The 52,498-nt window shown below is 42.1% G+C and carries 47 protein-coding genes; 15 read left to right on the top strand and 32 right to left on the bottom strand.

The genetic code is table 11. The features are described 5' to 3' along the window. Positions 1 to 242 precede the first annotated feature (242 nt). Both L634_RS0112000 and L634_RS0111995 read right to left on the bottom strand, forming a co-directional pair. Positions 243 to 2,990, bottom strand: a complete 2,748-nt coding sequence (locus L634_RS0112000) for a dynamin family protein (protein ID WP_026582661.1) — start codon at positions 2,988 to 2,990, stop codon at positions 243 to 245. Positions 2,991 to 3,769: 779 nt separating this feature from the next. Next, complete coding sequence (locus tag L634_RS0111995) at positions 3,770 to 4,921, bottom strand: MFS transporter (RefSeq protein WP_051428316.1); 1,152 nt, start codon at positions 4,919 to 4,921, stop codon at positions 3,770 to 3,772. A 541-nt stretch (positions 4,922 to 5,462) separates the two neighbouring features. Between L634_RS0111995 and L634_RS33385 the strand changes: the two genes are divergently transcribed. Continuing rightward, positions 5,463 to 5,621, top strand: coding sequence for a hypothetical protein (locus tag L634_RS33385; protein WP_157452392.1), 159 nt, complete (start codon positions 5,463 to 5,465; stop codon positions 5,619 to 5,621). A gap of 12 nt (positions 5,622 to 5,633) precedes the next feature. Here the strand turns inward: L634_RS33385 and L634_RS0111980 are convergent, their stop codons facing one another. Beyond that, positions 5,634 to 6,398 (bottom strand): alpha/beta hydrolase, encoded by a 765-nt coding sequence (locus L634_RS0111980; RefSeq protein WP_034262583.1) that lies wholly within the window; start codon positions 6,396 to 6,398, stop codon positions 5,634 to 5,636. 336 nt (positions 6,399 to 6,734) lie between these two features. Here L634_RS0111980 and L634_RS0111970 point away from each other — a divergent pair, with 336 nt between their 5' ends. The 3 genes from L634_RS0111970 to L634_RS0111960 all read left to right on the top strand — a co-directional run bounded on the left by L634_RS0111970 (position 6,735) and on the right by L634_RS0111960 (position 9,584). Then, positions 6,735 to 8,426: a glutamine--tRNA ligase/YqeY domain fusion protein gene (locus tag L634_RS0111970; RefSeq protein WP_026582657.1), complete on the top strand. Its 1,692-nt coding sequence runs from the start codon at positions 6,735 to 6,737 to the stop codon at positions 8,424 to 8,426. A 357-nt stretch (positions 8,427 to 8,783) separates the two neighbouring features. Further along, complete coding sequence (locus L634_RS0111965) at positions 8,784 to 9,134, top strand: ASCH domain-containing protein (protein ID WP_026582656.1); 351 nt, start codon at positions 8,784 to 8,786, stop codon at positions 9,132 to 9,134. Positions 9,135 to 9,143: 9 nt separating this feature from the next. Next, a complete protein-coding gene (locus L634_RS0111960; RefSeq protein WP_034262580.1) occupies positions 9,144 to 9,584 on the top strand; it encodes a hypothetical protein in 441 nt (146 codons plus the stop codon). A gap of 258 nt (positions 9,585 to 9,842) precedes the next feature. Here the strand turns inward: L634_RS0111960 and L634_RS0111955 are convergent, their stop codons facing one another. After that, positions 9,843 to 10,571, bottom strand: coding sequence for a glycerophosphodiester phosphodiesterase (locus L634_RS0111955; protein ID WP_026582654.1), 729 nt, complete (start codon positions 10,569 to 10,571; stop codon positions 9,843 to 9,845). A gap of 434 nt (positions 10,572 to 11,005) precedes the next feature. Here L634_RS0111955 and L634_RS34650 point away from each other — a divergent pair, with 434 nt between their 5' ends. From L634_RS34650 to L634_RS0111935, 3 genes are all read left to right on the top strand, one after another. Next, positions 11,006 to 12,472 carry a TerD family protein gene (locus L634_RS34650; protein ID WP_026582653.1) on the top strand — a complete coding sequence of 489 codons (1,467 nt, stop codon included), beginning with the start codon at positions 11,006 to 11,008 and terminating at the stop codon, positions 12,470 to 12,472. Between the two features lie 219 nt (positions 12,473 to 12,691). Continuing rightward, the gene (locus L634_RS0111940; protein WP_198029756.1) at positions 12,692 to 13,510 is read left to right on the top strand and encodes an MBL fold metallo-hydrolase; all 819 of its coding nucleotides are present in this window, start codon (positions 12,692 to 12,694) and stop codon (positions 13,508 to 13,510) included. Positions 13,511 to 13,620: 110 nt separating this feature from the next. After that, positions 13,621 to 13,965, top strand: a complete 345-nt coding sequence (locus tag L634_RS0111935; protein ID WP_026582651.1) for a hypothetical protein — start codon at positions 13,621 to 13,623, stop codon at positions 13,963 to 13,965. A 58-nt stretch (positions 13,966 to 14,023) separates the two neighbouring features. On the opposite strand, the gene L634_RS0111930 is transcribed toward L634_RS0111935, so the two are convergent. From L634_RS0111930 to dcuS, 5 genes are all read right to left on the bottom strand, one after another. Then, on the bottom strand, positions 14,024 to 14,941 hold the full coding sequence (locus L634_RS0111930; protein ID WP_232233759.1) for an AEC family transporter: 918 nt from the start codon (positions 14,939 to 14,941) through the stop codon (positions 14,024 to 14,026). A 66-nt stretch (positions 14,942 to 15,007) separates the two neighbouring features. Further along, the gene (locus L634_RS0111925; protein ID WP_026582649.1) at positions 15,008 to 16,336 is read right to left on the bottom strand and encodes a 2-hydroxycarboxylate transporter family protein; all 1,329 of its coding nucleotides are present in this window, start codon (positions 16,334 to 16,336) and stop codon (positions 15,008 to 15,010) included. 42 nt (positions 16,337 to 16,378) lie between these two features. Next, positions 16,379 to 17,569, bottom strand: coding sequence for an NAD(P)-dependent malic enzyme (locus tag L634_RS0111920; protein WP_026582648.1), 1,191 nt, complete (start codon positions 17,567 to 17,569; stop codon positions 16,379 to 16,381). A gap of 132 nt (positions 17,570 to 17,701) precedes the next feature. Further along, the gene (locus L634_RS0111915; RefSeq protein ID WP_026582647.1) at positions 17,702 to 18,421 is read right to left on the bottom strand and encodes a response regulator; all 720 of its coding nucleotides are present in this window, start codon (positions 18,419 to 18,421) and stop codon (positions 17,702 to 17,704) included. Beyond that, positions 18,414 to 20,015, bottom strand: coding sequence for a DcuS/MalK family sensor histidine kinase (gene dcuS, locus L634_RS0111910; protein WP_026582646.1), 1,602 nt, complete (start codon positions 20,013 to 20,015; stop codon positions 18,414 to 18,416). The genes L634_RS0111915 and dcuS overlap by 8 nt, the downstream gene beginning before the upstream one ends. A gap of 160 nt (positions 20,016 to 20,175) precedes the next feature. Here dcuS and L634_RS0111905 point away from each other — a divergent pair, with 160 nt between their 5' ends. Beyond that, positions 20,176 to 21,138: a D-2-hydroxyacid dehydrogenase gene (locus L634_RS0111905; protein WP_026582645.1), complete on the top strand. Its 963-nt coding sequence runs from the start codon at positions 20,176 to 20,178 to the stop codon at positions 21,136 to 21,138. 228 nt (positions 21,139 to 21,366) lie between these two features. On the opposite strand, the gene L634_RS0111895 is transcribed toward L634_RS0111905, so the two are convergent. Together L634_RS0111895 and L634_RS0111890 are read right to left on the bottom strand one after the other, a co-directional pair. Further along, positions 21,367 to 22,044, bottom strand: coding sequence for a DUF421 domain-containing protein (locus L634_RS0111895; RefSeq protein WP_026582644.1), 678 nt, complete (start codon positions 22,042 to 22,044; stop codon positions 21,367 to 21,369). 122 nt (positions 22,045 to 22,166) lie between these two features. After that, the gene (locus L634_RS0111890; protein ID WP_034262577.1) at positions 22,167 to 23,090 is read right to left on the bottom strand and encodes a DMT family transporter; all 924 of its coding nucleotides are present in this window, start codon (positions 23,088 to 23,090) and stop codon (positions 22,167 to 22,169) included. A 317-nt stretch (positions 23,091 to 23,407) separates the two neighbouring features. Here L634_RS0111890 and rpiA point away from each other — a divergent pair, with 317 nt between their 5' ends. Continuing rightward, on the top strand, positions 23,408 to 24,094 hold the full coding sequence (rpiA, locus tag L634_RS0111885) for a ribose-5-phosphate isomerase RpiA (protein WP_026582642.1): 687 nt from the start codon (positions 23,408 to 23,410) through the stop codon (positions 24,092 to 24,094). A gap of 36 nt (positions 24,095 to 24,130) precedes the next feature. On the opposite strand, the gene L634_RS0111880 is transcribed toward rpiA, so the two are convergent. The 11 genes from L634_RS0111880 to L634_RS0111830 all read right to left on the bottom strand — a co-directional run bounded on the left by L634_RS0111880 (position 24,131) and on the right by L634_RS0111830 (position 32,459). Beyond that, on the bottom strand, positions 24,131 to 24,409 hold the full coding sequence (locus L634_RS0111880) for a cupin domain-containing protein (RefSeq protein ID WP_051428315.1): 279 nt from the start codon (positions 24,407 to 24,409) through the stop codon (positions 24,131 to 24,133). Between the two features lie 51 nt (positions 24,410 to 24,460). Beyond that, positions 24,461 to 25,750 carry a TRAP transporter large permease gene (locus L634_RS0111875; RefSeq protein ID WP_198029754.1) on the bottom strand — a complete coding sequence of 430 codons (1,290 nt, stop codon included), beginning with the start codon at positions 25,748 to 25,750 and terminating at the stop codon, positions 24,461 to 24,463. Further along, complete coding sequence (locus L634_RS0111870; protein ID WP_026582639.1) at positions 25,747 to 26,223, bottom strand: TRAP transporter small permease; 477 nt, start codon at positions 26,221 to 26,223, stop codon at positions 25,747 to 25,749. Before L634_RS0111870 ends, L634_RS0111875 begins: the two co-directional genes overlap by 4 nt. A 78-nt stretch (positions 26,224 to 26,301) precedes the next feature. After that, entirely contained in the window at positions 26,302 to 27,330 is a 1,029-nt protein-coding gene (locus L634_RS0111865) for a TRAP transporter substrate-binding protein (RefSeq protein ID WP_026582638.1), read from the bottom strand. A gap of 27 nt (positions 27,331 to 27,357) precedes the next feature. After that, positions 27,358 to 27,987, bottom strand: a complete 630-nt coding sequence (locus L634_RS0111860) for a bifunctional 4-hydroxy-2-oxoglutarate aldolase/2-dehydro-3-deoxy-phosphogluconate aldolase (RefSeq protein ID WP_026582637.1) — start codon at positions 27,985 to 27,987, stop codon at positions 27,358 to 27,360. 25 nt (positions 27,988 to 28,012) lie between these two features. Next, a complete protein-coding gene (gene hxlB, locus L634_RS0111855; protein WP_026582636.1) occupies positions 28,013 to 28,570 on the bottom strand; it encodes a 6-phospho-3-hexuloisomerase in 558 nt (185 codons plus the stop codon). Beyond that, positions 28,567 to 29,190 (bottom strand): 3-hexulose-6-phosphate synthase, encoded by a 624-nt coding sequence (gene hxlA, locus L634_RS0111850; RefSeq protein ID WP_026582635.1) that lies wholly within the window; start codon positions 29,188 to 29,190, stop codon positions 28,567 to 28,569. Before hxlA ends, hxlB begins: the two co-directional genes overlap by 4 nt. Before the next feature lie 9 nt (positions 29,191 to 29,199). Next, entirely contained in the window at positions 29,200 to 30,153 is a 954-nt protein-coding gene (locus tag L634_RS0111845) for a sugar kinase (protein ID WP_026582634.1), read from the bottom strand. A gap of 22 nt (positions 30,154 to 30,175) precedes the next feature. Next, positions 30,176 to 31,177: a LacI family DNA-binding transcriptional regulator gene (locus L634_RS0111840; protein WP_026582633.1), complete on the bottom strand. Its 1,002-nt coding sequence runs from the start codon at positions 31,175 to 31,177 to the stop codon at positions 30,176 to 30,178. Positions 31,178 to 31,577: 400 nt separating this feature from the next. Next, positions 31,578 to 32,135 (bottom strand): FAD-dependent oxidoreductase, encoded by a 558-nt coding sequence (locus tag L634_RS0111835; protein WP_026582632.1) that lies wholly within the window; start codon positions 32,133 to 32,135, stop codon positions 31,578 to 31,580. A gap of 93 nt (positions 32,136 to 32,228) precedes the next feature. Further along, the gene (locus L634_RS0111830) at positions 32,229 to 32,459 is read right to left on the bottom strand and encodes an excisionase family DNA-binding protein (protein WP_026582631.1); all 231 of its coding nucleotides are present in this window, start codon (positions 32,457 to 32,459) and stop codon (positions 32,229 to 32,231) included. A 220-nt stretch (positions 32,460 to 32,679) separates the two neighbouring features. Here L634_RS0111830 and L634_RS0111825 point away from each other — a divergent pair, with 220 nt between their 5' ends. Then, positions 32,680 to 34,338: a PAS domain-containing sensor histidine kinase gene (locus L634_RS0111825; protein WP_026582630.1), complete on the top strand. Its 1,659-nt coding sequence runs from the start codon at positions 32,680 to 32,682 to the stop codon at positions 34,336 to 34,338. Positions 34,339 to 34,476: 138 nt separating this feature from the next. On the opposite strand, the gene L634_RS0111820 is transcribed toward L634_RS0111825, so the two are convergent. The 3 genes from L634_RS0111820 to L634_RS0111810 form a co-directional block, all read right to left on the bottom strand. Further along, the gene (locus tag L634_RS0111820; protein ID WP_026582629.1) at positions 34,477 to 35,652 is read right to left on the bottom strand and encodes a toxic anion resistance protein; all 1,176 of its coding nucleotides are present in this window, start codon (positions 35,650 to 35,652) and stop codon (positions 34,477 to 34,479) included. Further along, entirely contained in the window at positions 35,649 to 36,305 is a 657-nt protein-coding gene (locus tag L634_RS0111815; protein WP_026582628.1) for a 5-bromo-4-chloroindolyl phosphate hydrolysis family protein, read from the bottom strand. Before L634_RS0111815 ends, L634_RS0111820 begins: the two co-directional genes overlap by 4 nt. Positions 36,306 to 36,709: 404 nt before the next feature. Further along, entirely contained in the window at positions 36,710 to 37,813 is a 1,104-nt protein-coding gene (locus L634_RS0111810; RefSeq protein WP_026582627.1) for an SH3 domain-containing protein, read from the bottom strand. A 305-nt stretch (positions 37,814 to 38,118) separates the two neighbouring features. Here L634_RS0111810 and L634_RS0111805 point away from each other — a divergent pair, with 305 nt between their 5' ends. Then, complete coding sequence (locus tag L634_RS0111805) at positions 38,119 to 40,035, top strand: alkaline phosphatase family protein (RefSeq protein WP_026582626.1); 1,917 nt, start codon at positions 38,119 to 38,121, stop codon at positions 40,033 to 40,035. 544 nt (positions 40,036 to 40,579) lie between these two features. Here L634_RS0111805 and L634_RS0111795 read toward each other — a convergent pair. From L634_RS0111795 to L634_RS31035, 6 genes are all read right to left on the bottom strand, one after another. Then, a complete protein-coding gene (locus L634_RS0111795; protein ID WP_232233758.1) occupies positions 40,580 to 42,049 on the bottom strand; it encodes a PAS domain-containing sensor histidine kinase in 1,470 nt (489 codons plus the stop codon). 128 nt (positions 42,050 to 42,177) lie between these two features. Beyond that, positions 42,178 to 43,557 (bottom strand): 23S rRNA (uracil(1939)-C(5))-methyltransferase RlmD, encoded by a 1,380-nt coding sequence (rlmD, locus tag L634_RS0111790; protein ID WP_026582623.1) that lies wholly within the window; start codon positions 43,555 to 43,557, stop codon positions 42,178 to 42,180. 207 nt (positions 43,558 to 43,764) lie between these two features. After that, the gene (locus L634_RS0111785) at positions 43,765 to 44,700 is read right to left on the bottom strand and encodes a diacylglycerol kinase (protein ID WP_026582622.1); all 936 of its coding nucleotides are present in this window, start codon (positions 44,698 to 44,700) and stop codon (positions 43,765 to 43,767) included. Between the two features lie 424 nt (positions 44,701 to 45,124). Continuing rightward, on the bottom strand, positions 45,125 to 45,742 hold the full coding sequence (locus tag L634_RS0111780) for a TetR/AcrR family transcriptional regulator (RefSeq protein WP_026582621.1): 618 nt from the start codon (positions 45,740 to 45,742) through the stop codon (positions 45,125 to 45,127). A gap of 219 nt (positions 45,743 to 45,961) precedes the next feature. Then, positions 45,962 to 46,339 (bottom strand): hypothetical protein, encoded by a 378-nt coding sequence (locus L634_RS31040; protein WP_051428314.1) that lies wholly within the window; start codon positions 46,337 to 46,339, stop codon positions 45,962 to 45,964. A gap of 479 nt (positions 46,340 to 46,818) precedes the next feature. Then, positions 46,819 to 47,586, bottom strand: a complete 768-nt coding sequence (locus tag L634_RS31035; protein WP_051428313.1) for a class I SAM-dependent methyltransferase — start codon at positions 47,584 to 47,586, stop codon at positions 46,819 to 46,821. Positions 47,587 to 47,755: 169 nt separating this feature from the next. Here L634_RS31035 and plsY point away from each other — a divergent pair, with 169 nt between their 5' ends. From plsY to L634_RS0111755, 3 genes are all read left to right on the top strand, one after another. Continuing rightward, on the top strand, positions 47,756 to 48,382 hold the full coding sequence (gene plsY / locus L634_RS0111765) for a glycerol-3-phosphate 1-O-acyltransferase PlsY (RefSeq protein ID WP_026582620.1): 627 nt from the start codon (positions 47,756 to 47,758) through the stop codon (positions 48,380 to 48,382). Between the two features lie 105 nt (positions 48,383 to 48,487). Beyond that, positions 48,488 to 49,147 (top strand): DUF421 domain-containing protein, encoded by a 660-nt coding sequence (locus tag L634_RS0111760; protein ID WP_026582619.1) that lies wholly within the window; start codon positions 48,488 to 48,490, stop codon positions 49,145 to 49,147. Positions 49,148 to 49,270: 123 nt separating this feature from the next. Continuing rightward, positions 49,271 to 50,296, top strand: coding sequence for an STAS domain-containing protein (locus L634_RS0111755; RefSeq protein ID WP_026582618.1), 1,026 nt, complete (start codon positions 49,271 to 49,273; stop codon positions 50,294 to 50,296). Positions 50,297 to 50,437: 141 nt separating this feature from the next. Here the strand turns inward: L634_RS0111755 and L634_RS0111750 are convergent, their stop codons facing one another. Continuing rightward, positions 50,438 to 51,190 (bottom strand): metallophosphoesterase family protein, encoded by a 753-nt coding sequence (locus L634_RS0111750; protein WP_026582617.1) that lies wholly within the window; start codon positions 51,188 to 51,190, stop codon positions 50,438 to 50,440. 182 nt (positions 51,191 to 51,372) lie between these two features. On the opposite strand from L634_RS0111750, the gene L634_RS0111745 reads away from it, so the two are divergent. Beyond that, positions 51,373 to 52,305, top strand: coding sequence for a manganese-dependent inorganic pyrophosphatase (locus L634_RS0111745; RefSeq protein WP_026582616.1), 933 nt, complete (start codon positions 51,373 to 51,375; stop codon positions 52,303 to 52,305). Positions 52,306 to 52,498 lie beyond the last annotated feature (193 nt).

The raw sequence follows: 52,498 nt of genomic DNA, 5'->3' as shown, positions 1-52,498 counted from the left end.
GAGCCTCCTCGGCTTCGCCTGCGGGGTCTCCCACTTCCCTCACTTCCCGCAGGACATTGAATAAGCTTCCCTGACCTGGCACCGCACGAAGGAAATGCGGTAGCATTTTCAAGGATCAAGTGCCCTCCGCTACAATCAACTCGGTAGGTTAAATTAAGTTTGCAATTAAAAGCAACAAACTTTACGAAAACAGCCTAAAAAAAAGAGGAAAATGCTCTCATTGCATCTTCCTCTCAAGCTAATTAATGATATTCTTTTACCCTTTCCCCTGCCGCTGTCATCCACTCAAATTGACGGAGCTTCAGCTCAAACAGGGTAAGCGGATCGCGGTAGATTTCAGGATTCTTGCGCATCTCACTTAAGGATTCTTTGTTTACTTCTATGTCTTCAAGTGTTTCTTCAACTGTTTTGTTCAGTACATCAAATGGATTTCGGAAGAACATCTTGATATCCCTTTCCAGTGACTTCTCGAACAATTCAAATTGCTGCATAAACTTATTTGTAATCAATTCAGCGACTTCGCTGTAATCTTCATTTTCAATGTACTGCTTGTATTTATTATAAAGCATTCCTTTATTCTGCGGGATAGCCCCCAGCAGCTTTCCTGCACTTTTCAGCAGGAATTGCGATGGCGAGAATCGGTTTAGGATATTGACTTTATCAAGCTCGACGCTTCCCCTTGTCATGCGGTCCGCATCCCTGCGCCAATCATCCAGAACCCTGAAATCGCAGTCCAATGCAATTTTCTCATCATCATATAAGTCATTAAAGCTCTCGCTCATCTCATCCAAATAAGTCTGGCTTTCCTTAAATTTGCCTTCACTTTCGGCAATCCAATCCTGAATAGAGACACGGAAGTCCGGCAGCACCGATTCTTCGATATATTCATGAATTCGCTTATTCATTTCATCATTCAGCACGTCATGAATTTTCCCAAAATCGCTGTCTTCTGTCACTAACTCAGAGGTGTTGCGCAGAAGCTCCGGAATCTTTTTCTCCAATTTCTGTCTCATTTCATCTTTGATTTTGCTGTATGACTTTTTAATTATTCGGATTTTCTCTTCTTCTACATCACTCAGCTGATTGATAGCACCATTAAGCTTAGAAACCATTTCCTCGTTCCATTTAATCGTATCAATTAAGCTGTTCTCCATTTCAACGCGCTTTTCAAGCAGGAATTTAATGGACTTCTTAATATAATACAGAACTTTGGCTGTCCGCTCCTCTTCCAGGTTCCGACCATCCATCAGTGATTTGATAAAGTCTGACAGATCATTAAGCTGGCTTTCACTCTCATAATAAGTGGAGAAAGCAAACACCTTTGCATTTGGAAAATACGTATTTATGCGTGACTCGGTTTCTTCGAATAGTTCCATTGCATCCTGGCCATTGGAAACCCGATCCATTTTGCTGAGAAGGAAATGGATTGGCAGTTCAGGAGCCTGTTCCCTCATTCTGACAACCATATCAAGCTCCTTATCCGTCAGCGGAGAATCGGCATTCAGGACAAAAAGCAGGTTGTCGGCAAAATGAAGGTATTGGAACGCTCCATTTCGGAACTTGCTTTGTCCAGCCAGTCCAGGAGTGTCAACAAGCGCTAATCTATTTTTCTTTAAATAGCTGAAGGGCATTTTACAGCGGATGAGTGTTTGCTGGCTCTTTTCAGCTCTTTGCCTAAAATCTTCAAGGTCAGAAATGCTTCTGGCCTCTTCATCTGTAACAGCATGGATTTCAGTATCATCAGCATCCTTAAAAAGCACAGAAGCTGAAGTGGCATCTCCCATTAGCTCTTCACCTATGAGTGTGTTCACAAAAGATGACTTTCCATTTGAAGCTGCACCCGCAACCAGCAAATGGCTGGAGTTTAAATCCAGCAGCTCGCGGACCATCCATTCAAAGCGTTCCCCCATGAGAATGCCTTTCTCCTTCGCCCATTTCATGACCGATTCAAAAAGCTTATAGCCCTCCTCAAGGCCATCCCGATAGCGGAGCGATTTGCCCACAAGGCTTTCTGCCTCACTGACAGCAGAAGCATCAATATTGGATGGGAAAATCTCACTCCAAGCCAAGACAGCTGCTGCAGAAACCAGCGAGTGTGAAGGCGTTGCAATTTTCACCCAATTGGTTAAGTGATTTGGTATTAAATGGGATAAGTCCCTAACCAGATGCTTGCCGTTGATCAATTCAAAATAAGTATCTTTATAGAGTTCGGATAGCAGCTGCCAAGTATGGGAGCGCCCTGGCTCCATGTTCAGCAGCAAATGGTTAATTTCCTTAAGCCATGAAAAATAAAGATCATTTTGTTTATAACTGTTCCAAAATGCTGTTGACAGTCTTTCAAAGCGGGCTTGATCCACTTTATACAGCGTTGCCAATGCCTCGCTGAAATAGTTTGGATCGATCTTGGCTGTTCGTCCCTGCTCCACATAGGAATGCAGAACCGCAAACCATGACTCTGATTCGGTACGGATTGCCTCATTAACAGCAAGTTCAACTGCATTGCCCCAATCGCTGTGCTCTTCAAAGAATTCTCGCGCCAGCTCGGTTACATCTGGATAATCCGGATTTAAGCTAACCGCTTTTTTAATAGATTCAACCGCCATTTCAAGCTTGCCGCGCTGTATGTACAAGGAAAACAGCTGCAGAAGCACTTCTGTTTTTAACACATCAGAGTCCGCTTCGATAGATTTATAATAATCCTCTGCATTTGAGAGCAAATCCAATTCAAAATAGGCATCCGCAATATTTTTCTGTGCCCACGGCCCCAGTTCATTCGTAATATTTTCCCACTTGAAGATAGCCGCTTCATAGTCTTTATTAAGGAAATAAACCTCTCCCTGTGCAAAGCGGATATACGTTAAATCAGGCACTTCGTTCTGCTGCTCAGCTACGTACATCTCGCCCAAAACCCTGATTGGATGCTCACTTTCATTCGATTCCATGAAGGTCTGATAATAAGATTTATTGATTAGCTGTTTCTCTAATGTCATCTTGATCCCCCGCAGTGCTTATTTGAAATGCGTAAGCGCCTTAAGTTACCCCTGAGTCATGCAAAAGGTATTCTTCCCTTCTGAAAGGGCTTGGTTTATAACTATAAAAGACAGGCGCTCCTCCTAAAAGCTAATCCTTTTAGTCGTGCGATGCTTACGCTGTCGATATTCTCCTTGTAGAGCTGGACAATAGCCAGGCCCCAGCTAGTTCATTTTTATAAAAAAAACGCATAATACGCCAATTTTCATTCTTTGTTCTTATATTTTAACAAAAATTTTTCTGCAAAAAATTTCATTTCCCTATCATTTTTGAAACATATTTGTATTTCTGTGTAACAATCTTAATAGTTCAAAAGATATCTTCTATATAAATACCACTAAGAAAAGCGCAAGGCGCCCGCCTATAAGGATCGCAGACTAAAATCGCCACGTCCTGTGGCAACGTCTGCATAACCCGCATCCTGCGGGCCTCAAACATAAGACAAGCCGGCTGAAAGGTTGTTCTTTAACCTTTTGGGCGGATTGTCCGAAAGGTGTAGGCGACTTGCCCAGGGACGACAAGCATAAGACGAGCCCTGTAAGAAGGTGTTCTTTCCTTCTGAAAGGGATTGGCTTATGACTCGAGTCCCTAGGAGCCGGAACTAGACAGGCTTAGACCCAAGAGCCGATGGCGCCTGGAGCTAGACAGTTATCGAAGTCTAAAGTTATACATTCTTATCTTTTTAAAAAAACTGGATGACAGAAATATATATTCCTGCCAGCCAGTTTTCATTCTTATTTTAAGAAGCATGCTGTGCCCGGATAGATTCCCTCCTTCTTCCATAGAAGAAGGTAACAATCATGCCCAGGATGAGAAAACCACTTGAGATTTGAAAAAGCGCTGCCGTCTCCACAAACTGCGCCAGCACGCCAAACACAAGTCCGCTCAACCCGATTCCAAGGTCGATGGAAGAGAAGAACATGCCATTCGCAACCCCGCGCCGGTGAGGTGGTGTCATGGATAGTGTCCAGGACTGGAGTGTTGGAATCAATGAACCAAAGCCCACCCCAAACAGAATGCCGCTCAATATGATAAACAAATTAGAATGGGCGAAGGATAACACCCACATGCCAATGAAAGTCAAAAACGTACAAAGAAGCACAAGCCCTTTTGGCCCCCGCTGATCAAACCACTTGCCCGCAATTGGCCTGGACAGCGATGCCATAATGGCATTAAATAAGTAAAATAAGAAGATTTGATCTATGCCTCGCTCTTCTCCAAAAATAACGATGAAAGTAACAATCGATCCATAGCCAAATGTGACGATGATTGTAATAAAGGCCGGAAACCAGCTTGATTTTTCAATTAAGGATCCCAAGTATGAAAAACTAAGATCTTCTTTCCGTGTCTTCTGCACCGCCTCAGGTGTCTGATAATGAACGATAGACAGGAGCAAGATCGCAATGATTCCCAGAGCACTCGAAATATAGATGAGATTTGTAAAAGATGTAACCTGATACAAGAAGATTCCCAAACTCGGCGCAATAATCATCCCAATCGTTACGGACAGGCCAAAATAGCCCATTCCCTCTCCAAGACGGGAATTGGGAACCACATCTACCGCCGCTGTACCGTTAACCGTGGTCGACCAGCCCCATGCCAGCCCGTGGATAAAACGGAATAAAAGGAAAATCACAACCACACTTGAAAGAGGATATACAATGGTGATTGCCAGCAGCGCAATAGCCCCGATCAGCACCAGGGGCTTCCTTGCCTTATACTCAAGTAAAAATCCGATAAACGGGCGGCTCAAAACTGCGCCAATCGAGAACAGAGCTGTCACCAGGCCAATTTCAAGACCGGAAGCCCCAATCGACTTAATATATGGAGGCAAAGTAGGAATCAGCATCTGAAACGACATGAACACGAACAAATTCCCGACCATCAGCATAATAAAAGACTTCGTCCACAAAATCTCCTTAACCGTCTTATTCAAATAATATCCCTTCTTTCCTTTGTTCAAAAAAGAACTGACCGATTATTTCGTGTCACTAAATGCTAACACATCTGACCTGAAAAAGGAACGGGAATTTGTCACTGTCGGGCGGTTCTTTAATATCTTAACTGTTTGATAGATATATTGGCAGTTTCAATTGTTTTATAATGAATTTCGTTGATAAAATTAGGATAATCCCTATTTTTTGGCAATACAAGTGGCTGCTACGCTGGAAAAACACTGGAATTTTCCTATTCATACGAAGATTTTGGCTCAGAAAACATAAAAATTTGATCTTACTCATAAATAAAATTCATACAAAGTCCATGCCGCTCCATGAAAGACTTTCTCTCCAGCACTCTGCTTATCTGGGTCTCATTTCTATTATTTTGGTAATCTTACTTCAGTCTGCCGGCATTTATTTCACAGCAAGCTTCCTCGCAGCCGGGACTGGATGCATCTGCTATAAAAAAAGAGAAAAAGGATGAAATGAATATTGGAAAAAACGCTGTACCTTCTAATCGTTGCACCTGTGGCTATCTTTAGCATATATACTGAAGACAGTCCCTTTAAAACAGCCATTCACTTGCTTGCCCTTACCCTCGCACTCGCCGTCAAACTTATCTTTTACAAAAAGCAAAAGGGAGCTGAATAAGCTCCCTCCCCATTATCCCTGCAAACTAGTCGTTTCCAATGCCCTTTGCAAAAATTGCAATGTCCTTTCAATAATAAGCTCCTGATCGTGATCAAGCGTTGCAACATGATAGCTATTCTCCATCGTTACCAATTCTTTGGCACCTGACTTGATGCTATTATAAATATCAGAAGAATTGGATGGCGGGACTACATGATCCTCTTTTGATACAAAAATGAGTGCCGGACAAGTAATTTTCCCCAGATCTGCTTTGACCTTTTTCATCAGTTCTGTAATTTCTCCAAGTGATCTTACCGGTGTTTTTTCATAGGCCAGTTCTTTTACATCCGGATTTTTAATATCCGAACCGATTGCATCAAGGAACCTGACATCCTCCAGGTTTGCTGCTGCGGCCATATCCGGAATATCAATAGCAGCATTAATCGGGATAATCCCCTTAATTTCGGGATATTTTTCAGCCATATACAATGTCAGGGTCCCGCCCATTGATAAGCCTGTTACGAAAATCGTGCTGCAGCGCTCCTTCAGCCATTGGTATCCTTCTTCCACAGAATCAATCCAGTCCTGATAAGTGGTTGTTTCCATTTCTTCATAATGGGTGCCATGCCCTTTCAGCCTTGGCCCGCAAACCGTATATCCTTCCTTTGCATAAGCCTCTCCAAGCGGGCGCATACTCTGGGTGGAACCTGTAAATCCATGCGATACCAAAATCCCAATCTCATTTCCTTCAAAATAAAAAGGCTCGGCCCCTTCTAAAACCGGATAGTTTTCCGCCATGCTCCTTCCTCCATTCAATAGAGTTATTTCCTATTTATATAAATTCTGTTCTCAGGAGATATCCCCTTCATTTTTGAAAGAATTTAACATTTTTGTAAAAATTGCCGGCTTGCTGTCAGAAAACCTTTTTTTCCGGGACTGTCTTGTTTATAATAGAAAGAATGAATAAGGCTTTGCTCTGTTTTAACCGACAGTACAAGCTGAAATGAACTTGCTGGATAAAAGTTTAACTAACCCACAGGGGAAAACTGCTAATAAAGGAAGTTTCGCTTTATTTTCCTTCCCAATATTATTAAAATAAGGACTAACTACATATACAGAAAGGCTGATACCGGTTTGGAACAAAATTCAAATTTTATTCGAACGATTATTAAAGAGGATCTGGAGTCGGGAAAGCATAAAGAAATTATCACCCGTTTTCCGCCTGAGCCGAACGGCTACCTTCATATCGGACATGCCAAATCGATTGTCATCAACTTCGGCCTGGCAGATGATTTTAACGGCAAAACAAACCTCCGTTTTGATGACACCAATCCGTTGAAAGAAGACCAGGAATATGTTGACGCAATTAAAGAAGATGTGAAATGGCTCGGCTACGAGTGGGATGAGCTTCGCTATGCTTCCAACTACTTCAAGGAAATGTATAGCCGTGCTGTTCTTTTAATCAAAAAAGGAAAAGCCTATGTGGATGACTTGAGCCAGGAGGAAATCCGCCAATACCGCGGAACGCTTACAGAGCCTGGAAAGGAAAGCCCATACCGCAATCGTTCAGTGGAAGAGAACCTAGATTTATTTGAACGTATGCGGGGAGGCGAATTCGAAAACGGCGAGAAGGTTCTTAGAGCGAAGATTGATATGACTTCTCCAAACCTGAACATGCGCGACCCAGTAATCTACCGCGTGTCGCATGCGACACACCATAATACAGGGGATACTTGGTGCATTTATCCGATGTACGCTTTTGCCCATCCGATTGAGGATGCAATCGAAGGTGTAACCCACTCCTTATGTACAACAGAGTTTGAAGATCAGCGCCCTTTATACAACTGGGTAGTTGCTGAGTGCGAAATGGAAAGCACACCGCAGCAAATCGAGTTTGGCCGCTTAAACATTTCAAATACGGTTATGAGCAAAAGAAAGCTAAAGCAGCTTGTCGATGAGAGCTACGTTGATGGATGGGATGACCCGCGCATGCCGACCATTTCCGGCTTAAGACGAAAAGGCTACACACCTGAAGCCATCCGTGAGTTTGTAAAAGAAACAGGTGTTTCAAAAGGATCAGGCGTTGTGGATGAAGCCATGCTTGAACACTTTGTCCGCGAAGACCTGAAGCTGAAGGCGCCTCGCACAATGGGTGTGCTTCGCCCGTTAAAGGTCGTCATCACAAACTATCCTGAAGATCAGACAGAAATGCTTGATGCAGAAATCAATCCGGAAAACCCGGAAATGGGCACACGCCAAATTCCATTCTCAAGAGAGATTTATGTGGAACAGGACGACTTTATGGAAGATCCGCCGAAGAAGTACTTCCGCCTCTTCCCTGGCAACGAAGTCCGCTTAAAGCATGCTTACTTCATCAAGTGCAATGATGTGATTAAGGATGAAAACGGCAATGTAGTTGAGCTTCATTGTACGTATGATCCTGAAACAAAGAGCGGAACGGGTTTTACCGGCCGAAAAGTCAAAGGAACGCTTCACTGGGTAGATGCCAAGAGCGCCATTCCTGCTGAATTCCGATTATACGAGCCATTAATCCTTGATGAAGATGCAGATAAAAATGCTGAAGCTGATACGGATGATACAGCAGAAAATGAAGCAGAGGGAAAGACATTCCTTGATTATGTGAACCCGAACTCGCTTGAAATCGTCCAAGGCTTCATTGAGCCAAACATGAAGGACGTTAAGCCGCAGGATAAATTCCAGTTCTTCCGCCATGGCTATTTTAATGTCGATCCAAAGCACACAACACCGGAAAAGCCAGTGTTCAACCGGATTGTATCGCTGAAGAGCTCATTCAAATTGAAGTAATTAGAAAAGCTTGAGGAAACGGATCCTCAGGCTTTTTTAATTGAAAAAGGAGATTTTCCGAAACGGATACATTGATTGCAAACTGCACCTGCTATTATCTGTTCAATTACTGGATGGACAGACTCGAGTGCCTTTGTATTCCCAATCGCCTTATCCATTTCAGAAAATTCCGATCCAGGATTCTTTTAACTCCATTTTACGTGCTTCAGGATATCCATATCCTTACACCTCTCTCCTCTTCCATTTTTTATACGGTTTAAACTGCTTTTAGTTCAGACCTTTCCACCTAGCCTACCTTCACGGGTAAAAATATGGTATGGTTTAAAAGTAAGCATTTACATAAGGAGGAAATACATAATGTCAAATCAGCATGAACCAAATACATTACCGCCAAAAACATGTTCCGTTGACCGTATGGTTACGGTTAAAGAGGACGTTGAAAAAGTTCTAGCAGGAAAGAAAACAGCTACACGCCGCAACGGCAGATATGCCGATATCGGAGAAATTATGACGCTTGAAGGCCAGGATTTTGTCGTTGAAAAAGTATACTCCCAATCCCTTGGAGAGTTAACGGACGAGCATGCCCGCCAGGAAGGCTATGAAAGCTTGGAGGACTACAAGCAATCCATCCTTTCTATGCACCCAGGTATGCCTTGGCTTCCGCAAATGCGTGTATGGGTTCACGAATTCAGCCCTGCGAAGAAGTAATCTGCTGGGATGGAAATTTTGTACCGTGTGCTGCTGTACATCCATGTCAGCAGCGCTATTCTATCTGTTGGCCCGTTCTTTGTCCTGATTCCGATCGTCAATAGACTGGAATCAGCCCAGCCCGGAGTTCAGCAGGCATATATAGGCATCTTCAGGACATCCGTCCGCCTCGTCAAGCACGCAGGACACCTGCTTGTCGGCTCGGGTGTCCTTCTTATCGTGAACAGCCACTGGGCGTGGACGACATCCTGGATCGTCGCAACCCTGATGGTGATGGGAGCATCTGTCTTTTTTCTGGCACGGGCCTTTACGCCTGTTCTCAAAAAATTTGAAGAGCCCGGAGCGGACCAGCACTTCCTGGTAAAAAAACTTACCCGCTCTGTCTGGATTTATCTTTTTCTATTAATGCTCATGCTCTGGTTTATGGTGGCTAAGCCTGTGCTCTGGTAGGAGTCTTTGAAACAAGCGCAATCATTCTGCGCTTGTTTTTTATTAGTATTTAAGATGCTAGCTGGGCCGGGCGCAAATTACCTCCGCAGAAAACCAGAATTCTGCGTCCTGCGGCAAGTCCCTACCCGATTTTGCGGATATATTGAAAATTTCGCGGATAAAATGAAGTTTTTCACGGTTAAGTGTTCTTCACCGTTTTAAGCACACTAAAAATAGCATAAAGAGCTTGAATTCTCTTATTCAAGCTCTCCTCAAAAACTATTTCTTCAAAAATCTCTCCGGGAAATCCGTCATGATTACTTCAACCCCAGCTTTAGCCAGGAATTCACTGCGAGTTTCGTCATTTACAGTGTAAACCCGGAGCGGGAAACCAGCTTTCTGTGCCTCCCTGCCAAATTCTGAAAGCGCAAAAACTTCTTCACAATGAATGCTGTTCGCTCCAATTCGTTTTGCAGTCTCCAATACATCTTCAGGCATACCCGCAATCAGGTAACCAGTTTGCAAGGCAGGATGCAGCTCCCGCACTCTCCCTATGCTCTCCGCATTAAAAGAGGATAGGATGATCCTTTTCTCGAGTCCATAGTGTTCAAGCAATTCAACCACCTTTTCCTCCATACCCGGATATTCAATCAAGTCATTTTTCAACTCAACATTAATTAGCAGTTCATTACCGGCCTTGGAAGCCCATTGAAAAACTGCCTCAAGTTCCGGGATGGTTTCACCGGCGCCGGCAGCATCAAACCAGCTTCCCGCATCAAGCTTTGCCAATTCATCATAAGTCATGTCCTTTACATATCCGCTGCCATCGGTAGTCCGGTCAACAGTTTCATCATGAATAATGACCAGCTTACCGTCCTTTGCCATTTGTACATCCAGTTCAATTCCATCTGCACCCGCTTCCAATGCTGCCTGGAAAGCCGCCATTGTATTTTCAGGGTACAGCCCGCTTACACCCCGGTGCGCAAAAACCTTTGCTGCTTTTTTCAAATCAGTTCCTCCTCTTCCAGCACCAAAATCCTATTACCCATTATTATTCTATACCGTAATTGTAAATCCATTTTTTCTGATAGAGAAAGGCTCTTTTCTCATAAATTGTTGTTTTACTTATGAATACTGCCCGTTGATTTCCGCTACAGGCACTCAAACTTTCCCCGGGGAGGAATGGGAGCCTCCCCCGGCTTCGCCTGTGGGGTCTCCCCACTCCACTACCCTCTCTTCTGAGCAGGAGTCAAGTACCCTCCGCTACAAATCACCTCAGTTGGTTAAACTAAGTTAGCCACCCGAAAAACAGCCTAGAGAAAAGACCCTCAAGTTTCACTTCAGCAGCAATTGCCTTATAATGAAAACTATGAAACTTCTACCCTCTTAGGACGTATACACTATAACAATACATAGGTGCTATTGATAAAGGAGTGAAAATTTTGGGAGTTCGATTAAGCAAGGGACAAAAAGTTGATTTAACCAAAACGAACCCGGGGCTGCAGGTTGTTGTGGCAGGATTGGGCTGGGATGTCAGCCAGAATCAGTCCCATTATGACCTTGATGCATCAGCCTTTTTAACAGATGCTTCGGGGAAAGTGCAAAGTGACAGCGATTTTGTTTTCTATAACAATCCTTCAGGCGGAAATGGATCCATTCTGTACAGCAGCGATAACCGAACAGGTGCTGGAGCCGGGGATGATGAACAGATTCGGATAGAATTGAACAAAGTGCCGCAGCATATCCACCGCATTGCTTTTACCATTACCATTCATGATGCCCAAGCGAAAGGACAGAACTTCGGACAAGTTTCGAATGCTTATGTAAGGGTCTTCAATGCGATGACAAACGAAGAGCTTTTGCGTTTCGATCTTGGCCGTAATTTTACGGTTGAAACAGCCATTGTTGCTGCCGAGCTATATCGCCATAATGGGGAATGGAAGTTCAATGCCATTGCGAGCGGCTTTCAGGGCGGATTAGCGGCTCTTTGCCGCAATTTTGGCGTTTCAGTTGACGATGAGCCTGCGCCTGGCCCTCAGCACTCATTCAGCCAAAATCAGCATCAGCAGCCAAGCAGTTTTGGACAGCTGTCTCAAGGGTATGCGCCGAGCCAGCCAAGCCCTTCTTACAATCAGCCGGCACAGACAGCATTCAGCCAGCCTGCCTATAGCCAGCCATCTTACAGCCAAACAGCCTATAATAGTCCTCCCTCCCAGCCGTCATCATTCGGCAGCCAAGGCGGATATGGGCAGCCAGTACAGGCCCAAAGTTATACGGACGGAAATATTGCCTGTACCCGATGCGGTTCAACCAATATCCGCACAGGACAAAAAGGCTTTGGCCTTGGAAAAGCGGCAATCGGCGGACTTATTCTCGGTCCTGTAGGCCTTCTTGGCGGCTTTATAGGAAAAAATCAGCTTAAGCTTACCTGCAATGCCTGCGGAAACTCCTGGTCCCCAAATCAGACTGACTATGTCCAATGGGCTAATGACCAAAAGCGCCGGGCTCAGGAATTGTTCACACGCTTTAAGAGCCAGGATGTTCTGGACGCCGTAGTGGCTTCTTGCGCACTTGTCGGGATGGCCGATGGCAGGCTTGATCCGTCTGAACGCCAAAAAATGATTGAATTTGTTAACAGCAGCCAGGAATTAAAAGTATTTGATACCCAAAAAGTCATCCAGCAATTCAATATGTTTGTGCAACGTATTGAGACAGACCCGATTATCGGACGGGCAGAAGCCTTCAAGGCAGTCGGAAGGGTTCGGAACAAGCCTGAAATTGCCCGCCTTGTGGCCCGTTATTGTATCGCCATTGGCTATGCTGACGGAAACTTTGACCAAAATGAAAAACAAGCCGTTACAGAAATCTGCATGGAACTTGGCTTAAATCCGCACGAATTCCTATCTTAATTCTAAACCAGCGCTCTGCCGGATATCGGCAGAGCTTTTTTTGCAATTATTACCTCTCCCGCCTGGATATGCCGCATACAAACTTTTTATGCGGGTATACTCAAAAAGATAAGCCAGCACCTTTTGGACCCTGCTGCAAATTCAGGAAATGGAATCTATACGAAAAGCCTTTTAAAGGAGGTAATTTTCTTGAAGGAAAGTTCATCGACCGAACGCTATATGCCTATGACTTCCTCGACGAGCGGGATGATTGTGAATGAAGCTGAAGGTGTATATTGCCTGACAGTGCAGATTGTAAACCTTTGTTTTGTACGTGTTTCAGAAGAATCCGGAGATTGGGTGCTGGTTGATGCCGGCATGCCTAAGTCTGCAGACAAAATCATAGATGCTGCAGAGGAGCTCTTCGGTGAAAATGCAAAGCCGAGAGCAATTATTTTAACGCATGGCCATTTTGACCATGTCGGCGCGATCATTGACTTGGTCGAACGCTGGCAGGTTCCGGTTTATGCCCACCCGCTGGAGCTTCCATTTTTAACAGGACAGCAGGATTACCCCGAGCCGGATGCCAGCGTAGAAGGCGGATTGGTTGCCAAAATATCCCCGGCCTTCCCGCATGAAGGCATTGACCTTGGAGCCCATGTTCAATCCCTGCCAGAGGACGATAGTGTTCCGTATATGGAAGGCTGGAAATGGATTCATACCCCGGGCCATACACCCGGACATGTTTCACTGTTCAGAGAGGCCGATCGCGTGCTGATTGCAGGCGATGCTTTTGTTACTGTTAAGCAGGAATCCTTATACAGCGTATTGACACAGGAGCAGGAAATCAGCGGTCCGCCGCGCTATCTAACAACCGATTGGGAAGCAGCCCGCACCTCTGTTCAGAAGCTTGAAGCGCTGCAGCCAACTGTTGCCATTGCAGGCCATGGCGTCCCTATGGCAGCTGGTGTCCTAAGAGAAAATCTCGCCAGACTGGTTAATGAATTTGACGAAATAGCCATTCCTGATCACGGAAAATATGTCGACGGCGACCGCTAGAAGGAACAAGGTTCACTCTAAGAGTGGGCCTTGTTTTTTTCTCATGTTTAAAACCATTTGAAAAAGGAAGAGTATTAAAAAGATATTTTAATAGCTCAGGAGGTTAGCGTATGTACCTTGAAAATTTCAAAAATCAAAAGATCCAAATTAAGTTTAAAAACTTTCCAAATGACCTGGTCGGTTCCATTACAGGGATTTACCAGCCCGATGAATGGTATCTTGTAAAGCTGATCAAAACCGAAAACATGGGGATCTGGGTTGAAAATCCATGCTTTAAACGCACAAAAATCCAGGAAGAGGACGGCACAGATATCCCTGAGGAAGAGCAAAAAGAGGAAGATTGCATTACTCATTTCCTCATCCGCTGGGACTATATCAGCTCTGTTATCACTTTTCCGGATGAAAAAACGCTGGGTGTTGACAAAAAGGCTAAATTAATAGGTTTCCAGCCTTAAATGTACAAGTCTGCTAACGTAATATAAAAAAGGAAGGCTCTTTCACGCCTTCCTTTTTTTAGGATAAAATCGCCAGCAGCAGAGGGATTGTTACTATGCTCAATAGTGTAGTAACTAGTGTACTATATGATACAAGATCGGGCTCTGTATTAAACTGCAGTGAAAACATCGTAGTATTAGCGGCCGTGGGCATGGCTGCAAGTATGATTAGAATCTTGGCCAGCACCCCATCGATGGGCAGCAGCATGACCAGTCCGACAGCAATGGCAGGAGCAATTAGCATCTTCATCACAACAATACTATATAAATTGGCCCGCTTAACCTCTTTTCTCCTGATAGTTGCCAACTGCATACCAAGAACGATCATAATAGTTGGAATTGTCGCATCCGCGATCAAATTAACCGGCTGCATCAGAAAGCCTGGAACAGGAACAAATGCCAATTGAAACAGGATCCCTGCCATCGCTCCATAAATAATCGGCATCTTTGCGATGGATAAAAGGGATTCCTTGAGGTTAAATTCATCACTGCTTCCCTTGGCTGCATAATAAATTCCTACCGTATTCATTAAAAAGGATTGAATAACCATCATGATAATAGCGTAGTCAAAACCGGCAGTTCCAAATGCAAATAAGATAATTGGGGTTCCATAATTGCCGCTATTCATAAAAACGGCGGATAAAATCATGGCGGACAGTTTCTTCCTGCTGGCCTTCATTACTCTTGCTGCAGCTTTAACAACCAGTATCATTGTCAGACAGAGGAGCAAGCAAAATATTAAAATATAAAAATACTCTACTGTCAGTTGATTTTCATAAAAGGTCCGGAATGCAAGGAATGGATACATTAAATAAAGGGCCGTAGAAGAAACCGACTTCCGTTCAAATCCAATGATCTTTTGCCCGATATATCCGACCACTATGATTAAGAAAGCTGGGATGACAGCCAAAGCAAATTCCATATGGTTCACCAACATTTCATTCTTCTTTTAAAAGCAGAAAGCATTGGGCTCCCCCAATGCTCTACCATATTATACATTATTTTATAAAAATAAAGGAATCAGCAAACCGGACAGCAGCAATATTAATGCGCCTCCAAGACGGGAGGATATTTGCGCGAAAGGCATTAATTCCATTCTCTTTGATGCAGAAAGAACTGCAACATCCCCTGTTCCGCCCATATTTGCCATACAAAGGCCTGCTGTGATCGCTGCCTCAATTGGATAAAATCCTACTAATTTACCCAATAACCCGGCACCTAAAATCGCACCCAAGACCACCGCAAAAACAGTTAGGATATACTGAAGGGACAATGCCTGCAGTACTGTATTCAAGTCAGTATATGCTACTCCGATTCCGAACAGCAGAGCGAACGTCCAGTTGCTTGCCACAAATTGATACCATTGGCTGGCACCGTCTACGACACTCTTTGGAATTAGGTTAGCAATTTTTGCAGCAGCAACCAATATGATCATAATGGCATATGGATGAAGCGGAAGAAAGTCTCCAAGCAGCGTTCCAAGGGCAAAAAAGGTTAATCCTGCTAATAAGCCTGCACCCATTTTCCCAATGTTATATTTGGATTCGGTTTTCTCATATTTGAAACCTTGAATTAATTGGCCGTTCCCTGTTAGAGATGGGAACTTTTTCCCTACTCTGTCCAGAATACTGGCAAATACAATAGCGAAAACATTGCCTAGTGCAAGAGCTGGAACAAGCATGGAAATGTAGTAGCTTGGCTCATTTCCAAGAAGTTCAGAGTATATTTGGCTCATCGGTACTGCGCCTGCACCCATGCCTCCGCCCATTATTGGCATTGCAATTACCAATACAGCATCCTGAAGGGTAAATCCAACCATAAGACCGACAATTCCTGTAATCACGACTGCACCTAAGACTGCGCCTGTAATTGGGAGAAAGTAGCGAACTCCCACTTTTACAAGGATCTTGGAATTCATGCCAAGTATACTTCCTGTAATTAAAGCAGCAATATAAAAATCAAGGAATCCGCCATCCTTCATAAAAACAGTAACGGATTCTGTAATGTTTTCCGGGAGGAGTCCGCTATATACCATGTAAGCGGAACCAAAAATAGCTACAATGGCTCCCCCGCCCAAAAACGTTTTTACGATTGGCAGCCTGTCGCCAATCCAGCCAAAAGCTTCCCCCAGCACAATCATCACAAGCAAGCTTCCAATCATCCCGCCTGGGAGGCTGCCTGTATACATGCTCATTAACGTAATAGCCGCGAATACTGAAAACCATACAACCGGTATATTGAAAATTTTATAATCTGACAAAGAGTTTACTCCAGCAGCCTTTGGCTCCTTTACGGAGCTGTGGCTTCCTGCTTTCCTTACTGCCTGTTCCATCGAATCATCCTCCTTTTTTTTAAAAAGCGGCAAAGGTTCAGCTTATGAAACTGAACTTTTGCCCTTCTTTTCTTGAACTGCCACTCCTGAAACTGCTTTAGCAACTGCGTGCGGCACTCTATAATCAAGCGCGTTAGGAATTATAAAACTTGCATTCAATTCTTTTTCTGTAATCACATCAGCTATGGCATGAGCTGCTGCAACCTTCATTTCTACAGTGATATCCTTTGCTTTTGAATCCAAAGCCCCTCTGAAAATCCCAGGGAAAGCAAGCAGGTTATTAACCTGATTTGGGTAATCGGACCTTCCCGTCCCTACAACAGCTGCCCCTGCCTCCAGTGCTTCTTCTGGATAAATTTCAGGAATCGGGTTGGCCATAGCAAAAATAATCGGGTCGCGATCCATTAATTTGATATAATCTGCTTTTAATGCTCCCGGCCCCGAAACACCAATGAATACGTCAGCACCTTTGATTGCATCTTTTAAGCTCCCTTTCACCCTTTTTAAGTTGGTTACTTCTGCCATGCTCTCCTGCATGGGATTCATCCACTTCTCGCCCTTGCAGACGATTCCTTCTAAGCTTACAAGAGTAATATTTTTATAGCCTGCATGCATAAGCAGTTTGGCTATCGCTATTCCCGCTGCTCCTGCCCCATTAATAACAATATCAACGGTACGGTGCTGTTTGTTTACAACTCGAAGAGCATTAATTAGTGCGGCCAGCACAACAATGGCTGTTCCGTGCTGATCATCATGAAAAACCGGAATATCAAGTTCCTCTTTAAGGCGGCTTTCAATCTCAAAACACCTTGGTGCAGAAATATCCTCCAAATTTACACCGCCAAATGTAGGAGCCAGCGCTTTAATAATTTTGACAATTTCATCCGTATCCTTCGTATCAAGGCAAAGAGGAACGGCGTCAATATCAGCGAACTTTTTAAACAAGATGCTCTTTCCTTCCATAACAGGCATAGCCGCTTTTGGTCCGATGTCTCCCAAACCAAGAACAGCGGTGCCATCTGTAATGACTGCCACCATGTTCCCTCTGGATGTCAATGAGTCAGCCTCTTTGGGGTTATCCGCAATTGCTTTGCATACATCCGCAACACCAGGTGTATACACCAAGCTTAAGTCGGATTCATTGCTGACATCCATCCTGCTAACTACTTCAATTTTACCTCCGTGTTTGCGATGAAGATTAATTGCTTCCTGCTTAAGGTTTTTTCCGATCATCTGAATAACTCCTATCTGGTAATCGCTTTCATTCTTTGTGCCTTCATCATAAAAAAAGTGATAGCCTTTTCATATGTTTTGAAACTATACAAATCTTTTTGTAATTAAAAAAAGCGGCATCGGCCGCTTCTTTTACTTTGAAATATACGCATCAAGCAAATAACTATTTGTTTCTTTAAAAGTATATTGGGAGACAGGTCTCCCAATTCCATAGGTTAATGATTCCTCCAGGACTCCGATTTCTGTCAAGAACCTTAGATATTTACGGATTGACACACGGGATATGTCGGTATTCTCAGCCAGCTCATCGGTTGTGAATGGGGCACTTCCCCATCCCCTAATCGTACTGATGACTCCCTGCAGCGTTGTTTTAGTCAGCCCCTTAGGCAGGAGCTGCTCTGATTCCCCTGGTGTTTTCTGGTCGTTTATTATGATTTTTTTGTCCAGCTCAACCTGGTTAATACTTTGCTTTAGTTTTAAAAAATGATATTTTTCTTTATAGCTCAGCAATGCCTGCTGAAACCTTTCAAACTCGAATGGTTTTATTAAGTAATCTGAAGCCCCGAGCCGGAGAGCAGTTTGAATTTTTTCAGTATCAGAAGCAGCGGTAATTACGATAACGTCAATTTCCATTCCCTTTTCCCTCACTCTTTTAAGGAGTTCGAGTCCATTCCTTCCAGGCATATAAACATCCAGCAAAATAAGATCCACCTTTTTTTCCTCCATAAACCGCAGCCCGTCTGCTACATTATGAACCGTTCCTGCATGGACAAATCCTTCCACTTCTGACAAGTAACGCTTGTTAAATTCCGCCACCATTGGGTCATCATCAACAATCAATACCTTAATCATCATCCTTCACCTCTGCTCTATAGGGCACCGCAGCCTGAAATACCATCTGCTCTCCATTAAAACAAACCTCTATTGTGCCGCCTAGCCTTTCAATACTTTGCTTCACTAGGTACAGCCCGTAGCCACGGCCTTCCCCCTTTGTAGAAAAACCTTTTTCAAAGACTTTATCCAGAATGTCGTCCGGAATACCGGGTCCTGAATCCGTTACTTTTATAAAAAGCTGCTGATGCAGATATTTTAAATGCAAGTGAATCGTTCTATCCTCATATTCACCAAGCGCTTCTGCCGCATTATCAATCAGGTTCCCAATAATGGTAATCAGCTCATGAGTCGTCTCATCAGTATCCGGTTCAGGAATAACCGTTTCGTTAATAATATTCAACTCTACATTCTCTTCCCTGGCATAGCTTAGTTTCCCCATTAGAAAACCTGCCAATGCCGGGTCCTTTATATTGCGTGTAATGATTCCTGCTTCCTGGTTCCGATGGTCAACCAATTTGCTGATAAACCCTGCCAGTTCATCATGATAGCCCATCCTGACCATCCCCAAAATCACATGCAATTTATTCATGAATTCATGGGACTGTGCACGCAAAGATTCTGCATACGTCCGAACTCCTGTCAGCTGCTCGGCAAGCCTGTTCACTTCTGTTTTATCCCTGAAAGTGGATATGGCTCCCACTACTTGGTCATTGACCAATAAAGGCACCCGGTTAACAAGTATGGATACTCCATTAATAGTTAATTCCTCGTCAAGCTCAGCCCGGCCCGTCTTAAGAACTCTATCCAGTTTACTTGAAGGCATATAGTCATAAATTTTCATGCCCACTGGATTGTCCGGAAGATTGGCATTCTCAAAGATTCTTAAGGCAGATTTATTAACCAATGTAATTTTGGAGTCATGATCAACCGCGATAATTCCTTCATGCACGGATTGAAGCATCGTGCTTCGTTCCACCAAAATCTTTGCAATTGCTGAAGGCTCCAGCCCCAGTAAAATGCGTTTTATATATTTTGCAAGTAAAATGGCGCCTGCCACTCCTGCCAGTATGCCCATTAAGGACCCCAATAGGATATTTTCATGGCTTTTTTCCAAAGCATCCTGTACATTTTCAAGAGAAATTCCGACAGCCACGGCTCCAATTTGTTCATTTTCGTTATTATATATTGGTGTGAAAGCTCTTAGTGATTCACCAAGGGTCCCTTTGGATGTCGATATGTGCTCTCTGCCTTGAAGAACCTCCTTTTCATCGCCTCCAACAAAGCTTTCCCCTATTAAATCTGGATTTGGATGCGATTTCCGAATGCCTTTCATATCCATCACGACAATAAACATCACGTCCGTTGCTTCCTGGATCTCCATTGCATATTCCTGAATTTCATCAGCAGCTTCCTCATTTTGAAGGCCTGCTTGTACAATAGGTGATTTTGCTACAGTTCTGGAGACAATTTTAGCTTTCTCCTCCTGACTGTCCCGAATATTTTTACTGACTGAGCTGCTTATCAGTAAATCAGTCATAATGAGCGAGACAAAAACCACCAGGCATACAAAAAATATAATAATCGTACTTAATTTAAACCGTTGTCTATCCACATTTCTCACCTCTGGCGCTTAGCAGCATCTGAGTTATAATTTTTTATTTTACATGAGTTGTCCCTTAAGGAGAAAAATTTTTTAATTAAGCGAGAAATGCCCGGATTTTTGCTATGATATATTTACCGACTTTTCTAAAAATAATAACGGAGGCTTAGTCATGTCAAAAAGAACTTGCATCGTTACTCACGACCTTGAACAGTCCCAGGTCAAGAAAATAAAAGTAATCATTCCCGATTGGGAGCTGATCACCGGAAAAAATTCCGAGAAATGGCTGAATCATGTAAAAGAAGCAGAGGTAATAGCCGGCTGGAAAAAGGAACTCAAGGATTACGTCCAGGAAGGCAACACAAACCTTCGCTGGTTCCAATCCTGGAGCGCTGGAGTCGACTCCCTCCCTCTTGAAAAAATGGAGTCACAGGGAATCCAAATCACAAGCGCAAATGGAGTCCATGCCAACCCGATCTCAGAAACCATTTTTGCCCTTATGCTTGCATTAACCCGTAAAATCCATACATATATAAAAAATCAGCAATCAAAAACATGGCACCATGCTGGAATGAAGCTTGAAATTCATCATAAAACCATTGGCATTATTGGCGTTGGCGCTATTGGCAAAGAAACTGCCAAGATTGCCAAAGCTTTTGGGATGAAGGTCTTAGGTGTCCGCCACTCAGGAAAACCGGAAGAGTATGTAGATGAAATGTACACCTCCAGCCAGCTGCAGCATGTGCTCCCGCAATGTGATTATGTAGCTGTTACTTTGCCGCTTACACAAGAAACACGGAATTTATTCAGTGCTGAACACTTCTCGCTCATGAAGGATTCTGCATTTTTCATCAATATCGGACGCGGTGAGGTTGTTGTGGAAAAAGACCTGATTGCCGCACTGCAAAATGGCCAAATTGCCGGTGCCGGTTTAGATGTTTTTGAAAACGAACCTCTAGAAGAGGACAGTCCGCTATGGGACCTTGAAAACGTGATTGTCACCCCGCATACAGCAGGTTCCACAGAGCATTATAATCAGCGTGTAATTGAAGATATCTTCATTCCGAACCTGAAAAGCTATGTGAACGGAGAAACCCCTGCCATTAATCTCGTGGATTTTAAAAAAGGTTATTAACAAAAAGAGCCTTGCAAAGCTGCAAGGCCTTTATTTTGGCTCTTCTCATAAAATGTTGTTTATATTGTCCGTTGTGTTCAGAAAACAGGACACTTGCTTTCCGCAGGAAGTGATGCGAGCCTCTTCGGCTTCGCATGTGGGGTCTCCACGTTCCTCTTTTCCAGCTGGGGTCAAGACCCTCCGCTACAATCAACAGGGCGTAAAATCAACAATAAGCTTTAACACAGCCTATTTTTTATAGGTTACAATATAAAACCCTTCTTCCTCCGACCATTCGGCACAGAAAATATCATTGAAATGGCTGTAGCCTTTTTCTTTCATTGATTCCTTTAACCAATCCGAATCCTTCCCAATCAATTCAAGGCCTGACTTGACAACTTCCCCTTCATCAATAAGCAGAACAGAAGGCTGAATGTCTTTGATGTCCATTCCCATCATTTCAGGAGTAACCGGTTCATCCTTTTTGAATTTCATAACGCTCAAGCTCCCGCTTGTTTCAAGAACGGCATATTTGACATCATTCATGCTGAAGATCCCCTTTTGTCTTAATAAGGTCCGAAGCTGTTCCATTTCAAGATGGTTTTTCTGCATTTCCTTTATATTCAGCTTTCCATCCTTCACAATAATCGACTCTTCCCCTTTAAGGATTTTCCTGAAAATGTTCTTCTTTTTCGCCAGTATTTCAATAATATAAATAAGGCCAGCCCAAAGAACAGCTGAATAGGCAACATGGAGGGGAGTCACTTTATTATCATAAATAGCTTCTTCCACCAATCCTCCCAGGACCACGGCATATACAAAGTCAAATGGCGTTACCTGCGATAATTCCTTTTTCCCGAGCAGACGCGTCACTGCTAATAATGAAACTAATCCTACAGCCATTTTTAATGTAATTGATGCATACATACATGTTGTCCTCCTCTCTTCTATAGCCTCACTATTTCCCTCTTTTCTTACAGCTTAAGCACTTTTAAGTCTGCCACTTTTTTGCAAAAAAAAGCAAAGGCCCCGGGGACTTTGCTTTTACCTTACATATGATGGCTATGCCGTTTCCGCCTTTGCCTTAATACCATTTCCTCCAATGCTCCCGATCCGAATAACACACCAGCCACGATCAGGACAAGGCCAAGCAAATGGTTAGTTGTAATTATTTCTCCAAGTATCAGTGCAGAACCCGCTAAGGAGAAAAACGTGTTCAAATTCAGAAAGATGCTGGCTTCAGCAGGCCCGATTTTACTGATTGCTGTGTTATAAACCATATGCCCCACAGCGGTTGCCACTATCGCAGATGCTGCAAAAGCAGCCCATACATATACAGGTGCTTCGGAGATCCTCAACAGCCCCCCTGGTTCCATGAAGCTCCCCAGGATAAACAGGATTGCTCCCCCAAAAATCAGCATATAGCCAGTAAGAAGCCGTGGATCCAGTGTTTTCGACGCCTTGCTGATTACAATAAAGCTAAGAGCCTGTGATAGGATTGATAAAAACACATATAAATCACCTGAAGATAAGCTTGAGACTCCTTTATTGCCTGAAAGGACAATGAACGTGACACCGGCACCTCCGAGCAAGAAACCAAGCACCTGAATGCCTGTAGGCTTATTGCGCAGCAATAAAGAAGACAAAATGGCCGTCAAAAGCGGCCCAGCCCCTAATATTAGACCTCCATTTACTGCACTCGTTTCCGTTAAACCGACTGCAAGAAAGAGATGGTGGCTGACCACACTGAGAAGGCCGCCAAACATAATAAACTTGACCTCATTGAAACTTGGTTTTCTCACTTTTCCCATTACAGCCAATACTGCAAATACAGTTAAACCAGCTGCCAGTATCCGCAAGGAAGTAATCGTAACCGGAGGAAAATAACTGACAAGGATTTTAATAATGCTAACATTCAATCCCCACGTAATCATAATCAAGGTAAGAATCATATAAATCTGCAGGTTTTTCACTTCAATCCTTCTCTCTAGTTTCCCATTTAATATTATTTTCCATTTTATCACAGACTGCTTTTTCTTTGGCCTTTTAAAGCTCTATAGAGATTCGTATGCTACTTTGATTGAAAATTACCTAAAAAAGAATGATAAACCTACTTTGACAATAAAAAATCGAGTATAAAGCTTTTTTCGATTCCATACTCGATTTCTTATGCTAATTCTATTGATTCTCCACTTTATCTAAACTAATTTTAATTTTTTATTGCTATCTTCTTGATATAACCCGGCCCCATTCATTTGTTATAATTTATAACAATGATGCGGGGGTGCTGATGGTGGACACTAGAGAATTTCAGAAAAAAGCAGCAGGTGAAAAAGCAGTAGAATTTGTAAAAGACGGAATGATTATTGGATTAGGATCAGGATCCACTGTTTATTGGATGTTAAAGAAACTTGGAGAGATGGTGGCCCAAGGCTTGAATGTAAAAGGAATACCAACTTCTTTAAGAACAGAGCGCTGGGCAAAAGAATTTAATATTCCTTTAACTGATTTTTCTAAAGTTCAAAAACTGGACCTTGCGATTGATGGTGCCGATGAAGTTGACCCTGATTTTAATCTGACAAAAGGCGGAGGGGGATCCCTTCTTCGTGAAAAACTTGTAGATGCCAACTCGGAGAGTCTACTTATTATTGTTGATGAGTCTAAAATGGTTGACAAATTAGGCGACTTTCCCCTTCCTGTAGAAGTCGTTCCCTTCGGCTGGGAAGTAACAGCGAAAAGAATCTCAAATCTTGGTGCCAATCCTAAACTTAGGATAAAAGATGGTGACATATATATTTCTAACAACGGTAATTATATTTTGGATTGCAAATTTAAGAAGATCTCTAATCCTGAAAAGCTTCATAGTCAGCTCAAGCATCTACCAGGAGTCGTAGAGACAGGGTTATTTATTGGAATGACTGATTTAGTTATCGTCGGGTGCCGAGATTCAGTCAAAATACTTAAAAAAAAGCAATGAAAAAGGAGAGGACTTTCCCTCTCCTTTTTCCCTCTATTAAATCGGGAGCAAGTCTTTCCGAATCGGTGTAAAAATATCCAAAATAATACATTCCTCTATTACTTTTACCTGATGTTTTACATTGGAAGGAATATACTGTATATCACCTTTGTTTAAAATTCTTTTTTGGCCATTTACATTGAATTCTACTTTACCTTTCTCAATGTAGCTAATCTGCTCCTCTGGATGCTGGTCAATATCCCCAAGGAACCCTTGTTCTAATTCTACTTTTATAAGCATTAATGACCCATTACTGTTTAATATTTCTCTTTTCATTTTGATGCCTTCCTTTCCCTTTACAATTTCCACAAGCATCAAATGGGCTTGTTAAAATAATCCTGGATTAATCAGCTTAGGGACATAAAATGCAATATCCGGGAAAAAGGCTACAAAGAGCAGCACAGCTAACACAATTAGGATATATGGCATTACAGCCTTTAAGGATCTTTCGATGCTCAGCTCACCAATTTTAGCCGCAAGCAATAAACATAAGCCGTATGGCGGGGTAACAAGTCCAATTGCCAAAGTCATGACAACAACTAAACCTAAATGGACGGGATCCATGCCAAATTGTGTAGCAGTCGGAAGTATTACTGGAACGAACAGGATCATGGCTGGAATGGCATCCATAAATGTTCCGACAAACAGGAAGAATGCAATGATAATTAAAATGAATACCCATTTCGCCCCAACGTTATTAACAAAGAAATCCTGTGCCATTGTTGATAATTGGTAGTAGCTCATAAGCTCTCCTAGTGCACTTGCAGCAGCGAGAGCAAACAGTGACAGTGAACTTAATGCCAGAGTATCCATTAATATTTTTGGCAAATCTGATAGCTTTAAAGTCTTATAGAAAAACATACTGATTAATAGTGTATAAAGCGACGCAACAGCAGCTGCTTCTGTCGCTGTAAAAAATCCTGATATAATTCCTCCGATAATAATAATAGGAGTTATTAAGGCAGGAACGGTTTCATACACGAGCTTTAAAAACTGCTGGACAGTTGCTCTATTAGATCTTGGATATCCCTTTTTCAAAGCCATAATATAGATGAAGATCATCATGCCTAGTCCGACTAAAACACCTGGGACAATCCCGCCTAAGAATAGGGCCCCAACAGAGGCATTTGTTAAGCCTGCAAAGATAATCATCGGAATGCTTGGAGGAATAATAACACCAATAGTGGATGATGCAGCGGTAACACCTACTGCAGTTTCCGTGTCATATCCTTGCTTTTTCATATTTGGAATCAGGATTTTTCCTACTCCTGCTGTATCTGCCTGGGCAGCACCCGATACACCTGCAAAGATCATAGATACAAGAATATTGGCATGCGCGAGCCCGCCTCGGATATGTCCTACAACTGCAAGGGAAAGATCAATCAGCTTCTGGGATATTTTACCACTGTTCATTAAGTTGGCTGCAAGGATAAACAAAGGTACGGCAAGCAAAACAAATGAATCGATTCCATTTAGCATTTTCATAGGAACAGTCACTTCTGGAATATAAGGCACCGTAAATATCCCAAGAAGAGCTACAATTCCTATTACAAAGGCAATTGGAACCCCTATTAGCATTAGGATCAAGAATAATCCTACAAGTATAATGCCTATCATATGTTTGCCTCCATTCCCTTAAGTTTTTTAAAGTTATTAATAAGGTGGTTAACAGAATAGATAGCCATTGTCAGCCCCATAATCGGAATGGAAATCCAGACATAGCCCATCTTCAGAGCAGGAAGGGAAGCCCAGTTATAATTCCAAAAATTCTTTACAGCTTCAATTCCGTAATAAAAAAGAGACAGCGCAAACAACAAAACAATAAAATCAATAAAAATTAATAGAGTAGCTTTGGATTTGCCTTGGAGCTTTTGTTCTAAAAAATCAAAACTAAAATGCTCTTTCTTATTCACCATTACTGAGGCACCCATAAAGACAGACCATATAAATGAGTAATTGGCTACTTCCTCAGTCCAAATAACTGGGATTCCCAAGTGCCTTGTGGTTATTTGAATTATAATAGCAATAAAAAATATCGATAAGCTTATCACGCCAATGGTCAACTGGATCTTCTCAAGAATCTTAATCATGCTTATCGTCTTCCCTCCTATTAAGGATTAAAGGGAAGACCGCATTAACACTCTTCCCTTTAATACATTCGTTTCGGATTATTTTAGATCTTTAATTTTCTTAAGCAGTTCTTCTGCGCCTATGTCTTTTGCCGCTTTTTCTTGCAATGGCTCAGCTAGCTCAATAAATGGCGTACGATCAATTTCATTTACCAAAGCACCTTCAGCAATAGCTTTTTCTTTATACTCCTCCTCTTGAGAGTAAACTGCTTCTCTTTCCGCTTTAACAGATGCTTCTGCCGCTTCTAAAATAATGTCCTGCTGCTCTTTTGTATAAGAATCGAATTTTTTTCCGTTTACTAATAAGAATCTCGTTGTATAGTCATGCCCTGTTTCAGTAATGTACTTTCCGTTGTCTGTTTTGTGATGATTTTGCTGAACAAAATATGGATAAGAGTTTTCTGATGAATCCACAACGTTTTGCTGCAGTGCCTGATATAATTCTCCCCATGCAATAGAAGTAGGGATTGCACCTGTCTGCTTCCAATAGTCAGCAATTACACCTGAAGTTTGTGTTCTGAATGTCATCCCTTTTAAATCTTCCATTTTTTCAATAGGCTTTTTGCCATAGTAATGTCTAACACCAGCAGACCAGTAGCCAACTAATTTAAAGTCATTATTGGACTTTTCATTAACTAGCTTCGCCATTTCTTTCCCTACTTCTCCATCAACAACTGTTTCCCAATGCTCATAGCTGTCAAATAGGTATGGGAGTGCCAATAAGTCAATTTCCTTGATGCCTGTTTGGGTCATAAAACCTGGTGATACTAAAACAACATCTGCTGCACCTAATTTAAGCTTTTCTACTAGTTCTGATTCTTCTGTACCGATTGTCCCTGCATGCACTTCAACTTCGATGTCACCATTTGATTTGCTTTCTGCAACTTCTTTAAACTTTAATAAACCTGTTTGGTAAGGATTGTCTGGAGAAGTCTGATTATGTGCAGCTACAATTTTAATCTTTTTGGAACCGGCATCTCCGCCTGCTTCTTCTTTACTGCTGCAGCCAGCTAAAAGAGCTGACAAAGCTAAAAGTAAAACAAAAGAAATGGACATTAATTTTCTCATTTATATTTCCCCCTTGTTTTCATTGCATTATTTATTAATTACAGCTGTATATTCAAGCGCTTTCTTAGTGAGCATCAGGTAATCCTCATCGCTGTTTAAACTCTTAGGATTTACCAGGTTGCCTCCAATCCCTACCGCCAAAGCACCCCCCCCAATATATTCCTTTATATTGGCTGCATTAATTCCTCCTGTTACCATAAGCGGAACATGCGGGAATGGGCCATGAATATTTTTAATGTATCCCGGACCGAACGCATTAACCGGAAAAACCTTTATCATATCCGCACCATGCTCGTAAGCTGTTAAGATTTCTGTAGGTGTTAAAGCACCGGGAATGCTTGCCGTTCCGTACCGTTTAGCCATTTTAATTGTTTCAGTATTCAGTGATGGAGAAACAATAAATTGGCTGCCCGCCATAATGGCTGCTCTAGCAGTTTCAGGATCCAAAACTGTACCGGCACCGACGAGCACTTTGTCTCCCATCTCCATTCTTACTTTTTCAATCATCGCCATAACTCCGGGAGTTTCCGCGGTAATCTCAAGCACTTTTACTCCACCTTCATTAAGAGCGTTTGCTATTGGGACAATATTTTCCAATGTTGCTTCTCGAATGACAGCAACAACGACATTCTCTTTAATAAAATCTACTGCTTGCATTTGTTTCACCTTCCTTCTGCTTGTTTCATTCTAAATTGGTATGTCTTTTTGTCATTTCTTCATATACTGACTCTTGATTCTCGGCTTGCAAAGTTCCAATGATAATGGCATCAAGAACCAGGTGTACTGACTGGTCAAATTGATTGCCGAGCGGCTGAATAGTGGATGGCTCACCCTGCCTGCGGTATTTGGTTGCAGCCGGAATAACAAGAATTCCGTTACAAATTGATGCCATCTTGGAATCTCTATTCGTTGTTACCACGAATACCTTTGCACCGATTTCTTTTGACTTTGAAGCAAATTGCAGTATAGCTCCAGTTGAACCTGAGCCCGAAATAGCAACTAATAAATCATCGGCTTCAATACTCGGAGTGACCGTCTCCCCAATTACATAAACCGGAAAGCCCCCGTGCATAAGGCGCATCGCAAACGCTTTACCCATTAGTCCGGAACGTCCTTCTCCATAAACAAAAATCCGCTTTGCTTCCCTGAGATGTTTGGATAGATGAATCGCTTCTTTTTCATTAATACCTTCCAGTACAGTTGAAATTTCATTAGCTACGGTTTTTATGATAGATTTCATTGATTTATCAATCCTTTCATGGCCCTGGCAGCTTCATAGGGATTATCTGATTTCGTGATAGCGCCACCAACTATAACCGTATCAGGCCTTTTCTCTTTAACCCCTGGGAGTGTGTCTATATTGATTCCTCCTGCTACAGCTACTTCCAGCCCGGTAAGACCTTGTGTAAGAGAGAAAAGGTCAGTTCCCATTTGCCCTTCAGACTGCATATCCTTGCCAAAGTGCAAACTAACTAAATCCACTCCAAGGGCCTGCAAATCTTTAATTCGTTTTTGCTCCGTAACACCCAGCAAATCTACCATTATCCGTTTCCCATAATCCTCTGCCACTTTTAGCGTATCAATAATAGTCTTATCCGCTGAGAAGGCCATAACCGTTGTAATGTCAGCTCCAGCCTCTAATGCTTGTGCAGCTTCGTGTTTACCGGCATCGCATGTCTTCATGTCGGCAACAACTGTTTTGTGGGGATATGCCTGCTTGATCTCACGAACAATCGCCATACCATATTCCTTTATTACGCCTGTGCCAACTTCAATCCAATCAACAAATTGCTCAGTCTCTCTTAATACATCTAGGCACTCTTTCCTCGTAAGCCGGTCAAGGGCTATTTGAAGATTCATACTCTCACCCTACCTTTCTACGAATTCTCTTTCTCCCAATTGAACAAGAACATCTTCTAAATATGGAAGGCCTTCATTATCCCCTGAAACACTCACAACCATAGAACCTATGGCATTTGCAAATTTCAAAGTCTTTTCCAAGGGCCATTGGTTCAACAGCCCATAGATGAATCCAGAGTCGAACCCATCACCAGCGCCTACTGTATCTATAACCTTTTTGGCTTTAAAAGCAGGAGCTTTTATATACTCACCATCATGATAACCGACAGAGCCTTTTTCTCCTTGCTTAATGGCAATATAGCTAATGCCAAAAACTTTGGCATGCTCAACGATTTCTTTAGGGTCACTTGTCCCCAGCAATAACTCAGCTTCTTCTTCTCCCGTCAGAAAAATATCAACATACGGGAGAAATTCTCTCAAAACTGTCCGCGCTTCATCTCTGGTCCACAGTTTCAAACGAATATTCGGGTCAAACGAGACAAGAACACCATGCTTTTTAGCTAGAGAAATTGCATATTTTATGAGATCAATATTCTTTTCTTTATCAACTGCCGGAAAAACTCCAGTGATATGAAGAACCTTTGAATTTTTAATATAATCTTCACTTAGCGTTTCAATTGTTAAAGCTGTAGTCGGAGAGTTCGTTCTGTAATAAAAGGTTCTTACGCTTCCATCCCCCATAATTTCTTTGAAATTTAGAGATGTTGGATATCCATCTATAAGCTCTAATTGTGAGACATCAATTCCTTCTCCACGCACTGTGTTGAAAATATGCCTTCCAAATTCATCATTTCCCAGTCGGCTAATCCAGCCTGTTTTTAATCCTAAACGGGAGCAGCCGATTGCAACGTTCAGCTCTGCCCCTCCAACCTTTCGTTCAAAAGTTGAAACAAACCTCATTGGGCCTGTTACAGCCGGATTAAACGTAATCATTGCATCCCCGATTGTTATTACATCATTCATAGCTAAACTCCTTTTCGGTTCTTTAACACGATTCCCTAACAATAAGTTTTGGTTCAAACCGATATATCAAATTTTCTTTTGTAAGTACTCTTTTTTGTATTTTGTTTAACAGTAACTCAGCTGCTTTATTGCCTATCTCAAATGCTGGCTGTGCAACTATTGTCAATCCAGGATCGTAAAAACTGGCAAAAGATACATCATCAATTCCAATAATGGCAAGATCTGATGGAATCCTTATATTGTGTTCTTTTACATATTTAAGAATCTCTATCAAGGTAAGATCATTTCCTGCAAGAATAGCTTCCGGCGGGTTTTCAAGGGAAAGCATTTCTTTAAGCCCCTCTTTAATCTTGCTGACTTCCATGCTTTTGATATACTCTTCCTTAATTGAAATGCCATTTAATTGCAATGTTTTTTTATAGCCGTTTAGACGCTCAATCCTTGGTGTTACATTTCGGATGACATTAGTAATAATACCGATTTGCTTATAGCCTTTATCGATAAAATGCTGTACACCCAATCCAGCCGCTTTTTCATTATCGAGCATCATTGATGGAATTTTCACATCTGGCACTGTACGGTCAACAAACACTATTGGATATTTTTCCGCTAACATTGCATTATAAAGGTCTGTATTATCGCCAGTTGGCAGCAGGATAATCCCATCTACCTGTTTAGCCCGAAGCATTTCAATATACTTCTTTTCCTTTACCGGGTCATCATCAGCGTTACATACAATAGTGTGGAAATCTGATTTATGGCACATATCCTCTATCGCTCTAATAACCTGGGTAGAGAAAGAATGTAAAATATTAGCTACAATTACACCAATTGTTGTTGTTGATTTTTGCTTTAAACTTCTTGCCAATATATTTGGCCTGTATCCGAGATCCTTGATGGCTTCTTCTATTCGTTTTTTCGTGTCCTCCCCCATATAATCAAACCTTTTGTTTAAATATTGGGAGACTGTACTCTTTGATACATTAGCATGCTGAGCAACATCAGCAATCGTAACCGTTTTCATGTTTATTTCTCCGAATCCATTCAATTTACAATTTTCTAAACCGATTTACTAAACCGGTTTACTAAATCGATTTATCGTAATTATAAAAAAACTGAAAGCGCTTTACAAGACTTTTTTTTAAAATTAGCAAAAATAAAAAGAGCAGCCATCACAACTAAGGGATATCTCCTGCTCTTATCTATTTATTAACATAATTCCATCAATTGCCACAAGCGTTCCTTACAGAATTAAGCAGGGTTAAAATTCCATATATAGTATGAATGTAAAAATGTCAATTTTTTTTAAAAAATAAAAGAAGGCTATCAATCCCACACTTCATTGATAGCCTTCTTTTTCTTCAGCTCTATTCAAACTCTCTGTTTTTTGTACCGCTCTAAGCGCTTTATTATTATCTTAATTATTACATCAAATCATGATCCACGTAACGCCCACCGTTCAGTTCACTGATAACGTTAATCGCAACCTTTGCACCGTCGCCAGCCGTTATAATCGTATGGACACTCACACCGGCAATCGTTCCGGCAGCCCAGATGCCTTCCACATTCGTTTTGCCTTCAGCATCGACATCTAAAACCGTTTTAATGCGAGGCTCTGTGCCAGGCTTTGTTTTCAAACCTGCTTTTTCTGCAAGGTCTGTTGAAAGGCCGGCCGCTACAATTACATGCTTAGCTGAAAATGTATTCCCGCCTGCTGTTACAGTGAAGCCCGATCCAGCTTTTTCAATGTTTTCCACAGTCGCCTCTACGATTTCTGCTCCAAACTTGGCTGCTTGCTTTTTGCCTGTTTCTACTAATTCCGGACCTGTAATTTCCATTACGCCATAATGGTTTTCAACCCAGGCACGCTTTGTCATGCTTTTATCATTATCAATGATAACCACTTTCTTGCCCGCTTTTGCAGCAAAAAGCGCGGCACTTGCACCTGCAGGGCCAGCACCAACAACTAAGATATCATGCATTCTGATTTCCTCCTTAAAACAGTATTTAATTATATATTATCTAAGTTAATAATTACTGTAAAATAATGTGATCAGAGGAAGTCATGCCCAATATTAATCTTCGTCTTTGATATCACGATCCTCAGGCAGCTGCTCATTCAATATTTCTTCAACAAGTGCTTTATACTTCTCCACTTGTTTTAAATGGGCATTAAACTGCTCCTTATAAACTAAATACTGCTCTCCGTCATGGATGGCGCGTATCTTTCTCTGCTGTATCAGGCTCTCTATATATGCTTCGGGATAAGATAAATATTCTGCCGTTTCTTTAATGGTCAGGTACATGCTATTCATTCCTTCGGTCTATTATTTTTTATCTGGCAATTTACTGGCACTAGATGACTCTATTAAAATCATATAGAATAGAACTGGACTGTAAATATGATTTATACGCTATTAAAGCTCTTTTATTATACAGCTTTATTATGGATGAAGAAAAACTACTTATTTGACTGAATCCCTGCCTTCCTTTCAGCCAAATAGAGAAAAGGAGGAAGACAAGCTTATGGATAAAAAAAGGCTACTGGGGTTATATATTCTCATCAGCCTTATCTGGGTATTTGGAACTAACTACCTCTTAGACTTGCTTGAACCTTCTTCTCTTGCTTATTACCTCAAAAGGGCAAAAGAATTCTTGTACATTTTGGCTACAGGATGGCTGCTCTATTATTTTATGGGCAAAAGAGAAGAACTCAATGCATCCCGGGAAGATGAAAAGCGCCTTTCCACATTGATCAATTCCATGGTAGACTTCGTTAACTTCAAAGATGGCGAGGGACGCTGGATTGAATCCAATGAATTTGGCCTGAAATTATTTAATCTTGAAAATGTGGACTATAAAGGAAAAAAAGACTCGGAGCTTGCTGAATTCACCGATTTTTATGCTGATGCACTTCGGTACTGTGAGGCATCTGATGAAGAGACTTGGGAAAACGGCAAGATCACTCGCGTGGAAGAAGTGATTCCCTTGCCTGATGGAACCGAAAAGACGTTTGATACCATTAAGGTTCCCCTTTTTCATACAGATGGAAGCCGCAAAGGCCTCGTCATTATTGGACGCGATATCACGGAGAGAAAACGTGTAGAGAAACTTCTCGAAGAAAGCCAGCAGCAGTACAAATCATTGTTTGAATACAATACAGAAATCGTCTATATGACTGATCTTGACGGAACCATTACGAAGGTCAATCCTCAGTTTAAAGCTGTAACAGGCTTCAGTCCGGATGAAACAATCGGCAAAAATATCCATGATATATCGCCTGAAGGTTATAAAGAAAAAGTGAAAGAAGATTTTGCTTCTATTCTGGCAGATAAGCAGCCGAAAACATGCGAATTTGAATTCAACCACCGGAATGGCAGCAAAGTTACATTGCAATGCACTGCCTTGCCTATCATGGTTAATGGAAAAATTGCCGGAATTATTGGCTATGGCAAGGATATAACCAAGCTCCGGCAAGCCGAGGAAAGATTGCGCCGAACTGAGAAGCTCTCTGTTGTAGGAGAGCTTTCGGCAAGTGTAGCACATGAAATCAGAAATCCGCTGACTTCCTTAAAAGGCTTCGTACAGCTTATGCAGCTCGAGGATGAAAAGCATCAGTTCTACTATCAGATTATGCAGGAAGAACTGGATCGCATAAACCACATTGTCGGGGAGCTTCTACTTTTGGCTAAGCCGCAAGACATCTGTTTTACAAAAGCAGATATTCAGAAAATCCTGTTTAATGTCATATCGCTTTTAAAAACAGAGGCAAGCATGCATAACGTCCAAATAGAATTTTTATTAAAATCCGATGTATTCATGATTGAATGCGAGCCAAACCAGTTAAAACAGCTTTTCATTAATATTATAAAAAATGCCATTGAAGCTTCAAATGAAGGCGGAAAGGTTGTCATTACCCTTCAATCTGATGGCGATCAAGTAACGGTCCTAGTTAAGGACGATGGCTGCGGCATGTCGGAAGAGCGCCTAAACAGAATCGGCGAACCTTTTTACTCATCCAAGGAAAAAGGCACCGGCCTCGGTCTTACTGTAAGCTTCAAAATTGTCCAGTCCCATAACGGTTCCATCCATTTCGATAGCGAAAAAGGAAAAGGAACCGAGGCAGTCATCAAGCTGCCTGTAAAAAAACAAGCTCCCGCTGTGGGAGCTGAGTTGACGATCTAAACTAGAAAAGAGCAATTTCAATCAAACGTTTGATTGAAATTGCTCTTTTTCTTTATGGGCAAAAAGGGAACCCATTTATCAACCATTCGGATATATTAATAAATCAGCGTATCGAAACTTCCCCGCTGCAGTCAGGCACTAATCTCCCTTAATCTCCAGCAGCTTCTGCCTCAAGTCATTTTCCATATTGGCAAGATCATGCTCAGCCTGACGCCGTTTGTTCCGGCCTTCTTCCTGAATTCTTAACGTCTCTTCAAGAGTGGAAATGAGGTTCTCCTGCGTTTTCTTTAACGTTTCAATATCAACAATGCCCCGCTCATTTTCACGTGCTGTCTCAATCGTATTCATTTTCAGCATTTCGGCATTCTTCAAAAGAAGGTCATTCGTTGTTTTAGAAACCTTCTTCTGGGCTTCTACTGCATGACGCTGGCGAAGCAATGTCAACGCAATGGCCACCTGGTTCTTCCAGAGCGGGATGGCCGTCATGATGGACGACTGAATTTTTTCAACCAATGCCTGGTTCGTATTCTGGATCAGGCGGATTTGCGGAGCACTTTGGATTGTGATTTCCCGGCTCAGCTTTAAATCATACAGGCGCTTATCCAGGCGGTCCGCAAACTGAATCATGTCATTGACTTCCTGAAACTTCATCTGGTCATTTGTTTCCTCGGCCTTTTTCTTCAGCTCAGGAATAATCTTTTCATGGAGCTCTTCAAGCTTAAGCTCGCCTGCTGCAATATACACATTCAAAGCATGGAAGTATTCCTTATTGTTTTCATAAAGTTTATCCAGCATTACTATATCTGACAGCAGAAGGTTCTTGCTTCGCTCCAGCTTGACGCTGATCCGGTCAATCTGTGCCCCTGTTTTCTGGTATTTGGAGAGCACTTCCTGGACAGAACCGGACAGCTTTCCAAACACCCTGGCTAAAAAGGATGCTTTCTCCGGCTTCAGTTCATCCGGGTTTACATCATTGAATTTCTTCATCAAATCATTGATGATTTCCCCAACCTCGCCAACATCCTTTTTCCGGACATGTTCAAGCATTGTATGGGAAAAAGATAATAGCTTGGATTGTGCAGGCGTACCATATGAAATCATGGCCTGATGATTGGCCGGGTCAATCTGCTTGGCCAGCTGATAAGCCTTTTCCCGGTTTTCTTGAGGAATCACATCAATCAGCCTTGCCCGCCTTTCTTCACCGGATGGTGCAGCGGCAAGCTCCTGCTTTTCCCCAAACGGATCGGCTAGCAGGTCATCCATCAAGTTAGCATTATTTGTATTCTTTAACAGGGACGGATTTTCTTCAGTCATTTTAATCTCCTGCTTTCATCTTGAATTCTTGAATCTTTTATCTTTTCAATAGAATTCTTGGCAACATCAATTTCAACATTAAGCTGTTCAATATCTTCCGCAATAACCCGATGGAGATCTTCCTCCACGTGATGGGTTAATGCATCAAGCGTTCGCCGAGTTTCCTCCAGCGACAAATCAAGTTCACGGCTTTTTTTCGGCTGCGATGACAAAAAGACATACTTCTCAGCCAGCTCTACTGCAGAATCCAGATGTGAAAAATAAAACTGCTCTGCCTGATAAAAGCGCTTCGGCTCCTTTTTTGTCAGCCTGTATATTCTTCTCGTCACCCTCATGAATTCCATCCGCTGCTTCAGCGTTGGAAAATGGCGGATCGAAAACATTGCCTTGTGCAATCGGGTTAACTTTCTCTTTGCTTCATCAAGGTTTCTTTTTATATATTGGTATTCCCTTCTCGTCAAACCATGCTTTTTTAAAAATCGGCGCCGCTGTATCACGCCTCCAGCCCAATAAGTGAGCAGTCCTGCTGCAACACCATATATACCTGAAAGGAGAAAGGTTTGGCCAAAAGCAAAATAACTTAACAGCCAAACACTGACAGACAAAGGAATGGCCGTCAGCAAACGAAAAGCTAAAGCTACAAAAGAATTCATTTCTATCGACTCCTGACTCATAGTCCTATTTATTTATACGTTACTCGCAAACATAAAGTTTCATCCGCAGGGAAAAAACACAGCATCATTTCAACAAATATGCAACTGTCCTTAAATCTATTAAAGCACTTTTAAAAATCTTCTCAAGTATAACGATACAAAAAACCCCGTTTCCCCGCCATAGACCCCAATAGTAATCATCACTAAGACCAGGGACGTATATTTTTCTCAATATGAACAAAAGCGGAAGCGCCTTGACCCGAGGGGCTTGGTGCTGAAGCTAGATGCAGACAACTTTTAACAATGTTATTCACATGATTGGATTTTATAATTTCCCAAACAAAGAAAAAAGCATTTACGGCAATTTCCGCAAATGCTTTTATTGATTAATATATCTAATCTATTTATTTCACAGCCAAAGCACGTTTGCCCATGGCATTATATATTTTAATAAACTTCTCTTTTGGCATTTTCACATCTTTTTTAACTGCTTCACTATCATTAAAATATACATAGTCTGCATCCACACCAGTTATCACAATACAGTGTAATGGAGTCGGAGCATTGATTGTCTTGCCTGCAGGCGTCTTCCAGCTGCGCTGTTTTGGCATTTCATGACTAATCGTAAACCAGGCCAGTACAGGATTCCCTTCTGAAACATGCTTTTCAATTTCTGAAAAGTCTTTTCCGGTCAGATCTGCTCCACCCGGACGATATTGATCCAGCAATTTTTTAAGCGGTCCAGGGTTGATTGTGTGGCCATTGCCAAAAGGCGTTCCGACAAAGCCGACATCCGGATCTCCCCACGTTTTAATAGACCCATCTGCATTCCTCACTAAATTGGTAGAGTCATACGGCATCTGTTTGGCAAGCGTTGTTTTGCTGACATTTATTCCATAATATTTTAAAGCCATGGCAAGGGACGTTACTTCACATCCGCTTGGCAGCTCTGGCCGCTGAGCAATAAGCGGAACATTAAGCTTGGCCAGCTGGGGATCGCCAGCCGCTACAAACTCACCGCTCACATAGCCAGTACCTCCATTATAGGAAATTTTATACCATCCATTGCTTTCCTTATGTATAACGCTAAGAACAGTCCCGTTCTTCAAGAGGCCGATCCTGCTATAATCCAAGCCGGGGCCCTTGCGGACATTAAGTGCAGTTGCATCTACCCGATAAAGCTTTTCATCCGTTTTCACGTATTGACCGCTTACATAGCCTTTCTGGCCATTGTATGAAATTTCGTACCATCCGTTGTTCAGCCTCTGGATTGCCTGTATACTGCTTCCTTGAGGCAAACTGCCTATACGCTTATAATTTGTACCGGGTCCTGAGCGGACATTAAGGCTTGACGCATCCACTATGTAAGATGATGAAGCTGCTTCCGCCACTGTCTGGACAGAAGAAAAAGGAAAAGACGGCGAAAATACTCCTCCTATTAAAACAGCAGCTGCAGCTGTCCCCTTTAATAGAGCCCTGTTCTTATACATTCCTTTCAAATTAGCCACTCTCTCTCCTCCTGCGCATGAAAATTATATTAATTCTGTCGAATCTTGCGAACTACTATTAAAATAAAGATTATAAAACAGCCAGTCTACCTTTTTGGGACTGGAAAAATTTAATTGAAACGAATGGATTAGCTTTTTCCTGCCCTGCAGGATAATTGGCCTCCGCAAAATAGCCCCTCTTAGGTCCAGCAAAATTGAAAAGAGTTAAAGGATAGAAAATTAAAACTCAGCAATTCTTTGTTTACCACCGCCCACAATAGGGAATAACCTCTTGTACCAATTTTCATACATCATGGAGGACCATAATGAAAATGCACTATTTTTATATAATCTTTTTATTGATGGGTTCGGTTGCTGTCCCAGAGGCAGGTTATGCTTCGGCAACAACGAAACCGGATAGCAAAGTCGTTTTAATATCGTTTGATGGGATGAGAAATGACTTGGCGAAGAAGTATGTAAAAGACGGCAAACTCCCTCATCTTAAATCCCTTATGGAAAATGGAGTGACTGCCAGGGATTCCAAAACAGTTACGCCTTCACTCACAGCTCCATCCCATGCGGCCATTGCAACTGGGACGACCCCTTCCGAAACTGGAATGGTCAGCAATAAGTGGCAGGATCCCCATAAGGAGTTAGCAAACGGAGAAAGCGCCTTCCATCAGCCTCTTGATAAGAGCCCGCTTTGGGAAGAGGCAAAAAAGAGCGGCAAAAAAACCGCTACCGTCCTATTTCCAGGCTCAAACCCTGATGCCGGATCGCAGGCTGATTATGCTGTCTATTACGGTGAGACATGGGCGGAAAGTTCAATGGAAAAGCTGGATTTCAAAGAGGCTGAAAGCAGGAAATACTCAGAGAAAAGCTTTAGCCCTATAAAGGAAGCAGTACTGAAACTCCCACTAAAAAACGCTAAAAATAACAAAGTCTATATTTTGGCAATCGATACCACCAATGACGGGAAAACAAACTATGATCGATTTATTATTTCAAACAACCGGCCTTTCGTATCTGCCGGTTCTGGTGCAAAAGAAAATGAGTGGAGCTCATTTCCTGTCGAGGTGGAGGGAGAATCAGCGGGTTTTTGGTATAAAGTAAAGGCCGATCCCGCTCTTAAAAAGGCCAGCTTCTACCGGACTGCGATTACATCAGGGCTCATTAAGGGGCCAGAGGGATTCGAAAAGGAAATCGTTTCAAAATTTGGCTTCTTCCCTGTCCAGGATGACACAAAAGCATTTAAAAAAGGCTGGATTTCCAGAAACGAATATGAAGAAATCAGTTCCCGATTTGCAGGGTGGGCTACTAATGTTTCCCTTTATATAAAAGAAAGATACCAGCCCGATCTGCTGATGTTCTATACCCCGCAAATCGACCATGAATCACATTATTTTTTAATGTCAGATCCAAGACAGCCGGAATTTACAGAAGAAAACTCAAGAAAGCATATGAAATATATTGAATGGGCGTACAAGATTGCAGACAGTGTAATCGGGAAAACCTTGGACAGCCTGAACAGCAATGACCACCTTTTGGTCGTTTCCGATCATGGAATGGAACCGGTACACACCCTGCTTGCCCCAAATACATTATTAAAGAAAGAAGGCCTTCTGAAAACCGACAGCAAAGGAAACGTTGATGAAGAAAAATCAAAAGCCATTGCCGTTGCCAGCGGATCTGCAGCACAGGTTTACATGAATAAAGAGCTATCTGGAGAAGAAAGAGAGAAGGTTACCAAGCAAGTAGAAAATCTGTTTAACGAATATCATATAAAACCAGCATTTAAAAAAGAAGTACTCAAACAGTATTTAGGAGATATTGGCAACACCATCGCACAAAAGCGTTTTAGTGACTTTGACCAAAAAACAAAGCAACTTTTCAGCTATTTATTGCGTAAAAAAGAAGCCCCCTATCAAATTGCAGCTGGAAGCGAACAGGAAAAGCAGCACCCAAACCAGGGGGAAATCCTAATACTTGCAGCCAAGGGCTATATGATGGGCAGCGAACTGACCAAAGCTGAAATGCCTGCCATCGAACTCGGCAGCCATGGGGGAAACCCTAATCGAAAAGAATTAAAGGCGGTCTTTTTCGCAAAAGGACCTTCCTTTAAAAATAACGAAAAGATTGATTCTATCACTACACTAGATATTGGACCAACTGTATACGAACTATTAGGTATACCAAGCCCAGACTTCCTGGAAGGGGAAGTATTGGAGGATGCTCTTAATTAGGAAAAATGCCTTACGGGGTTGCAAAGTCTTTTATTTGGACTTTTGTAAGGATACTTTGTCCGCGGCGGATGTGTGGGGAATTTTGGGTGCTTCTTCTGCCTATTTGGGTGCGGCTTCTCTTCCTTGCGCGCGGAGACTTCTCTTTTGCGCGCGCTATCAGCCTCTTTACGAGCGAATTATCTCCTTTACGCGCGTTTCCCTTCGTGCGCGCAGGGATTGCTTCCCTTCGTGCGGACTTCTCTTTTGCTCGCTCTTTCGGCCTCTTTACGCGTTTCCTTCCTTTGAGTTCGCGCCATTTCTTTTTGTGCGCCGGCTTATCTTCTTTGCGAGCGTGAACTTCCCTTTTATGCGTCACTCCATCTCTTTACGAGCGATTTTCCTTCCTTTACGTGCTTCCCTTTCCTCTCACACTACTTGAGCGCACCTTCAAATATGTCTTTCTTCTTGTAAACCCACGAGACTTTATTTGCACCTAGCCCCCTATAAACACCGGCCTCTCACCCGAAAACAAAAACCCACCCCAAAAGAGATGAGCCTTCTTATCCTATATGCATTCCAATTCCACCAAAACAGTTGTTCCTTCCCCCACTTGGCTTTCGATCCTCATCGCCCCATTGTGTTCCTGGATGATTTTATTGCTGACAGTGAGCCCTAGCCCAATCCCTTTATCTTTAGTGGTGTAAAAAGGGGTACCTAAATAACCAAGCATCTCAGTGTCTATTCCCGGACCCTCATCTGAAAATGAGATTTTCACACGGTTATGGTCCATCTTCTCCATGCCAATATAGACATTGCCGCCATTCGGCATAGCTTCAATTGCATTTTTCAGGAAATTGACAAATACTTGCTTCAACTGATGAGGAGAACATAATAACACAATGTCGTCTTTATCATAGTCCAGCTGAATTTGGACATTGTGAAGCAAAGCCTGTGGATGAAGCACATTGATGGTACTTTCCAGGATGGGGACTAAATTCCTTTTTTCAAACTCAATCGCCTGGGGTTTGGCTAACGACATAAATTCATTGACGATCATGTCAATCCGATCGAGTTCTTCCATAATGATAGATAGATAATCATCCTGCTTTTCCTGGCTGACGCTGGACTGGAGCAGTTTTGAAAATCCTTTTAAAGATGTAAGCGGATTTCGAATTTCATGAGCAACGCCTGCAGCCAGCTGCCCAATGATAGAAAGCCGGTCAAGATTCCTTAAAGCAGCATCATTATTAATCCTATCTGTAATGTTTCTTCCCACAGCGACGAATAGCTCAATTTCTCCATTATCATTCAGAATTGGAGAAATGCTTGTTTCAACAAAGACAATATCGCCGTCGGCCGAAATCTGCTTTGTTTCTGCCAGCTGCGGCTTACCCGTTTTCAGCAGCTTTTGAAAAACCCTGTCAAAATTTTCTTTTTCCTCCGAAGGCATGAGGCTGCAGCAATTCTTCCCTACAAGCTGACTTGGCGAATAGCCAAGAACCTTTTCATGTGACGGTGATGCGTAAATCAGGATTTGGTCCTTCTTATAAACTTTAATCATATCTGTCGTATTCTTCGTAATCAAATCATATAATTCCCGGGTTTTCCTTAGCTCCCTTTCCATGAGCTTTAATTCAGTCATATCACGGAAAATAGCCAGGACAGCAATAATTTTGCCCTTTGAATTCCGGAAGGGAGAGTACGATACCGATATATCCAAAACCGAACCATTCTGGTGATAGCGCTGTGTCATGACATTGCTGTACACTTTCCCAAGTTTAACGAGTTTAATAATATTCTTTACTTCTTCCGGATGTTGAAACTCTGTAAACTTTTTTCCGATCACTTCTTTTTCGGTATAGCCAAAAATGACTGTATACATATGGTTTACTCTAATAAAGCGGTTTTCCATATCAATTATGGCAACCCCATCGGCAGTACAATTCAGAAACAAATCGATTAACTCATCAGGATTGGAATAAATCGAATCACCGTCATTCCCAAGAATCGGGAAACCATTTATCAATGAGCTCACCCCATTCAATTACCTCTTTCAACTCTATTTTACAGAATTTTTAGGTAAAAAACATAGATTTGTTAGGGATACTCAAGATTTTGACAGAAAACTTTTTTCTATAAATAGAAAAGCAACTGACCCGAAGGTTAGTTGCTTTCTATCAGCTCTATTTTCGCGACTGCCTCCACGTGCATCGTCTGCGGAAACATATCTACTGGCTGCACTTCGGCCGTCTTATAGCCTCCATCTTCCAGAATCCGCAAATCTCTTGCCAAGGTTCCCGGGTTGCAGGATACATAGACTACCTTTCTCGGCTTCATGCTAAGAATGGTTTGCAGTAAAGCCTCGTCACAGCCTTTTCGCGGCGGATCCACCACAAGCACATCTGCTGTATTGCCTTTCTTGTACCAATCCGGAATAACTTCTTCCGCTTTCCCGACAGCAAACTCGACATTGGTGATTCCGTTGATAGCAGCATTCCTCTTCGCATCCTCTATCGCTTCAGGGACAATTTCAACGCCAAAAACCTCTTTCGCTTTTTGCGCCAGAAAAAGGGAAATCGTCCCGATTCCGCAATACGCATCAATGACCTTTTCTTCTCCGCTCAAATCGGCGTATTCTAGAGCTTTTTCATATAGAACTTTGGTTTGCTCCGGGTTTACCTGATAAAAAGAACGAGCGGAAATGGCAAATTTAATATCTCCAATGTAATCATAAATGACTTCCTCGCCCCAAAGGACACGGGTTATATCTCCCATAATCACATTTGTCTTTTTTGAATTCACATTATGGACTATGGATTTAACGCCGCCAATGCCTGCGACAATCTCTTCCACAATCATCTGCTTATGAGGCAATTCGCTCGTTCTTGTAACTAGCACCACCATCACTTCGCCGGTTACAAGCCCGTAGCGCGCCATCACATGCCGAAGTTCCCCTTTATGCCTGCCCTCATCATAGGCACGGACACCATAGCGGCCGCAGATTTCCTTTACTTTTTGCACTACCTCATCATTTTTTCCCTGCTGGATTAGGCATTCTTGCATATCAATAATTTGATGAGTACGCTGCTGGTAAAACCCGCCGATCAAGCCGCCTTCCTGCTCGCCAATCGGAACTTGCGCTTTATTGCGATAGCGCCATGGGTCCTTCATGCCGAGAACCGGATGTACCTTTACACCTTCAAGCTTCCCAATCCTTGTCAGCACATCCCTGACTTGTTTTTCCTTAGCAAGCAGCTGGCCTTCATAACTTAGATGCTGAAGCTGGCATCCGCCGCACTCCTTATATATCGGGCAAGGAGCTTCAACCCGGTATGGGCTTTCTTCATAGGTTTCAATCAGGCGCCCAAATCCGTACCCCTTATTGACTTTGATTACCTTTACCTTTGCTTTCTCGCCAGGAAGCCCATTTGGCACAAACAGCGGATAGCCATCTACCTTGGCAACGCCTGCACCCTCATGGGTCAAATCTTCAAAAATAACATCTATATAATCATTTTTTTGAACCGGTAATGTTCTGCTCATTCTTTTCTTCCTTTTCAGCTTAGTTCCGTGGCCTTTTTGACTAGAGAGATTGTATCATAAAACGGCGGCAATTACGAAATTGGATATTGGGGCCTCATGCTCTAACTCGCTTGGAACAGGCAGGCCATAGGGTAAACTAAATTCAATCAAATGTTTGATTGAATTTTTAATGACATAAAAAAGTCCGCTCCCTCGAGCGGACTCTTCTTATTCATACGGACTTTCCCGGTCTATCGGACGATCTTCTTCACGGATCTGATCGATTGGCACAAAAACTTCCAAGTGCCTGTACAGATTAACAAACTCAGCTGGAAGCAGGCCGCCAAATTCACCGTCAAGATTTAGCTGCACTTTTTCCTTGGAATGCACTTTAATCCTGTTTGCCTGTGTATAAATCACATTCGGGTCCTTAATATGCTCTCCGCGGACAGCCAGAGTAGCAATCCGGATAAAATCAGCCAAATTCGTTTTCTTTAAAATCAACAGGGAAAACATTCCATCATTAATGGATGAATCGGGAGCCAGTCTTTCAAAGCCGCCTACAGAATTAGTCAGGCCAACAAGGAAAAGCATAACTTCCCCTTCAAACAGCTTTCCATCAAACTCAATGCTTACTTCAGTTGAACGGATGGAAGGAAGCATCTCAATCCCCTTTAGATAATATGCAAGCTGGCCGATCATCGTTTTAAGCTTGCTTGGAACCTCATAGGTCAGCTCTGTCAGCCTTCCGCCCCCGGCAATATTTATAAAATACTTTTCATTAATCCGCCCGATATCAACAGGGATGGTATCTCCTTTTACAATGATATCTGTGGCCGCCTCTACATCTCTTGGTATATGGAGTGCACGTGCAAAATCGTTTGTCGTTCCAGTCGGGATAATCCCAAGGCGCGGACGATATTCCTGCTCAGCCAGACCATTTACAACCTCATTGATTGTCCCGTCGCCGCCGGCTGCAATGACTAAATCATAGCGGCGCTCGACAGCTGTCCGTGCAGCTTTAATAGCGTCCCCTTCGCCAGTTGTGGCATGGCATGAGGATTCATACCCTGCCTCCTCCAGTTTTTGCAATACCTCCGCCAAATGCCTTTTAAAAATTTCGCGGCCTGAGGTCGGATTATAAATAATTCTTGCTCTTTTCATAGCCATCATCCTATTATTTAATCAACTTTGTCTTAATCCGTTTATATATTCCATCTTTTAACATCATAGCGGATAGAAATGCGCTTAGCAATTATTGCGATGCACTTCCGGTATCTATTCTATTCACTTCTGAATGTTTTCTCAAGTGGCAGATGGCACAAAAGAATTATACCCTCTTCCTTCAAAAATAACCTGATTATATTTATAAATTCTGCCGTCTGATTTCCGCTGCAGGCACTTAGAACCTGCGAAGAGAGACGAGAGCCTCCCCTGCTTCGCCTGTGGGGCCTCCCTCTCCCCTCTCTTCCCGCTAAAGTCAACTGGCCTCCGTTACAATCAGTTCAGTTGGTTAAACTTAGATAGTCACCCGAAAAGCAACAAACTTTCGAAAACAGCTTTTCCAAAAGACTAATGGGTTATGCTTTTAATTCTGCATTAAATCCTTCATAACAAGGCTTTTTATATAATGAATGACCGTTTTATATGGGTATTCTTCGTTTAGAACACTGTGCAGCATTGCCCCATCCATAATAGTCCAGAACATGCTGGCAACATGAATCGGGTCAGCATCCGGACGAAATTCCCCGGCAGCTTGCCCTTCTTCCATAATATTGGAAATTAGATCCAAAAAGAACCTCTTTCCTCTTTCATTTAAAATTCTGTTCAAATTTTCATCCCTGGAAGAGTGCAATGTAAATTCGAGATGAACAGTAATTTTATCTTTTCGTTCTTGATTGAACGGACTCATTTCTTTGTATAATTCAAAAAGATACTCAAGCTTTTCTTTCGCTGAAGATAGATTGGAGATTTCCTCCACAATCTTGGCATTCCCGGCTTTAGTCTGCTCATTCATTAGCTCCAGATAGATTTCTTCCTTGCTTTTAAAATAATTATAAATGGCACCCTTGCTAATTCCTGAATAGGCGACAATATCATCAATTGCAGCTGCCTGAAAGCCCTTCTTCGCAAAGCAGGCAAGTGCACCAGCCAGAATCTCCTTTTTCTTTTTCCGTTTATATTCCTCGGATACGATTGGCGTCAATTTGCTCCCTCCCTTATCATTATGATTGAGTTAGCCGCTCTGCTCCTTACTTTACCTGAAGTTTCTAAATTTATGGAAGAGGAATACCCATTATGTAATTTTCGTCGTATTTTCCTTATATTAAAATAGACTTGTTAGTCTTTTTTAATTCTAAAAGAATTGTCCCTATTTTTCAAATATTTATAACAAAAAAGAAAACCCTTAACATCCAGTTAAGAGTTAATCGTGCTCAAAGTTTTCTGTTTTATTATTAGACCCATCCAGCCTATTCACCAGGTTGCCTATAAGCAGCAGACAGGCAAAAGCTATTGGAAACCACCGCTCAAATCTTGTGGATGGCCGCTTTTGACCCCCTGCCTCATTTAACTCCTTGAGTTCCTCCGTATTTTCATCAGCTATTTGTGCCATGACAAGATTGATAAATTCATCTTCGCGCGGCATTGCCGGCAATCCATTTTCCACTTCTTCCATCGCTTCAAGATATACCTCCAAACATTGGTCACATGTATAGAGATGTTTTTCATAGGCTTCCCGCTCTTCTTCCCCTAGCTCATTTTCCACATACTTAAGCCATTCTTCCAAAGAATAATGATCCATGAAACTTTCATCTCCTTCCAATGTTTTTTAGCACCTATGAATACCGGCAATTTTTCACTTAGCCGGGTATACAATTAGTCAAACTCCAGGCATCTGTTATGCACTATATAAAGATTATCCTATTCATATATACGAAGACAAATCTTTCTTTTTGAGTGACGAAATAATCATAATTGAGACAACCGTTCAATTCAATACTTTTTATATCGGCTCTGTTAAATGGGGCTGTTGATTTCCGTTCCAGGCACTCTCTTTCCGCGGGGCGGGCGGTGAGCCTCCTCCCGCAGGAGTCGAGCGCCTTCCACTCTTAATCAACTTTGTCGAAAAATCAATAAGAAAACTTAACAGAGCTTTTATATAAAGAAAGGCTTTATTCTCATAAACGGTTGTTACTACTTATAAATTCTGCCCGTTGGTTAACCCCGAAAAGCAGCAGACTTTACGAAAAGTGCAAAAAAATAACCCTCATGAAAAGAGGGCTAATAAGAATCCAGAATACAAACATAGCTGGCATATGGTACAGCATGAGAGGCACTGGATCCAAATTGATTGTCCAAATCTTGTGTTAATGCTAATGATATTTCTTTTGTATTTTCTGCCGGTGCATTATAAGATGCCAAAACCTCATTTAACAACATTTCATTGCTGAAGGTTACACTATAGTCCAGCTTGTAAAAGTCCCTTAATTCGAATCCATTTTTCTTCCATTCTGCGAACCACTTAACAGGAAAACTGTTAATGAGCTGTCCGGACTTTGCCTTGGAGCCCGCTGGCCACAATGTTTTGCCATAAAAGCTCTCACATGCCTTAATTGCAGCTTCCACTGCCTCATTGCCTCTTAGAAATTCTGCATCTGAAACGATCAATTTTCCCATTGGCATTAAAATACGCTTAATCTCCTTCAATGCCAATTCCCGATTAAACCCGTGCCATGCCTTATAGACAGTTACTAAATCATAGCTGCTTGACTCCAAGCCTGTATGCTCAGCTGTTCCATTCACAAAGGGAATATGTTCAAACCTTGCCCTACTTATTTCCTTTGCTTTTTCTAGCAAATCCTCCGATGGTTCCACTCCAATTACGTCTGCCTTTCTTAGCCTTAACTTTCTTGTAAAAGTTCCTATTCCTGAACAAATATCTGCTATTTTCTTCCCATCAAAATTGATCCCTCTCAGGTTTAAACTTTCAAATAAACCCGCTGGAATCTCGTTTTGGGATCTTACCTGTCCTGCCTTTGCTACTGCCATACTCTTCACCGCCGAACATTCAAATAATTACAAATACAAACTCAAACACAACCATTATATGGTAAACTGTAGACAATGACAATGAAAGAGGGTGCTCTATAAAAATTTTTTGCGAGAGTAGGCGAAATGCAGCCTATAGTGAATATATTGTGTAAAAAGGATTGATAAGATGACGTTACTAATTTATCTGGCTGCGTACTTGATTGGATCGATCCCTACCGCTTTATTAGTAGGCAGATACGCGTTTCATATCGACATCCGGGATCACGGGAGCAATAATCCAGGAGCAACCAACACACTGCGGGTGCTTGGAAAAAAGGCGGCAATCGTGGTCTTGCTAGTCGATATCGGAAAAGGGGCATTTGCAGCCGCATTGCCACTCCTGCTGCACACGGATGCTGAGCTGCTAATGGTTGGCCTGGCTGCTGTTGTCGGGCATTGTTTTCCTATTTTTGCTGGTTTCCGGGGCGGGAAAGCTATCGCTACCACAGCAGGAGTATTGATTATCGCTAATATCTGGATGTTTTTTATAGCCTATATTTCTTTTATTGCAGTCATTTATTTTACTAAATATGTATTTTATGGTTCCTTATCAGTAGGTGTTTCTTTATTGGTTTATTCCCTTTTTACACCCGGGCGTGAACATGAACTTATCTTTTCTATTTTCCTTTTATTTCTAATTTTTCTGCACCGGTCTAACATTAAGAACTTTATTAATAAAACGGAGCCCAAAATTACCGACAAAAGTCTTAAAAACGATCGGATTCCTCCGAGAGATACTAAAAAACGTGCGTAAACAATGCCCGGATTCTGTTAATCCGGGCATTTTTACAATTTCTCACATGAAAGGAACAAATGTAGCAAATCCTTTGAATAATAATTCATTTAAAGGAGCTTCTTTATGTTGTTGATCCTAAAAATATTAAGTATATACTTAATAACTATCATGATCATGAGATTGATGGGGAAATCAACCATAATCCAAATGACCCCATATGATTTGGTTGCCATTATCATTGTTGGGACAGTCGCCTCAGAGCCTCTTATAAGTACAGAGTACCTTCCGACACTGGCAGCCTTAGCCATTCTTGTAGGACTGCATATATTATTTTCCTATCTAACGCTTAATCAAGTCGGCAACCGCTTTTTCCTTGGAGAACCTACAATGCTGATCAAAAATGGCGAGATTCTTGAGGATAATCTAGAAAAATCACATCTTTCTGTTTCACAGCTTCTCGCCATACTTAGAAGCAAAGGGTTTCCCAAAATTGCCGATGTCGATTATGCCATCCTGGAGCCAATTGGAGAAATTAGCATTATACCAAAAGCAGCGAATACCCCGGTGACTGTTGAACATTTAAATATTTCCATTCAGGATGAAGGCCTTCCGATTGCCGTTATTGTTGACGGGAAAATCCAGAAGCGAAACCTCCAATTGCTTGGACAAACAAAAGATTGGCTGCTCGAACAGCTCCGTAATAACCATATTCATAAAGATGAGATCATGTACGCCTATGTAAATGAAAAATCAAAGAAGCTATATATTAACAGACGCCGATAAAATTTTATAAAAGAGGTTTTTCTTTTTAAAAAATGGGTAAATGAAATGAGCTAGTGCGGTTTTCCAGGAGATAAGTACATTGCTTTTAAAATACACTACATATCCATATCAGGGGGTAATGGTATGACAGTAGAAGGCTTAGTGCTTCAAACTAAAATAGATGGATTTGATTATAGCTGGGACTTGGATAAAGGACTCTTCAATTTTGAAGGGGAAGAGGCCGTCCTTTTTTGGATTAAGTCAGCCATGAAAAGCTTTTTTGATACCATTGAAGAGATATCGGGAAAAGAAACTTCAAGCCTTGTCCTTGAAACCACAGGATTCAGGCAAGGAATGGCAGTAGGTGAATTTTTTAGAAAGATGGATCTTCCTGTGGAGGAAGTCGCCAATATTATTCCTCGAATTTATGCCTCAGCCGGCTGGGGAAAATTCATAATAACCGATTTGGATCCGGAAGCGAAAACTGCTAAAGTCCGTACGGTGGATAGCTGGGAATATAAGATAAATAAAGAACAAGGAAAATCTGAATCCGGAACATTCCTGCCGGGGCACTTTGCCGGCATCTTTTCCGCTGTGTTTGGTACAAGCCTTTGGTATAGAAAAGTTACAGACCAATTAGGTGAACATAATTACACTGAACTGGATTATTTCCCTTCAACAGTTACCGTGGAGGAAAACATCCATGCACTTGCCAGACGGGAGGAATCGAAAAAAATCAGTGAACTTGAAAAACTAGTGGAAGATCGGACAAGAGACTTAAAGGAACTTGTAAAAGAAATCTCTTCTCCTGTCATTCCAGTATTGGATGGAATCGTAGTTGTTCCGCTATTAGGAAGATATGATGAGTTCCGTTCAGAGGAACTAGTAGATAAAACACTGAACAGTCTGCCAAAGCACCAGGCTGACTGTCTGATCCTGGATTTGACCGGATTGAACCAAGCCATCAGCGCCTACACTGTAGAGTTTCTAAGCAAGCTCGCTGCTGCAGCCAGCCTGATAGGTACCGAAACCATCCTTGTTGGCATCTCCCCGGAACTCGGCACAAAAATTACTGAAACGAACTTCAATCTTTCCAAATTCAACTGCTTCACAAACCTGCAGCATGGCATCTATTATGCCCTTTCTAAAAAAGGCCGGAAAATATATTAATAAAAGCAAAAGGCTGACTCCATCACCAAGAAAGTCAGCTTTTTTGCTGGCCCTGATTATGAAAAAATCTGTCTGGAGATAGACATCATTCTTCTGTGCCTTAAAATTCCCCTCCACGTTTAGCAATGGATCCGTACAGTCTTACACCTTCTTCGGTGCTCCTCTATATTTTGCTTCGCGCAATTCCAGTGCATAAGCCTCAAGATTTGGCATTCCCATTTCCTTTGCAATCGCGATTTCTTTTTCAATATCATACGGGACTCGGACAATTTCGATTGAAAAAGCAGCTGGTTCCTTTGAAAGATATACTCCATGCAGAATGGCATAAGCAGCCTGGGGAATATCAAGAGAATTTCCAACACTTCCTGCATTAAAAAGCGTTTTTTGCGGATGGATAGGTTCTATCAGCGCAGCATGGATATCACCATACCCGACCACATCCGGTATCCTTCCGCCTTCGCCTGCAACAATATTTTCTGTATTCTCAAACATGGCAAGCTTTTCTTCATGAGAGTCTCGCATCGGCACCACCCGGTGATAGATGCTTTTCGCTGAAGCATGATACAGTCTTACATATTTTCCGCTCATATAAAAATCATGATGGAATGGCAGCGTGCTTAAATAGGATAATCCTTCTTTTCCCAGCTGGTTTTGATGCCACTTCCCCTCCTCGAAATCCACCGGCTTCTGGATAAAATCATCCCAGTTGCCAAGAAGGGCCACTTCACATGTTTCCTTGATCCTCTCTACAGCTTTACGGGAATTAGGGCCTTTTCCAATTAAATCACCAAGACAAAAGATCGTCTCAATTCCGCGTTCACGGATATTTTCCAAAACAGCCTCAAGTGCCGTCATATTTCCATGTATATCTGAAATCACTGCAACTTTTCCCATATTGTCTCCTCCTTACCGTACCTAACTATTTCTCCACAAATTAAATGCTTCCTCTATCATCCCTAAAAACAGCCCGAAAAATTTACAATATTTGATTTTTCTCCATACCGCCATTACATTAGATATATGGTAAAATAACAAAAGGAAAAAAACCCACAATACATATAGAAGGAGTAAGGATTATGTCAAAAGTATTTGTTTTCGGACACAAAAACCCAGACACAGACTCTATCTGTTCAGCACTTGCGTATGCAGAATTAAAGAACAAATTAGGCGTTGATGCCGAACCAATTCGCCTAGGCCAAGTAAATGAGGAAACACAATATGCTTTGAATTACTTTAAAGCGGAAGCTCCACGCCTAGTTGAGGCTGTATCAAAGGAAGCTAACGAAGTCATTCTTGTTGACCATAATGAATTCCAGCAAAGTGCTGATGATATTCGAGATGTAAAAATCCTTGAAGTGATCGACCATCACCGCATCGCAAACTTTGAAACAAGCGATCCGCTATATTACCGTGCTGAGCCTGTTGGCTGCACAGCAACGATCCTAAACAAAATGTACAAAGAAAACGGAGTCGAAATCAGCAAAGAAACAGCTGGCTTAATGCTTTCTGCCATCATTTCAGATTCCCTTTTATTCAAATCTCCTACATGCACAGACCAGGACATTGCAGCTGCACGCGAGCTAGCAGAAATCGCGGGCGTTAATGCTGAAGAGTATGGTTTGGAAATGCTGAAAGCTGGTGCAGACTTAAGCAAAAAAACAGTTGAAGAGCTAATCTCCCTTGATGCAAAAGAATTCCAGATGGGTAGCTATAAAACTGAAATCGCTCAGGTGAACGCTGTTGACCTAAATGACGTATTAAACCGCCAGGCTGAACTTGAGGCAGTGATTTCCGAGAATATCAAAAACAAAGAGCTTGATTTATTCGTCTTTGTTTTAACCGACATCCTGAATAACGATTCTGTTGCTATCGCCCTCGGCAAGGAAGCAAATGCTGTTGAGCAGGCATATAATGTAACACTTGAAGACAACAAAGCCGTTCTTAAAGGCGTTGTATCACGCAAAAAGCAAATTGTACCGCCGCTGACAAATGTTTTAGCAAGTAAATAAGATAAAAAAGCAGTGCCTCAAAATGGCACTGCTTCAGGCTGTCGACAAAGTCGACAGCCGTTTTTTATCATTATTACCCAATCAATATATGGGGTTCTATCTTAATCCACACACCTAAATATGCCGTTAAAAAAGATAAAAAGCCCCTTTTTCTTTAAATAGCTGTTTGAAAAAGGGGTTTGTCTACACTCTG

Origin of the sequence: Bacillus sp. J33, from assembly GCF_000518885.1 — a bacterium.
Classification (GTDB): Bacteria; Bacillota; Bacilli; order Bacillales; family Cytobacillaceae; genus Cytobacillus.
Note: the sequence above shows the minus strand (reverse complement) of the source record. Positions and strands in the feature narration are given on the sequence as shown.

Coding starts and splice junctions, on each gene's coding strand:
- L634_RS0112000 (WP_026582661.1), bottom strand. CDS start 2,990: ATGACATTAGAGAAACAGCTAATCAATAAATCTTATTATCAGACCTTC.
- L634_RS0111995 (WP_051428316.1), bottom strand. CDS start 4,921: ATGCTGATGGTCGGGAATTTGTTCGTGTTCATGTCGTTTCAGATGCTG.
- L634_RS0111980 (WP_034262583.1), bottom strand. CDS start 6,398: ATGGCGGAAAACTATCCGGTTTTAGAAGGGGCCGAGCCTTTTTATTTT.
- L634_RS0111965 (WP_026582656.1), top strand. CDS start 8,784: ATGTCAAATCAGCATGAACCAAATACATTACCGCCAAAAACATGTTCC.
- L634_RS0111960 (WP_034262580.1), top strand. CDS start 9,144: ATGGAAATTTTGTACCGTGTGCTGCTGTACATCCATGTCAGCAGCGCT.
- L634_RS0111940 (WP_198029756.1), top strand. CDS start 12,692: ATGCCTATGACTTCCTCGACGAGCGGGATGATTGTGAATGAAGCTGAA.
- L634_RS0111935 (WP_026582651.1), top strand. CDS start 13,621: ATGTACCTTGAAAATTTCAAAAATCAAAAGATCCAAATTAAGTTTAAA.
- L634_RS0111930 (WP_232233759.1), bottom strand. CDS start 14,941: ATGTTGGTGAACCATATGGAATTTGCTTTGGCTGTCATCCCAGCTTTC.
- L634_RS0111925 (WP_026582649.1), bottom strand. CDS start 16,336: ATGGAACAGGCAGTAAGGAAAGCAGGAAGCCACAGCTCCGTAAAGGAG.
- L634_RS0111920 (WP_026582648.1), bottom strand. CDS start 17,569: ATGATCGGAAAAAACCTTAAGCAGGAAGCAATTAATCTTCATCGCAAA.
- L634_RS0111915 (WP_026582647.1), bottom strand. CDS start 18,421: ATGATTAAGGTATTGATTGTTGATGATGACCCAATGGTGGCGGAATTT.
- L634_RS0111905 (WP_026582645.1), top strand. CDS start 20,176: ATGTCAAAAAGAACTTGCATCGTTACTCACGACCTTGAACAGTCCCAG.
- L634_RS0111895 (WP_026582644.1), bottom strand. CDS start 22,044: ATGTATGCATCAATTACATTAAAAATGGCTGTAGGATTAGTTTCATTA.
- rpiA (WP_026582642.1), top strand. CDS start 23,408: ATGGTGGACACTAGAGAATTTCAGAAAAAAGCAGCAGGTGAAAAAGCA.
- L634_RS0111880 (WP_051428315.1), bottom strand. CDS start 24,409: ATGAAAAGAGAAATATTAAACAGTAATGGGTCATTAATGCTTATAAAA.
- L634_RS0111875 (WP_198029754.1), bottom strand. CDS start 25,750: ATGATAGGCATTATACTTGTAGGATTATTCTTGATCCTAATGCTAATA.
- L634_RS0111870 (WP_026582639.1), bottom strand. CDS start 26,223: ATGATTAAGATTCTTGAGAAGATCCAGTTGACCATTGGCGTGATAAGC.
- L634_RS0111865 (WP_026582638.1), bottom strand. CDS start 27,330: ATGAGAAAATTAATGTCCATTTCTTTTGTTTTACTTTTAGCTTTGTCA.
- L634_RS0111860 (WP_026582637.1), bottom strand. CDS start 27,987: ATGCAAGCAGTAGATTTTATTAAAGAGAATGTCGTTGTTGCTGTCATT.
- hxlB (WP_026582636.1), bottom strand. CDS start 28,570: ATGAAATCTATCATAAAAACCGTAGCTAATGAAATTTCAACTGTACTG.
- hxlA (WP_026582635.1), bottom strand. CDS start 29,190: ATGAATCTTCAAATAGCCCTTGACCGGCTTACGAGGAAAGAGTGCCTA.
- L634_RS0111845 (WP_026582634.1), bottom strand. CDS start 30,153: ATGAATGATGTAATAACAATCGGGGATGCAATGATTACGTTTAATCCG.
- L634_RS0111840 (WP_026582633.1), bottom strand. CDS start 31,177: ATGAAAACGGTTACGATTGCTGATGTTGCTCAGCATGCTAATGTATCA.
- L634_RS0111835 (WP_026582632.1), bottom strand. CDS start 32,135: ATGCATGATATCTTAGTTGTTGGTGCTGGCCCTGCAGGTGCAAGTGCC.
- L634_RS0111830 (WP_026582631.1), bottom strand. CDS start 32,459: ATGTACCTGACCATTAAAGAAACGGCAGAATATTTATCTTATCCCGAA.
- L634_RS0111825 (WP_026582630.1), top strand. CDS start 32,680: ATGGATAAAAAAAGGCTACTGGGGTTATATATTCTCATCAGCCTTATC.
- L634_RS0111820 (WP_026582629.1), bottom strand. CDS start 35,652: ATGACTGAAGAAAATCCGTCCCTGTTAAAGAATACAAATAATGCTAAC.
- L634_RS0111815 (WP_026582628.1), bottom strand. CDS start 36,305: ATGAATTCTTTTGTAGCTTTAGCTTTTCGTTTGCTGACGGCCATTCCT.
- L634_RS0111805 (WP_026582626.1), top strand. CDS start 38,119: ATGAAAATGCACTATTTTTATATAATCTTTTTATTGATGGGTTCGGTT.
- rlmD (WP_026582623.1), bottom strand. CDS start 43,557: ATGAGCAGAACATTACCGGTTCAAAAAAATGATTATATAGATGTTATT.
- L634_RS0111785 (WP_026582622.1), bottom strand. CDS start 44,700: ATGAAAAGAGCAAGAATTATTTATAATCCGACCTCAGGCCGCGAAATT.
- L634_RS31040 (WP_051428314.1), bottom strand. CDS start 46,339: ATGGATCATTATTCTTTGGAAGAATGGCTTAAGTATGTGGAAAATGAG.
- L634_RS31035 (WP_051428313.1), bottom strand. CDS start 47,586: ATGGCAGTAGCAAAGGCAGGACAGGTAAGATCCCAAAACGAGATTCCA.
- plsY (WP_026582620.1), top strand. CDS start 47,756: ATGACGTTACTAATTTATCTGGCTGCGTACTTGATTGGATCGATCCCT.
- L634_RS0111760 (WP_026582619.1), top strand. CDS start 48,488: ATGTTGTTGATCCTAAAAATATTAAGTATATACTTAATAACTATCATG.
- L634_RS0111755 (WP_026582618.1), top strand. CDS start 49,271: ATGACAGTAGAAGGCTTAGTGCTTCAAACTAAAATAGATGGATTTGAT.
- L634_RS0111750 (WP_026582617.1), bottom strand. CDS start 51,190: ATGGGAAAAGTTGCAGTGATTTCAGATATACATGGAAATATGACGGCA.
- L634_RS0111745 (WP_026582616.1), top strand. CDS start 51,373: ATGTCAAAAGTATTTGTTTTCGGACACAAAAACCCAGACACAGACTCT.